This is a genomic window from Humidesulfovibrio sp., from assembly GCF_030689645.1.
In the GTDB taxonomy this organism is placed as follows: Bacteria; Desulfobacterota; Desulfovibrionia; order Desulfovibrionales; family Desulfovibrionaceae; genus Humidesulfovibrio.
In genome coordinates this window covers 1-41,349 of the sequence record NZ_JAUYFU010000002.1, presented here as the reverse complement: position 1 = coordinate 41,349, position 41,349 = coordinate 1, and the positions used below count along the sequence as shown (strand labels likewise).

Annotated in this window: 38 protein-coding genes and 1 tRNA gene; 18 read left to right on the top strand and 21 right to left on the bottom strand. The window is 60.5% G+C overall.

Translation table 11 applies throughout. The annotated features are described in order from the left end of the window. From Q8O35_RS00280 to Q8O35_RS00265, 4 genes are all read left to right on the top strand, one after another. Positions 1–2,670, top strand: a 2,670-nt coding sequence (locus Q8O35_RS00280; RefSeq protein WP_305569044.1) for a BPTD_3080 family restriction endonuclease, incomplete at its 5' end; no start/stop codon positions are given. Positions 2,671–2,672: 2 nt separating this feature from the next. Then, complete coding sequence (locus tag Q8O35_RS00275) at positions 2,673–5,444, top strand: site-specific DNA-methyltransferase (protein ID WP_305569042.1); 2,772 nt, start codon at positions 2,673–2,675, stop codon at positions 5,442–5,444. After that, on the top strand, positions 5,441–6,052 hold the full coding sequence (locus tag Q8O35_RS00270) for a hypothetical protein (protein ID WP_305569040.1): 612 nt from the start codon (positions 5,441–5,443) through the stop codon (positions 6,050–6,052). The genes Q8O35_RS00275 and Q8O35_RS00270 overlap by 4 nt, the downstream gene beginning before the upstream one ends. A 6-nt stretch (positions 6,053–6,058) precedes the next feature. Further along, the gene (locus tag Q8O35_RS00265; protein ID WP_305569038.1) at positions 6,059–8,137 is read left to right on the top strand and encodes a 3'-5' exonuclease; all 2,079 of its coding nucleotides are present in this window, start codon (positions 6,059–6,061) and stop codon (positions 8,135–8,137) included. 187 nt (positions 8,138–8,324) lie between these two features. Here Q8O35_RS00265 and Q8O35_RS00260 read toward each other — a convergent pair whose 3' ends face one another. Further along, positions 8,325–9,290, bottom strand: a complete 966-nt coding sequence (locus Q8O35_RS00260; protein ID WP_305569036.1) for a hypothetical protein — start codon at positions 9,288–9,290, stop codon at positions 8,325–8,327. A gap of 486 nt (positions 9,291–9,776) precedes the next feature. Next, positions 9,777–10,235, bottom strand: a complete 459-nt coding sequence (locus tag Q8O35_RS00255) for a hypothetical protein (RefSeq protein WP_305569034.1) — start codon at positions 10,233–10,235, stop codon at positions 9,777–9,779. 941 nt (positions 10,236–11,176) lie between these two features. Here Q8O35_RS00255 and Q8O35_RS00250 point away from each other — a divergent pair. Continuing rightward, a complete protein-coding gene (locus Q8O35_RS00250) occupies positions 11,177–11,869 on the top strand; it encodes a hypothetical protein (RefSeq protein ID WP_305569032.1) in 693 nt (230 codons plus the stop codon). Here Q8O35_RS00250 and Q8O35_RS00245 read toward each other — a convergent pair. The 3 genes from Q8O35_RS00245 to Q8O35_RS00235 all read right to left on the bottom strand — a co-directional run bounded on the left by Q8O35_RS00245 (position 11,853) and on the right by Q8O35_RS00235 (position 15,256). Then, the gene (locus Q8O35_RS00245) at positions 11,853–13,634 is read right to left on the bottom strand and encodes a DUF6538 domain-containing protein (RefSeq protein ID WP_305569030.1); all 1,782 of its coding nucleotides are present in this window, start codon (positions 13,632–13,634) and stop codon (positions 11,853–11,855) included. The genes Q8O35_RS00250 and Q8O35_RS00245 overlap by 17 nt on opposite strands. A 119-nt stretch (positions 13,635–13,753) precedes the next feature. Next, positions 13,754–13,840 (bottom strand) — tRNA-Leu (locus Q8O35_RS00240). A 135-nt stretch (positions 13,841–13,975) separates the two neighbouring features. Continuing rightward, positions 13,976–15,256, bottom strand: a complete 1,281-nt coding sequence (locus Q8O35_RS00235; RefSeq protein WP_305569027.1) for a citrate synthase — start codon at positions 15,254–15,256, stop codon at positions 13,976–13,978. 285 nt (positions 15,257–15,541) lie between these two features. On the opposite strand from Q8O35_RS00235, the gene Q8O35_RS00230 reads away from it, so the two are divergent. Continuing rightward, complete coding sequence (locus tag Q8O35_RS00230; RefSeq protein ID WP_305569025.1) at positions 15,542–16,645, top strand: 4Fe-4S dicluster domain-containing protein; 1,104 nt, start codon at positions 15,542–15,544, stop codon at positions 16,643–16,645. Beyond that, entirely contained in the window at positions 16,642–17,154 is a 513-nt protein-coding gene (locus Q8O35_RS00225) for a hypothetical protein (RefSeq protein ID WP_305569023.1), read from the top strand. The genes Q8O35_RS00230 and Q8O35_RS00225 overlap by 4 nt, the downstream gene beginning before the upstream one ends. 12 nt (positions 17,155–17,166) lie before the next feature. Here Q8O35_RS00225 and Q8O35_RS00220 read toward each other — a convergent pair whose 3' ends face one another. From Q8O35_RS00220 to Q8O35_RS00200, 5 genes are all read right to left on the bottom strand, one after another. Beyond that, entirely contained in the window at positions 17,167–17,802 is a 636-nt protein-coding gene (locus Q8O35_RS00220) for a lysozyme inhibitor LprI family protein (RefSeq protein WP_305569021.1), read from the bottom strand. A gap of 212 nt (positions 17,803–18,014) precedes the next feature. Next, on the bottom strand, positions 18,015–18,278 hold the full coding sequence (locus Q8O35_RS00215; protein ID WP_305569019.1) for a HypC/HybG/HupF family hydrogenase formation chaperone: 264 nt from the start codon (positions 18,276–18,278) through the stop codon (positions 18,015–18,017). Further along, complete coding sequence (locus tag Q8O35_RS00210) at positions 18,269–18,802, bottom strand: HyaD/HybD family hydrogenase maturation endopeptidase (RefSeq protein ID WP_305569017.1); 534 nt, start codon at positions 18,800–18,802, stop codon at positions 18,269–18,271. Before Q8O35_RS00210 ends, Q8O35_RS00215 begins: the two co-directional genes overlap by 10 nt. 78 nt (positions 18,803–18,880) lie before the next feature. After that, positions 18,881–20,581 (bottom strand): nickel-dependent hydrogenase large subunit, encoded by a 1,701-nt coding sequence (locus Q8O35_RS00205; RefSeq protein WP_305569014.1) that lies wholly within the window; start codon positions 20,579–20,581, stop codon positions 18,881–18,883. 78 nt (positions 20,582–20,659) lie between these two features. Continuing rightward, positions 20,660–21,637 (bottom strand): hydrogenase small subunit, encoded by a 978-nt coding sequence (locus Q8O35_RS00200; protein WP_305569012.1) that lies wholly within the window; start codon positions 21,635–21,637, stop codon positions 20,660–20,662. 370 nt (positions 21,638–22,007) lie between these two features. Here Q8O35_RS00200 and Q8O35_RS00195 point away from each other — a divergent pair, with 370 nt between their 5' ends. Next, positions 22,008–22,322, top strand: coding sequence for an MTH1187 family thiamine-binding protein (locus Q8O35_RS00195; protein WP_305569010.1), 315 nt, complete (start codon positions 22,008–22,010; stop codon positions 22,320–22,322). Beyond that, entirely contained in the window at positions 22,319–22,936 is a 618-nt protein-coding gene (locus tag Q8O35_RS00190; RefSeq protein WP_305569008.1) for a flavodoxin family protein, read from the top strand. The genes Q8O35_RS00195 and Q8O35_RS00190 overlap by 4 nt, the downstream gene beginning before the upstream one ends. Here the strand turns inward: Q8O35_RS00190 and Q8O35_RS00185 are convergent. Then, complete coding sequence (locus Q8O35_RS00185) at positions 22,890–23,411, bottom strand: hypothetical protein (protein ID WP_305569005.1); 522 nt, start codon at positions 23,409–23,411, stop codon at positions 22,890–22,892. The two genes, Q8O35_RS00190 and Q8O35_RS00185, sit on opposite strands and share 47 nt — an antisense overlap. A 368-nt stretch (positions 23,412–23,779) precedes the next feature. Between Q8O35_RS00185 and Q8O35_RS00180 the strand changes: the two genes are divergently transcribed. The 3 genes from Q8O35_RS00180 to Q8O35_RS00170 all read left to right on the top strand — a co-directional run bounded on the left by Q8O35_RS00180 (position 23,780) and on the right by Q8O35_RS00170 (position 26,575). Beyond that, on the top strand, positions 23,780–25,330 hold the full coding sequence (locus Q8O35_RS00180) for an L-lactate permease (protein WP_305569003.1): 1,551 nt from the start codon (positions 23,780–23,782) through the stop codon (positions 25,328–25,330). Between the two features lie 118 nt (positions 25,331–25,448). After that, on the top strand, positions 25,449–25,676 hold the full coding sequence (locus Q8O35_RS00175; protein ID WP_305569001.1) for a MoaD/ThiS family protein: 228 nt from the start codon (positions 25,449–25,451) through the stop codon (positions 25,674–25,676). A gap of 2 nt (positions 25,677–25,678) precedes the next feature. Beyond that, complete coding sequence (locus Q8O35_RS00170; RefSeq protein ID WP_305568999.1) at positions 25,679–26,575, top strand: ThiF family adenylyltransferase; 897 nt, start codon at positions 25,679–25,681, stop codon at positions 26,573–26,575. On the opposite strand, the gene Q8O35_RS00165 is transcribed toward Q8O35_RS00170, so the two are convergent. Further along, a complete protein-coding gene (locus Q8O35_RS00165; protein WP_305568997.1) occupies positions 26,576–27,796 on the bottom strand; it encodes an HD domain-containing phosphohydrolase in 1,221 nt (406 codons plus the stop codon). Positions 27,797–27,880: 84 nt separating this feature from the next. On the opposite strand from Q8O35_RS00165, the gene Q8O35_RS00160 reads away from it, so the two are divergent. The 3 genes from Q8O35_RS00160 (at position 27,881) to Q8O35_RS00150 (ending at position 29,375) form a co-directional block, all read left to right on the top strand. Continuing rightward, on the top strand, positions 27,881–28,588 hold the full coding sequence (locus tag Q8O35_RS00160; RefSeq protein ID WP_305569046.1) for a phosphoribosylanthranilate isomerase: 708 nt from the start codon (positions 27,881–27,883) through the stop codon (positions 28,586–28,588). An 81-nt stretch (positions 28,589–28,669) separates the two neighbouring features. Then, positions 28,670–28,888 (top strand): translation initiation factor IF-1, encoded by a 219-nt coding sequence (gene infA, locus Q8O35_RS00155; protein ID WP_089272379.1) that lies wholly within the window; start codon positions 28,670–28,672, stop codon positions 28,886–28,888. A gap of 253 nt (positions 28,889–29,141) precedes the next feature. Beyond that, complete coding sequence (locus Q8O35_RS00150; RefSeq protein ID WP_305568991.1) at positions 29,142–29,375, top strand: cold shock domain-containing protein; 234 nt, start codon at positions 29,142–29,144, stop codon at positions 29,373–29,375. An 85-nt stretch (positions 29,376–29,460) separates the two neighbouring features. Here the strand turns inward: Q8O35_RS00150 and Q8O35_RS00145 are convergent, their stop codons facing one another. The 3 genes from Q8O35_RS00145 to lpxB form a co-directional block, all read right to left on the bottom strand. Continuing rightward, the gene (locus Q8O35_RS00145; protein ID WP_305568989.1) at positions 29,461–29,859 is read right to left on the bottom strand and encodes a YccF domain-containing protein; all 399 of its coding nucleotides are present in this window, start codon (positions 29,857–29,859) and stop codon (positions 29,461–29,463) included. Between the two features lie 78 nt (positions 29,860–29,937). Next, positions 29,938–30,246, bottom strand: coding sequence for a hypothetical protein (locus Q8O35_RS00140; protein WP_305568987.1), 309 nt, complete (start codon positions 30,244–30,246; stop codon positions 29,938–29,940). Beyond that, on the bottom strand, positions 30,246–31,415 hold the full coding sequence (gene lpxB / locus Q8O35_RS00135; RefSeq protein ID WP_305568985.1) for a lipid-A-disaccharide synthase: 1,170 nt from the start codon (positions 31,413–31,415) through the stop codon (positions 30,246–30,248). Before lpxB ends, Q8O35_RS00140 begins: the two co-directional genes overlap by 1 nt. Positions 31,416–31,613: 198 nt before the next feature. Here lpxB and Q8O35_RS00130 point away from each other — a divergent pair, with 198 nt between their 5' ends. Next, entirely contained in the window at positions 31,614–32,540 is a 927-nt protein-coding gene (locus Q8O35_RS00130) for a Gfo/Idh/MocA family protein (protein ID WP_305568982.1), read from the top strand. Between the two features lie 65 nt (positions 32,541–32,605). On the opposite strand, the gene Q8O35_RS00125 is transcribed toward Q8O35_RS00130, so the two are convergent. From Q8O35_RS00125 to Q8O35_RS00110, 4 genes are all read right to left on the bottom strand, one after another. Continuing rightward, positions 32,606–33,208 (bottom strand): BON domain-containing protein, encoded by a 603-nt coding sequence (locus tag Q8O35_RS00125; RefSeq protein WP_305568980.1) that lies wholly within the window; start codon positions 33,206–33,208, stop codon positions 32,606–32,608. Positions 33,209–33,315: 107 nt separating this feature from the next. Beyond that, positions 33,316–35,007, bottom strand: a complete 1,692-nt coding sequence (locus Q8O35_RS00120) for a glycosyltransferase family 39 protein (protein ID WP_305568978.1) — start codon at positions 35,005–35,007, stop codon at positions 33,316–33,318. Further along, on the bottom strand, positions 35,007–35,666 hold the full coding sequence (locus tag Q8O35_RS00115) for a phosphatase PAP2 family protein (protein ID WP_305568976.1): 660 nt from the start codon (positions 35,664–35,666) through the stop codon (positions 35,007–35,009). Before Q8O35_RS00115 ends, Q8O35_RS00120 begins: the two co-directional genes overlap by 1 nt. Positions 35,667–35,783: 117 nt before the next feature. After that, complete coding sequence (locus Q8O35_RS00110) at positions 35,784–37,553, bottom strand: motility associated factor glycosyltransferase family protein (RefSeq protein WP_305568974.1); 1,770 nt, start codon at positions 37,551–37,553, stop codon at positions 35,784–35,786. Between the two features lie 92 nt (positions 37,554–37,645). Between Q8O35_RS00110 and Q8O35_RS00105 the strand changes: the two genes are divergently transcribed. Both Q8O35_RS00105 and Q8O35_RS00100 read left to right on the top strand, forming a co-directional pair. Beyond that, the gene (locus Q8O35_RS00105) at positions 37,646–40,021 is read left to right on the top strand and encodes a cysteine synthase (protein WP_305568972.1); all 2,376 of its coding nucleotides are present in this window, start codon (positions 37,646–37,648) and stop codon (positions 40,019–40,021) included. Further along, on the top strand, positions 40,022–40,429 hold the full coding sequence (locus Q8O35_RS00100) for a hypothetical protein (protein ID WP_305568970.1): 408 nt from the start codon (positions 40,022–40,024) through the stop codon (positions 40,427–40,429). 222 nt (positions 40,430–40,651) lie between these two features. Here the strand turns inward: Q8O35_RS00100 and Q8O35_RS00095 are convergent, their stop codons facing one another. Both Q8O35_RS00095 and Q8O35_RS00090 read right to left on the bottom strand, forming a co-directional pair. After that, positions 40,652–41,071 carry a surface-adhesin E family protein gene (locus Q8O35_RS00095; protein ID WP_305568968.1) on the bottom strand — a complete coding sequence of 140 codons (420 nt, stop codon included), beginning with the start codon at positions 41,069–41,071 and terminating at the stop codon, positions 40,652–40,654. Positions 41,072–41,138: 67 nt separating this feature from the next. After that, positions 41,139–41,349: helix-turn-helix domain-containing protein (locus tag Q8O35_RS00090; protein WP_305568966.1), on the bottom strand; the 211-nt coding region annotated here is incomplete at its 5' end.

Sequence of the window (41,349 nt, the reverse complement as noted above, 5' to 3'; positions counted from 1 at the left end):
CCCTTCTTCTGCCAGGTCGAAGCCATCGAAACCGCAATCTGGCTGACCGAAGTCGCTCCGCACGTGCCCCACGGCAAGAAGTTCGGCAAACACCTCACCGACTGCAATCCTGACCTTGTACGCCTCGCCCTGAAACTTGCGACAGGCGCGGGCAAGACAACGGTCATGGCCATGCTCATTGCGTGGCAGACGCTGAACGCAGTTCGCCATCCCGGTAGCAAGCGGTTCACGCGCGGCTTTCTGATTGTCGCCCCCGGCCTCACCATCCGGGACCGTCTCCGCGTCCTCCAGCCGAACGACCCCGACAGCTACTACCAGAGCCGTGAGCTGGTGCCCCCCGACATGCTCGCAGACTTGGAGCGGGCGAAAATCGTCATCACGAACTTCCACACTTTCAAGCTCCGCGAGCGTCTTGAGGTCTCCAAAGGCGGTCGGTCGCTCCTTCAGGGGCGTGGCCCCGAGCTGGCCACGCTTGAGACCGAAGGGCAGATGATTCAACGCGTGATGCCCGACCTCATGGGGCTCAAGAACATCCTTGTCATCAATGACGAAGCTCACCACTGCTACCGCGAGAAGCCGGGCGAGCCGGACGAGGAACTCACTGACGACGAGAAGCAAGAGGCCGAACAGAACAAGGAAGCCGCCCGGCTCTGGATTTCTGGTCTTGAAGCCGTCAACCGCAAGCTCGGAGTGACCAAGGTCTTCGACCTATCCGCCACACCCTTCTTCCTGAAAGGCTCCGGCTACGCCGAGGGCACCCTGTTCCCGTGGACTATGAGTGACTTCTCGCTCATGGACGCCATTGAATGCGGCATCGTCAAATTGCCGCGCGTGCCCATCTCGGACAACATCCCCGGCGTGGACATGCCCATGTTCCGCAATCTCTGGTCCCACATCCGGAAGAAGATGCCCAAGAAGGGGCGCGGCAAGGCCAAGGGCCTTGACCCCTTGAGCATCCCCCCAGAGTTGCAGACGGCCCTTGAGGCGCTCTACGGGCATTACAAGAAGACCTTCGAGCTTTGGCAAGAGGCCGGAATTGACGTGCCCCCGTGCTTTATTGTTGTTTGCAACAACACTTCTACGTCGAAGCTTGTTTTCGACTACATATCCGGCTTCTTCCGCGAGAACGAGGACGGCACAACCGAACTGGAAAACGGGCGTCTGCCGCTCTTCCGCAACTTCGACGACCACGGCAACCCGCTGGCCCGGCCCCACGCCCTGCTCATCGACAGCGAACAGCTTGAGTCTGGCGAAGCCCTTGATGACAACTTTCGGAAAATGGCCGCTGATGAAATCGAGCGCTTCCGGCGAGAAATCATCGAGCGCACGGGCGACCCGCGCCAGGCCGAGAACCTGTCCGACAACGACCTTTTGCGTGAGGTCATGAACACCGTGGGCAAGCCGGACCGCCTGGGCGGCTCCATCCGATGCGTAGTCTCCGTGTCCATGCTGACCGAGGGTTGGGACGCGAGCACCGTCACCCACGTGCTCGGCGTCCGCGCCTTCGGCACACAGCTTTTATGCGAGCAGGTCATTGGCCGCGCGCTTCGCCGCCAGTCCTACGACTTGAACGACGAGGGTCTCTTCAACGTCGAATACGCCGACGTGCTTGGCATCCCCTTCGACTTCACTGCGCAGTCCGTACCGGTGAAGCCGCTCAAGCCGCGCGTGACCATCCACGTGAAGGCCATGAGCCCAGAGCGCGACCACCTTGAAATCAGCTTCCCGAACGTCGCCGGGTACCGCGTGGAGCTCCCGGAAGAGCGGCTCACCGCGCAATTTAACGCGGACTCCGTGCTCAAGTTGACGCCGGAACAGGTCGGCGCGACCAGCACGCGGACGCAAGGCATCATCGGCGAGGGCGTGGACCTCAATCTCGTCCACACCGGCGACCTGCGCCGCTCGACACTCCTGTTCCACCTCACCCAGCGCCTGCTGTACACCAAATGGCGCGACCCGAACGAGGAGCCGAAGCTTCACCTCTTCGGCCAGCTCAAGCGCATCGCCAAGGAGTGGCTCGACACCTGCCTTGTATGCGAGGGCGGCACCTTCCCGGCACAGCTCATGTATCAGGCGCTGGCTGACATCGCCTGCGAGCGCATCACGCGGGCGATTACGAACGCCCATGAGGGAGCCTGCCCCATCAAGGCCGTGCTCGACCCGTACAACCCCACCGGGAGCACGCGGCACGTCGCCTTCAACACCACCAAGACGCTCCGGTGGGAGACGAGTCCGAATCTTTGCCACATAAATTGGGCCATTCTCGACAGCGACTGGGAGGGCGAGTTCTGCCGCGTGGTGGAGGAACACCCCCGAGTGAAGGCCTACGTAAAGAACCACAATCTCGGCTTCGAGGTGCCTTACCGCTACGGCTCGGAGATGCGCCGCTACCTGCCGGATTTCATCGTGAAGGTGGATGACGGACGCGAGGATTTGCTCAACCTGGTGGTTGAGGTGAAGGGCTACCGGCCAGAGGACGCCAAGGACAAGAAGGCGACCATGGACACGTACTGGGTGCCGGGCGTGAATAACCTCGGCACCTATGGCCGCTGGGCCTTCACGGAGTTGACGGAGGTGTTGCGCATGGAGTCCGACTTCGCGGCCAAGGTCCGTTCCTCGGTCAACCGCATGATTGCAGAAATCACCGCCCCCGGCGCGGGAGAGAAATAGCCATGGCCAAGACCCCGACCCTCAAGAGCGTTGAAACCATCACCCACGCCGACGCCACGCGGAAGAACATCCCCACGGCGGAATTCCAAGCGCTCATGACGGCCCACGACAAGGCCCCGGTTCAGGTGCGCTACGAGCGCAACCGTGACCTCGACCCCCAGCTCATGTGGCGCGGCAAGGACGAGCAGGACTGGTCGGACCTCGTGGTGAACGCCCCGCCGCTCTACATTCAGGAGAAGGTTCACCCCAAGGTGCTCATCGACGACCTCTTGCGCCGCACCAAGGAAGAGAAGACGCCCGGCAAGACCCAGTACGACCTGTTCGCGAATTTCAACGGCCTGCCGAACGAGGAGGCCAAGACCGAGTTCTACCAGCACGACGCCAACTGGACCAACCGGATGATTCTTGGTGACTCGCTTCAGGTCATGGGGAGCCTCGCCGAGCGCGAAGGGCTTCGCGGCAAGGTCCAGTGCATCTATTTTGACCCCCCTTACGGCATAAAATTCAACTCGAATTTCCAGTGGTCCACGGCTAGTCGCGACGTGAAAGACGGGAATATCGGTCACATCACTCGTGAGCCAGAACAGGTGAAAGCATTTAGAGACACATGGCGTGACGGTATTCATAGTTATCTTGCATATCTACGCGACAGAATCACCGTGGCGCGCGATTTGTTAACTGAAACAGGCTCTATGTTTGTCCAAATTGGCGACGAGAATGTTCATCGGGTGAGGGCCATTCTCGATGAGGTGTTTGGAGACGCGAATTATTGTACAATAATTCCATTTAGAAAGCGGCAGGGACGTACTAGCGCTTCTTTATTGCCAGAGCAAACGCATGATTTTCTGTTGTGGTATGCGAAAGACATCAAGCTGATGAAGTATAAACAGCTTTACATTGAAAAGGCAATGGATAACTTGGAACTGTTTTATGATGATAATGGTAATAGAGTTCCACTTACTGATGTACAAAAATCAGGGCGCGTGCCTTTGCCTGTGCCAGTTGAAAAAATATATACTCGTATTCCCCTTGAGTTGCAAAATGCCAATAGCGAAAGAAAGTTTTCGCTATCATGTTGGGGCAAAGAATGGGTGGCTCCTCCGAAGGGTTGGTCGGCAACGAAAGAAAAGCTTGAGAAGCTAATACGCATCGATAGGTTGACGCCAAAAGGAAAGTATCTGTTGCTTAAAAGATACTACACGGAGTCGAGCATATCGAAGCTGATATCGATTTGGAATGATACGGCAGGTGAACAGAACGCAGAGTATGTAGTTCAAACGAGTACACTCCCTATCCAGCGGTGCTTATTGATGACTACAGACCCTGGTGATTTGGTGTTAGACCCAACATGCGGTTCTGGTACAACTGCATATGTTGCAGAACAATTTGGGCGTAGGTGGGTCACTATCGACACATCTCGAGTCGCGTTAGCTTTAGCACGTTCACGAATAATTGGCGCTAAATATCCTTACTATTATTTACGTGATAGTATCGAAGGGCAAAATATTGAAGCGGAGCTTTCACATAAAGCTCCTTCTAGCCAGCCAGTATTCAGTCGTATTCGGTTCGGATTTGTATATGGACGTGCTCCACATATTACGTTGAACACAATCGCGAAAAATGTAGACATTGACAATATAGTTGACAAGTATGGTGACAAATTTGTTTTTCTGCTTAATCAATTGAGTAGGGAAATTGGGAAAACCTTAAGAGAATGGGAAATACCTCATGTCGCCGACCCTTCCTGGGGACAGTCGGCGAGAGATACACATCTAAAGCTTCGGGAACTTTGTCTCCGTCGGCAACGAGAGATAGATGCCTCTATTGTCGCCAAGGCAGATTTCGAACCGCTCTATGACAAGCCTTGCGAGGACAAGAAGAAGGTGCGCGTGGCCGGTCCTTTCACCGTGGAGAGCCTTTCCCCGCACCGCGTGTTGGCCGTGGACGAGAATGACGACCTCATCGACCCGGCGAAGCAGGGGCAGGCGGCAGGCGGCGAGCAGGACTTCGTGCAGATGATTCTGGAGAACCTGAAAACCGCCGGGGTCCAGCAGGCGCACAAGGACGACAAAATCGCCTTCACCTCGCTTGTGCCGTGGCCGGGCGTCATGGTCTGCGCCGAAGGCCGCTACATTGAGGGCGACGGGCAGGAAGCAGAGAAACGCGCCGCCATCTTCATCGGCCCGGAGTTCGGCACCGTTTCCCGCCCCGACCTGGTGGAAGCCGCGCGCGAGGCCGGAGAGGCTGGCTTTGACGTGCTCATCGCCTGCGCCTTCAACTACGACGCGCATTCCACCGAGTTTTCGAAGCTTGGCCGCATCCCCGTTCTCAAGGCGCGGATGAACGCGGACCTTCACATGTCCGACGAGCTCAAGAACACTGGCAAGGGCAACCTCTTCGTCATCTTCGGCGAGCCGGACATCGACATCATTCCGGCCAAGGACGGGCAGATTCAGGTGAAGGTGAAGGGCGTGGACGTGTTCCACCCGAACACGGGCGAAGTGCGGAGCGACGGCCCGGATGGCATCGCTTGCTGGTTCATCGATTCAGACTACAACGAAGAGAGCTTCTTCGTGCGGCAGGCCTACTTCCTCGGCGCAAACGACCCCTACAAGGCCCTGAAGACCACGCTCAAGGCGGAAATCAACGCCGAGGCATGGGAGACGCTCAACAGCGACACTTCCCGGCCCTTCGACAAGCCGAAAGACGGCCGCATTGCGGTGAAGGTCATCAACCACCTCGGCGACGAGGTTATGAAGGTGTTCCGGGTATGAGCACAGAAGACAAAGTATGGGTTGGTGTTGACCCCGGAGGCAAGAAGCACTTCGGTGTAGCTATCATCGGGGTAGGGCGTCGCCCACTCACCTTCTGTGCCAATTGCGCGGATGAAGCCGTTGATATTGTGCTCCGCGAGGCTTCTGTCGCTCCGGCGGGGCTTGGGGTTGATTCACCTCTTTGGCTTTCATCTGGCCCTTCCGGCGACCGGGCGGCTGATTGCTGGGTTCGCAAGGAGCGTCGTGGCAATGCTCAGGCCATCAATTCTCTACGCGGCGCAGTCCTCGTCCAGGGACTTATGTTTGTGCAACGTATGCGAGAGAGATTTCCAAGTGTCAATGTCACCGAAGTGCACCCTAAGGCTCTCCTCAAGGACAAGGGCGAGGGATATTGGACATCGTTCTTCACAGAGATTGGCACGAGAACGCCGGTTGCTGTCCACTCGGACAAAGACCACGAAAGGGACGCCCTAATTGCCGCCATTGCCGCGCGTCAAGGCTTTTGCGGGCACTGGCAACATGACTTGGCTTTACTCGACCCCCTGCCAGGTGAGCAAACTCCCCCTGAACGTTCGCTACGCCCTGTTCATTACTTCTGGCCGGAGTGAGCACAGATGGAATTTCGAATAGCCGACACCTTCACAGACAGCCTTCGCCGCTTGACTGGCGACGAGCAGAAAGCGGTGAAGACCACCGCCTTTGACCTCCAGCTCAATCCGGCGAACCCCGGCATGAGCTTCCACAAGCTGGCCCATGCGCGCGACAAGAGCTTTTGGTCCGTGCGGGTGAACGCGGATGTTCGGATAATCGTCCACAAGACGCAGACGAGCCTTCTTCTCTGCTACGTCGCGCACCACGAGCAGGCCTACCGCTGGGCCGAGGTGCGCAAGCTGGAAACGCACCCGAAGACCGGAGCGGCGCAGTTGGTCGAACTGCGGCAGGCCGTGGTTGCCGTTGCCTCGGAGCCCGTCCGCGCGCTGGCCGCATCCCCGCCCCCGAAGCCCTTCCTGTTCGCCAAGCAGGCTGACGACGAGTTGCTCGGCTACGGCGTTCCCGAAGAATGGCTTGGAGCGGTCCGCGAAGCGACGGAAGACACGCTTCTTGACCTGGCCGACCACCTGCCTGCGGAAGCCGCTGAAGCACTCCTTGAGCTTGCCACAGGCGTGACACCGAAACTGGTGCCGCCTCCGGCCAAGGACGTTGCGCCGTTCGACCACCCGGACGCCCAACGCCGCTTCCGCGTCGTGGCCAACCTTGAGGAGTTGGAGCGGGCGCTTGATTATCCTTGGGAGAAGTGGACGGTCTTTCTGCACCCGGCACAGCGGCAGACGGTGGAGCGAGATTTCTCCGGCCCTGCCCGCGTCTCTGGCTCCGCTGGCACCGGAAAGACCATCGTCGCCTTGCACCGGGCCGTGAACCTCGCCCGGAAGAATCAAGATGCGCGAGTGCTTCTCGCGACCTTCTCGGAAATTCTCGCGAACGCCCTACGGAACAAGCTCAAAGTGCTCGCGGGAAACGAACCTCGGCTTGGGGAACGCATTGACGTTCACGCCATGGATGCCCTTGGCGAGCGCCTCAACAGGCTGTGGCTCGGGCGGCTTCGCGTGGCCGACCGAAAGACCGTCATGACGTTGCTCAAAAGCGCGGCTTCGGCGCACGCAGGCATCCGCCAGAGCGAGCAGTTCATGTTGTCGGAGTGGGAGGAAGTCGTTGATGCTTGGCAACTGACAACATGGGAAGAATACCGCGACGTTGCCCGGCTCGGCAGGAAAACCAGACTACCGGAGAAGATGCGGAAGGCACTCTGGGAAGTGTTCAGCGCCGTTTCGGCTGGCCTCGCCGAGCAGAACCTTGTGACACGTGCCGGGCTTTTCACGCGCCTGGCCGGGCATGTGGTGAGTCTCAAGGCCCCGCTTTTTGACTACGTGGTGGTTGACGAGGCGCAGGATGTCAGCGTGCCCCAGCTCCGATTCCTAGCGGCGCTGGGCGCGGGCAGGCCTAACGGGTTGTTCTTTGCCGGAGACCTCGGACAGCGGATTTTCCAACTGCCGTTCTCGTGGAAATCCCTTGGCGTTGAAGTTCGCGGTCGGTGCCAGACGCTCCGCGTGAATTACCGGACCTCGCACCAGATTCGCGAGCAAGCGGACCGGCTCCTCGGGCCAACGGTTGCGGACGTGGACGGGAACACCGACGACAGAAGGGGCACCACGTCCGTTTTCAATGGCCCGGAGCCCAACATTTTGGTTGCAGACACCGCCGAACAGGAGATTATAAAAGTCGCCGAATGGCTGTCTGCGCGTGTCAAAGAAGGCGTGACGCCTTCAGAAATAGGGATATTTGTCCGGTCCGAGGCTCAAGTTGAGCGCGCGACAACTGCCGCCGACAAGGCGGGTATTCCGTTCCTTGTGCTCGATGAGCAACTCGACACGGCCCCCGGAGCGGCTTCCGTTTGCACCATGCACCTTGCCAAGGGATTGGAGTTCCGCGCCGTGGTGGTCATGGCCTGCGACGATGAAGTCATTCCCCTGCAAGAGCGCATTGAGTCCGTCACGGACAATTCCGACCTTGAAGAGGTCTACGAGACCGAACGACATTTGCTTTACGTCGCCTGCACGCGCGCTCGCGACTACCTGCTTGTGAGTTGCGCCGCCCCCGGCTCCGAGTTTTTAGATGACTTGACCGCACGCCCGTGACCCGGCGAATCCAAGGAGAAGCCGGAGCGAAATTCCCGCGCGATGCGCAGATAAAGCGTGTAGGCGACAAGCGGGACGCCAAGGCGCCAGTGCATTTCGGCTGGCATTCGCCGCCAGCTCACGCCTTCACGCCGGAGTCCGCTGACCACCGGCCAAAACTCGCGAATTCGGCTTGACGCGGTGTTTGTCATCGCGTGTATGTTCGCACTTCGCTAATTCGATGATGCCCCATGCGCTCCATCGTTTCCTTCATCGCCGCATCTGTTCGCAGACCGGCTCCGGCGGCTTCTACGAGAAAAGAGCGGGCGTAGTTATGCCGAAGAGCGTGGGTTCCTGCCCACACCTCGCCCGTAGCTTCGGCGGCGCGGTGTAGGTCAGCAAGATAAGCTTTGTATCTCACCCTCATCCCGCCCTTGTTCGCGTCAAAATGAGCGGACAGAGCACGGTAGACTTCAACGGGCACGAACTGCGTCCGACCGAATCCCCCTTTGCCTTTTACAAACACAAGCCCGGCTGAACGCCCAGTGACCGGGTCAGTGGTCTCACCGCGTAGACTTCCTCGGTTCAAGCCGAGGACTTCAGAGATACGGAAGCCCGCGCCGAGTTGTAGCTTTGCCACGAGCTGATGTCCGGGGCCTTCGACGGCTTGCACAACAGAGCCGGGAGAGACGTAAGCCCTGCGGGCCTGGTCGAGCCGAGGCGCGTCGCGGTTGTACTCGACGCGAACAGCATCGACACCGGGTGACAGCCTCGCCGCTTCAGGAATACGCATCGAGCGCGGAGCACGACCAAGGGCAACATCGAATTTCCCGAGAGCGGCGGCATACGTGCGCATGGTGTTGCAGGAACAGCCAGCGGCAAGCCTCTCTCGAAGGAAAGCTTCGGCGTGCTTTGGGCGCAGGTCCTGCACCCGCTGGACGCCCTGTTCGGCGGCAAAATGGGCGAAAGACAGAGACACAGACTTGTAGGCCGAATACGTGCGGTAGCTCGCAATTGGCGTGTGTTCCGCGATACGGGCGGCAGTTGCACCGACGCCAGCGGCTTGGAGTTGGTCCCGCACGTCCGCCTTATTTGCGAAGCGACTTTGGCCAACACGAAGGATGCGCGAAGCGGCCCAAATGCCCTTGATTTGTTGCGTGAGACTCTTTGCCATGCAGACGCCTCCAGTCGGTTGATGCGGTTGAATCTTGCTGTTCACAGCTCATCCCGGCGCATCGTTTCGTGACGCGCGCGGCCCGGATGTAGGGTCATCAAGGCCGGAGCAGTTGGGCGGATGCTCTACGCCAGCCTTAGGCGCTGGACATATATCTAAAGAGGAATTTGTGGGCAGGGGCGCAGGCCCGTCATGGCAGGCTTTATCCTCCGTATTGCCGGTCAATGAGGAATGACCAACTTTGGAGTGCGCCCCGTTTGCCCAGCGGAGTGGTCCTCTGCGCAAAGCGTACGACCTCGCAATATGGAATTTCAAGAGGAGGAGCGAAGAAAGATGAAAGTAAATGCTGGCGCGGTTTGTTTCCTGCGACGAAAAGTCGCGAAACAAACCGCAGGCAAAGGCTTTCAGGGATGGAGTGGGAGAAGAAGTTACCGCAGAAAAGGCGAAGAGCCCCTGACGGGGCTTGGGAAGGGGAAGACAGAAAGGCTACTGGCGACGGGTGAGGCCAACCCGCAGGAGAACGCGGTGAAGCCAGCCCGTGCGAGTTTCAGGAACCGGCGAAGCAGAGAGGCGGTCGAGTTGCGTCTGCAACATACCGACCTGCTCCGTGAGCTGATTCATCGCGAGGAGCATGGCAATAATTTCAGGCGAAGGAGCGGCAGGGACGCTAGGAGGTGAAGGGACGCATGGGGGGGTGGCGGAGGGCAAAGTCGGAGTCTCCGCAGGCATGTTCGCGTGTTCGTTCCGAACAGCGCACGACATCGCGTACACAGCAGAAGAAGACTCTTTCGCGTCCTGCGCGAGCAGTTCAAGAAGCTGTTCGTAGTTGATTTTCAGCGTGCCGGACTCTTCTCGGTGCTGAAGAACTCCATTTTTTACAAGACGATAGATTCTTGCGCGGAGCTTGTTGTCCCCGGCGGCGGCTTCGTTTGCAGTCTTGAACATGTTGTTTTCCTCCTTTGTGCGTTGCGAACAGTTTGTACGGCCAGTCTCTGTCCAAGCGGCAGAGACGAGTACGATAGCACGTCTGGGAGGATTTGCAAATATTTTCTTCAATTATATCAGTAATTAAGCATTGCGTCAAGCAAGGCGCGGCATCCACCTATCAAGCTATTCGCATGGCCTATGGCGAGGCCAAGCATAGACGGGGGCGGGAAGGTCAGACTTTATGGAGCGACGACCGGGACGAATTCACCTTGCCGGTCCATTGAGGGGGCCGACCACTCTGCGGCTCATTCGCGAGATGTCATGGCAAACCTTGCGGCGGCGTGGCATTCAAGGAAAACGAAAATGCCATGAATTCCGTTCCGTTACCGTCCCGCGATTTTTGTCTTGAGGCATAGGGCGGGCGAATGAGTGGCGCACGTTGCCATGAGAGGAGGCTTCGCTACTCCGTCGAAGAGGCCATGAGAGGGCGGAACGCTTGCCAGAGAGGCTGGCGCAGACCGTGGGTGATGGGCGGTGCGTAGGCCTTGTGGCAGGCACGGTGTTCAAGAAACACGAGAATGCCGAAGACCTCCGTTCCGTCGCCGTTCCGTGTCTTCGCGCGCTCGCGCGTAAGAGTGAAATGCGAAGAGTAAGAACGGAACGGAATCGGAACGGTATATTAATAATCACCATGGTGAAGAGTGAAATGCAAACGCGCGCGCGGGCGCGAAGGGCGAGGGCGCAATGAAGCCAGAAGGGAACCGTGCAAGAAGGGGTCAAACTCCGCGTGAGAGCCGGTGGCAAACATCGAGAGCGGGTGTTGCACATGAGACGGCAAGAAGCCGCTCTGGTGGCATGCTACGAGTTCCTTGCTGCCAGCCAGCGAATTGTCCAAAGACCCGGCACAAGAAGCTTGCATGTTGGTCTGGTGGGGTGTGATGATGACTCAGGGGTGAGAAATGAAACTTGCAGTTATCAAAGGCGCACAGCAAATCTTGCGTGACATTGGCAAGCCTGGATGCGGCGAAGTGCCGCTTGAAGCATTCGCGAAATTTCTCGGGGTAGACCTCGCGTCGATGGAAGGCGTTGTGGAAGGGATTCGCTTTGAACTCGCATCGCGTGAGCGTGAAGCGGACTTCGTGCTCACAATGGACGACACCAATCTGAAAGTTGAGCGTCAGGCCGCAATGCGCGGCGTATTCCGAACGGAACAGGGCGAGAAGACAGCTGGTCTTACGATTGAAGAACGGAGGAAAATTGCGGAGCAGATTTTCGCAGAGATGCCCGACGAACTGAAAAAAGATGAGCTCGGCAAGCAAAAAATCGTTGAAACACTTAATGTGCGTAGTGTAATCGAAGTTACTGCTGTTGTTGCAAGCGCATTTTATATATCATGCGACAGAAAAAATAATGTAAAATTCTGGGCCGCGATAATGCAAAGAATGAAAGATGCGAATTATGTTGAGAAATGGAGTCGTCGACTTGAAGAGGCGGCAATTAAAAATGCTCATGCGGAGCAAGAAATACTTAAAATTCCAACTGGTGTGATAAGAGAGAAAATAAAAAACGGAGAATTTCTTGCGAAGGGAATACTTCCAAGCATGGCGAAAAGAGTACTCGAAGAGAAGAGAAATGCTACTTCTTCCAAGTAAAACGCTTCACCTTTTCTTTGCGCGGCTTCTGCTGTATTGAAACAGATGAAGTAACCCAAAGTGAAGACTTGAGCGCACTGAAATCAAATTCGATTTTCATTTTTTGGGTTATTTTTTTGTATAGAGTGACAATGCTTTCTTCTTTGCGATATCTTGTGTTGCCTTCTCCTTTTCCCTCCCATCCGAAGTAATCGTTGAGCATATTGTCATCTTTAATATTGCTAGGTACCATATTTCTGGCATTATGGCGCAGTGAATGAAAATTGATTTTTGGATTTTCTATACCAAGCTTGCGCATTTTGAATTTGCTGAAATGATTTGAAGCAATCGATTCTGGGTCAGATTTAAATCCATATAATTCCGGAAATAGCTGTGACTTGTCGTCTGTGCGCATCATGTCAACAAAATTCAAAAAGTTTAAATCGTTAACAATGATATCGTTTAATGGTACCTTTCGATTGCTTTGTTGATTCTTTAGCCTTTTTCCATCTTCGTCGTTGATGTCGAGATACGTAATTCCATTTTCACTTCTTACATCGCAACAGCGTAGTTGCGCTATTTCACCAAGTCTTGCGCCAGTCGTAATTGCAATAATTGGTAGCCAGAACATGTGTGGCGCATCATTTAGCGGATAGTTGTCTGCTGAAAAGAGCAAGGCAAGTTGTTCCTCACTCCACATGTCGCGTTGTTTGCGTGCTCTAGTAGCCTTCTGCTTAATTTTAAGTCCTGTGAAATAATTCGTGTGTGCGTATCCGTGTTTGACGGCGTATTCAAAAAATGAACTGATTAATGAAATGTGCTTGTTTACAGTGTCTTGAGACACTTTCTTACTATTACTTTTTATGATTTGTTCAAGCGAAAGACCCTTGAATTCATTCTTTCTGCCCCATGCACGTGGCATTTTTTTGAGTGTCTCTTTGTAGCCTGTTGCTGTATGTGCTGTTACATTTCGTGTATCGACATCGCCAACAATAAGAACGAAATGTTCAAATATTGATTTAATTTCAGCTTTGTAATCATTCCCAATATCTTTTTTTTGCTCATCGAAGTATGCTTCAAAAACTTCAGACAGCTTTCCTTGCAATAAGCCTGTATTATGGCTTTGTATATTATATTGCCTTTGCGGTGTATAGCTGTTTGGATTCATTACTTCAATGTACTTTTGGAAATCTGTTAGATTTTTCAGAGTTGTATCAATCATGTCTTGCTTGTAAATTTTTGCGGCAGTGTAGCGCATGAAGTTACCTTCTGCGGCGATGAAAGCCATACAAAAATTTGCAAATTCGTCAGTTGCTTGGAAATCAGTGTATCCTGATGCCTTTAGAAATGACTCTGCATTTTTTACAAATAGAGTGGTGTCTTCCTTCGCAATTGATGCATGCAAAGAATTCAATTCTTCTTCAATGTCTTTCACCGTCCTGCCACCTGGTTGAGCACCAGAAGGTGACAGCGCCGCTTGAATGTGATTTTTCATCTCATTCGTGTAAGCGGTTGCGAGTTCGTCAATTCGTCCGCGAACGAACTGTTCGATGAGTGCGCCGAGATTTTCTGCCTTCAGTTCCGCCATGACCGCCCCTTGAAAGAATTCTTTAACCGACGCCGCGACGAGCGCGCCTCTTCGGCACGCTTCTGCGTGGTATCCGGTACGAAGCGAATACCGGAGCTCACGCTTGCCTACAAGCCCTCGCAGGGCGGCGGGAACGACAATTCGAAGATAATGGTGGCCGTTGCGTCGAAAGACGTGCGGAAGGCTTCTGGTGGGCATTTGAGAGCTCCTTGTGAGCCCCCCTGTGGACACGCGAGTGGACACGCGTATGGACACGCGAATCCCTTTGAAAGCGAGAAAATCCGTAACCCAAGAGGATTACGGATTTTTTCATTTGATGGTGCCGAAGGGGAGACTCGAACTCCCATGGCCTTGCGACCACTAGACCCTGAACCTAGCGTGTCTACCAATTCCACCACTTCGGCATTGTCCGGTCAGCTTGCGCCGTTCCGTCGTTGCGAAGGAAGCATTTAGCCGCATCGAGCGTTGTTGGCAAGCGTTTTTTGCCAGCGGCTGCGATTTTTTTTGCGCGGCTTGCTGTTTACTTCAAGTTGTTCAGTCTAACGTTCGTCGATGGACACGTAATCGCGCAGCACCTGGCCGGTGAAGATCTGGCGCGGGCGGTGGATTTTGCTGCCTTGCTGCTGGTGCTCCTCGAACCAATGGGCGATCCAGCCTGGCATGCGCCCGATAGCGAACATCACCGGATACATCTGCACCGGGATGTTCAGCGCGCGCAGGATGATGCCGGAGTAGAAGTCCACGTTCGGGTACAGCTTGCGCTCTACAAAGTAAGGATCGGCCAGGGCGAGGCTTTCAAGCTCCATGGAGATGTCCATGAGCGGGTCCAGCTTGCCCATCTTGAGCAGCAGCTCGTGGGCTGCCTGCTTCAAAATCACCGCGCGCGGGTCGTAGCTTTTGTAAATGCGGTGGCCAAAGCCCATGAGCCGGAACTTCTTCTGCTTGGCCAGCTCCAGCACCTCTTTCGGGGTGCGCTTGCCGTCGCGGATCTGCTCCAGCATCTCCACCACGCCTGCGTTGGCCCCGCCGTGCAGGCGGCCCCACAGGGCGCAGATTCCGGCGGACACGGAGGCGAACAGGTTGGCTTGGCTCGATCCCACCATGCGCACGGTGGAGGTGGAGCAGTTCTGCTCGTGATCCGCGTGCAGGGTGAGGAACAGCGAAAGCGCGCGCACGGCCTCCGGGCTGGGGTCGTAATGCTTGTGGGGAATGGAGAACATCATGTGCAGGAAATTGCGGCAGTAGCTAAGCGCCGGATTTGGGTACATGAACGGCAGGCCCATGCTCTTGCGATAGCTGAAGGCGGCGATGGTGCGCACCTTGCTGATGATCTTCGAGGCGGCGAGATAGAATTCGCCCTTGCTCTCAATCTCAAGCAGGTCGTGGTGATAGCAGCCAAGGGAGTTCACGATGGCCGAGAGCATGGCCATGGGGTGTCCGTTGGGTGGGAAGCCCTCGAAGTGGTGCTTCACGTCCTCGTGCAGCAACTCTTCCGCGCATAGGCCTGCGGAGAAGCGCGCAAGCTGATCGCGGGTGGGCAGTTCGCCGAAAATAAGCAGCCAAGCCGCCTCGGTGAAAGAGCCGCGAGCGGCGATCTGGTCGATGGGGTAGCCCCTGTAGCGCAGAATGCCGTTTTCCCCGTCCACAAAAGTGATGGCGCTTTTGCAGGGGCCGGTGTTCATATAGCCGGGGTCATAGGTGACGCAGCCGGTCTGCGTACGCAGCTGGGTGATGTCCAGGCCGCGGTCTCCCAGGGTGCCCTCGATGATGGGCAGTTCAAAGGTCTTTCCATCGATGATCAATTGTGCGGTCTTCGTCATGTGCTCTTCCGTAATGTGCTGTCGTTCAATGGCTGCCTGTGTCGCTCCTGCGCCGGGGCGTCGGAGGCTCCGAATAATATTCTGTGGCCGCTGGCCCTATGCCCTGCAATCCAATGGGGTGCCTAACCGGAATCGCGGCTGTTGTCCAGTAACGCACAAGCAGGCTTAACATTAATGTCATTCCTTCGGAGCCGGAATAGGGCTCTGTGCCTGGGTTGCTTCCCCAGGCAAAAGGATTATACTCCGCATCGCCGCAGAGCATCAACGTGAACCGGAGCTTCCCAGGTGAGCCACGACCCGTCCAGCAAAGTTGATATTTCCCGTCGAAATTTCCTCTCCTCCCTGGGCGCCGTTGGCCTGGGGCTTCTTCTGCCTGGCGCTGCAAACGCCGCCAAGGGCAGGCCCGACGAGGAGCTGGTGAGCCTGCACGACCTCTCCAAATGCGTGGGCTGCGGCGCCTGCGTCGAAGCCTGCCGAACAGCCAACGCCCATAAATTTCCTGAGCCGGTTAAGCCTTTCCCGGCCATGTACCCCGCATCGGTGAAGGTGGAGGATTGGTCCGGCAAGCGCCAGGTGACTGACCGGCTGACGCCCTACAACTGGCTGTACATTCAGACCGCCCGCGGCCAGTATCAGGGCCAGCGGTTCGAGGTCCATATTCCCCGCCGCTGCCTGCACTGCCAGAATCCGCCCTGCGCCAACCTCTGCCCCTGGGGCGCGGCCGCACGCGAGGACAACGGCATCGTTCGCATTGACGACAAGATTTGCCTGGGCGGGGCCAAGTGCAAGACCGTGTGCCCCTGGGAGATTCCCATGCGCCAGACTGGCGTGGGGCTGTATCTGAAGCTGTTGCCCAAATACGCTGGCAACGGCGTGATGTTCAAGTGCGACCGCTGCGCCGACCGCGTGGCTGCCGGTAAAGTACCGGCCTGCATCGAGGGCTGCCCCTACGGCGTGCAGGAGTTTGGACCGCGCTCGGAAATGGTGGCCAAGGCCCATGCCCTGGCGCGCAACAGCGGCGGCTTCATCTATGGCGAAACCGAAAACGGCGGCACCAATTCGCTTTATGTCTCGCCCGTGCCTTTCAGCACCCTGGACGCCGCCGCGACCACGGGAGCAGGCAAGCCGCATCTTTCCCCGGTGCGCGACATGATGGCCGACGAGGACAAGCTGGCCTACGCAGCACTGTTCGCGCCCGTGGCGGGAATTGTGGCCGGGGCCTTGCGCCTGGGTTCGCGTCTGTCCGGCGGCCCGAAGAACCCGACGGATGTCGCGCCGCCGCGCGCTGGCAACGGCGGCGAAGACCTTGCCAACGGCTTCGGAAACGGCCTTGCCGAGGGCCCCGACGCTGCCAAGAAGAACGGCAGGGACAAGGAGGGCGGCCGATGAGCGCCCCACAGACGATCATCCCGGTGTCGCGCCGTGTGGCTGTGGCCTACGTGGCCTTTGTGGCCCTTCTGGCCGTCACCGGCACCATGCAGATGCCCCTTGCCAGCCGCTACCAGATTGTGGCCGTGCCTGGCTTGGCATGGCTGGGCGATTTCTGGCTGACGCACAAGCTGCACTACGTGGGCGCCGTCGGCCTGCTGACCTTGACGGGATACCTGACGACCCGCTGGGTGCTTGAGTGGCGGCGCGAGTTTGCGCTGTCGGGGCTTGGCTGGATCCGTGTGGGGATTCTCGTCCTGCTGGTGTTCACTGGCGCGGTGCGCGTGCTGAAGAACCTGCCCAGCATCTCCTTCTCGCCCACGCCCACCATGCTGGTTGACTGGGCGCACCTGGGCCTTGCCTTCCTGCTCGGGCTTGTGGCCCTTGGGCGTCTGTCCTTCAAGGCATCCTATTGGGCCAGCCCGGAGGCTTCAGAGCGGCAGCCTCGAGACGGCGCTCCGATCTCCTGACATTTTCCGGCGCTATTGCGCCGGTTGGGGCCGTGTAGGCGTGCAGCGCATGGGGCGCGCCTCGTATCCCCACACCACGATGACATCCCCGTTGCACTTTTCCAGTGATTCGTTGCGCCCGCTGCAGACATTGCCCGTCGCCGCTGGCTGGCAGTACATCAGAGATGTCTGGTCTCCGCGTTCGGCAATGAGCGTTGACGGCTCAGTGCCGAAGTACGTCACCACCACCTCGCTCCCTGGAGCGTCGTCGCAGGAATACCAAACAGGCCCGGAAGAGGGCGCAAGCCTGTAGCGGGCCTCAAGCTCGGCGATGCGCAGGCGGTAGCTTTCGGCGATGCACGTCCTTCTGTCTTTGCTTTTCCAGCAATCGTTGCGGCCCTTGATCCAGCCGCGCTGCTCCGCCCTCAGGGTTGGAGGGTGTTCATTTGCGGCGATCTTTGTCGCGGCCTCGAAGACTTCTGCCAGCGCCCGGTCCAAAGCGGCCAGATCCTTGTTTTTGCAAACCTCCGACTCGATGCTGCCCTTGCGGGTGCGTGAGCAATCAAACGAAGGGCCCGAGGCGCAGGCTTGGCCTGCTGCGAACAGGACGGCGAGGCCGAAGCAGGCTGCCGCAAATGCGCGGCGGCAAGGTGATGAAGACGCGTGCATAGGTGTCTGGGCCTCCTTCTTGCGGGCAATGGAGATTATGGATCGTGGTGAGCCGCAGGTCAATTTAAGCGTGGCGTGGCGCTTCAGGAAGCAGCAATCCGGGGTCACGCTGCGCAGGGATGTTTCAAACCAACCTTTCGGGCAGGAAAAAAGGCCATGCGGAGAGCTTTCCGCATGGCCTTTTTCGCGCGTAGGTCTATTTTGATTTTGAGTTAGATGACGACGCGGTCCTGCTTGATGCCGGCCTCTTCTGCTGCGGCTATGACATCGCGCAAAATCTGCAAGGTCTGCTGGGCCTCAAGCGGGTCGAGCTTGCGGATGGCGAAGCCAGCATGCAGGATGAGGAAGTCGCCGATGTTGATCTCCTCGTCCAGGACCATGAGCGATGCGGTGATGGTGGTGTCGCCCTCGCCCACGCGGCAGGTGGCGACCTGGTCCTCGATGGAGATGACTTCAGCGGGAACGGCTAAGCACATGGTTCTCTCTCCTGGGTGAGGGGTCCTGGGACGGCTCTTTTGGCGAATGTTCCGCCAGCCTTGACGATTTCCTCAAGCACGAAGCCCATGAGGGCCTCCTGGCGCTCTTTGCTCACGGGCGAGAGCTCAAGGGCCATGGTGTGGTAGTCGTGGGGCTCCATGCCGATGATCACGGCCTCTGGGCGGGTGCCCACGATCTCGCACATGATGAGCGTGTCCACCAGATCTGTCTGGTGCATGGAGTCTTTGAACGCCAGGCTCTTGCGCAGGTCTTCGCCGGTGAGGCGGTAGATGCTTCCCGCAGGGCCGTCGCCCAGCACGGCGTCAACGACGACGAGCATGTCGCAGTTCAGGATGGGGTCCATGAGCCGCGTGCCCAGGGTGCCGCCGTCCATCACGGTCACGTTGTCCGAAAATTCGTAGAGGCGCTCAAGCTCTTCGGCGGCGCGAACGCCGATGCCCTCGTCGGTGAAGAGTATGTTGCCCACGCCAAGGACAAGGATGCGTTTCTGCTCGGTGGTCATGCGGCCTCGGTTTCGTTGAAAAAGGGGACGGGAACCCGGCTGCCCGGATCCCCGTCCCTTACAGGATGCTAATGCGGTTTACAACACCTTGAAGCTGGCGGTCTTGCCGGTCTTGGCGTCGAGCACGTGCACGCCGCAGGCGATGCAGGGGTCGAAGCTGTGGACCGTGCGCAGGATCTCGACCGGACGGGCCGGGTCGAAGATCGGGGTGCCCATGAGGGCCTCTTCCACGGGGCCGAGCTTGCCGGCGGCGCAGCGGGGGCCAAGGCTCCAGGTGGAGGGCACCACGAGCTGGAAGTTCTCGATCTTGCCCTTCTTGATCTTGATCCAGTGGCTCAGCATGCCGCGGGGGGCCTGCACAAAGCCGACGCCTTCAGCTTCCTGGGGCATCTTCCAGGGGGTGTACAGCTCGGAATCGCCGCTCTTGACGTTGCCGACCAGGGCATCGAGCCAGGTCTGCATCTGGTTGGCGATGACCAGGGTCTCGATGCCGCGGGCGGCGGTGCGGCCCAGAGTCGAGAACAGGGCGTCAGGGCCGACGTTCAGGGTCTTGAGCACGAAGTTCACCGCATCGACCGTGGGCTTGTGGCCGCGGGCGAAGGCGACGAGCACGGTGGCCAGGGGGCCGGTTTCCATGGCCTCGCCGTTGTAGCGGGGGGCCTTCATCCAGGAGTAGCGGTCTTTGTCGTTGAGGTTGGTGTACTTGGGCTCGGTGACTCCCTCGTAGGGGTGCAGAGCCTTGTCGCCAACGTACCAGCTGTGGGCCACGTGCTCTTTGATGAGCTTGGAGTCGAAGTTGGCGACCTTGGTGAGGTCGCGCTTCATGATGACGCCCTGGGGCAGGAAGCGGGAATCAAGGTTGTACTCGTCGGTGGGGAACTCGCCGCAGCTGAAGAAGTTGGTGGTGCCGCCAATCTTGCTCCAGTCCTTGTAGAAGCCCGCCACGGCCAGCAGGTCGGGAATGTAGTAGTCCTTGATGAAGGCGATGACTTCGTCGGTGAGGGCCTTGAACTCGGCCACGCGCTCGGGCTTCAGGGCGTCGTAGTTGGTGACGCCGCCGACAACCGTGAACTGGGTGTGGGGGTTCTTGGCGCCGAAGATGGCCATGGCGCGGGCGGCCTTGACCTGCATGTGCAGGGCGTCAAGGTAGTGCTTGGTGGCCATGAGGTCGGCCTCGGCGGGCAGGTAGTAGGCCTCGTTCTTCTTCTCGCCCAGGAAGTAGGCGTTGGTGAAGATGCCGAGCTTGCCGGAGGCGATGAGCGCGCCGACCTTGTCCTGAACGGCCTTGAACTGAGCCGCGGTCTCTTTGCGGTTCGGGGAAAGGCTGTTGGACAGGGCCGCGGTCTTGGCCGGGTCGGCCTTGAGCGCGTTGGCGACGTTGACCCAGTCAAGGGCGTGCAGGTGATAGAAATGCACGATGTGGTCATGCAGGAACTGGGAGCCCATGACCAGATTGCGCATGATGGTGGCGTTCTTCGGGATCTTCACCTTCACGGCGTTGTCGACGGCGCGGGTGCTGGCCAGGGCGTGCACGTAGGTGCAGACGCCGCAGGAGCGCTGGGTGAAGTGCTGGGCGTCGCGCGGGTCGCGGCCCTTCAGGATGATCTCCAGGCCGCGGAACAGCTGCGAGCTGCTGCGCACATCGACGATTTTGCCGTTCTCAACGGTGGCGTCGATGCGCAGGTGGCCTTCGATACGGGTGACCGGGTCGACAATGACCGGGCCGGAGAAGTTGCTCTTAGGCGTGACCGGGATGGCCTGAGGTTTGGAACCAGACATATTCTGTCCTCCTATGGGGAGTTAAAGTCGCGTAAACTGCCTTGAAACAACCGGATGAACGAGTCTTTCCGGTAACGCCTACTTCTGCTCTTCGTAGAAGGGGCTCATGGTATCCCAGAACTTGGGCTCGCTGCAGCCGATGCAGGGGTGACCGGCCTGAACGGGCCAGTTCACGCCAACGCCCTTGTCGAGGGGGTTGAACTTCTTGGTGGGGCAGTTGTTGTAGGTGTAGGGGCCCTTGCAGCCGACCTTGTACAGGCACCAGCCCTTTTTGGCCTCGGGGGAGTCAAAGGTCATGGCGAACTGGTCCTTCTCGAAGAAGGGCAGGCGCTCGCACTTGTCGTGAACGGTCTCGCCGAAGAAGACCAGCGGGCGCTTGAGGTCGTCAAGCTTGGGCAGGGGCTTCTTGTTCACCACGGTGTCGATGGCGGCGATGACGGTGCCGACCAGGTTGACCGGGTTGGGCGGGCAGCCGGGCACGTTGATGATGGTGGCCTTGGGGAACACTTCGTCAACACCCCTGGTGTCGGTCGGGTTCGGCTTGGCCGCCTGCACGCCGCCGTAGGTGGCGCATGTGCCGTAGGCGATGGTGGCCAGGGCCTTTGGAATGACCTTCTTGCAGATGTCGAGCATGGTGTGTCCGCCGACCATGCCGTAGATGCCGCCGTCCTTCATGGGGATGCCGCCCTCAACCACGCAGAGGTAGGGCTTCTTCATGGCGTCGTGCAGGGCCTTTTCGGCCATTTCGCCAGCGGCGGCCATGATGGTCTCCTGGTATTCCAGGGAGATGACGTCCAGGATCAGGGCGTCGATGTACGGGGCGGCAGTGCGCAGGATGGACTCGGAACAGCCGGTGCATTCCGCGTTGTGCAGCCAGATGACGGAAGGACGGTTGTCCGACGTGAGGGCAGCAGCGATTTGCGGAGCAAAGGCCGGGCCCATGCCCATGGCCGCAGCGATGGTGCCGCAGAATTTCATGAAGTCGCGACGGGAAATGCCGCGCTCTTCAAGGCGTTTTTCGGCGCCGCTCAAGCCATGTCCTACGGAAACCTTCATACAACACCTCCAGATTATGGTAAAACGTGACGGATACGCCTCTTGAACTTGGGGGCATGACTCGCGTGCTACGATCGCCACATACGTAGCACGTCTGCCATACTAAACTGAAAAAATTATACAACCATATCAGTGGGTTAGCTGCTGCTTCCTTAGCTGGATATAAGAACAATGGCAAGGGCCTGTGCGAAAAAAACTGGACGGCTGTGGTGGTGTTGAACCTAGAATTAATCGATAACTACCTAAAATTGCGCTTAAAGAACTTGTGACCACGTTGGCGTTGACGCAGGTGGCTAGCGTGCGGCATTGTTCCGTAAGGGTGCCTCTTGTGCCAAATGTTGAGCCGGACATCTCTGGGTGAGGAGGGTAAATGAGCGTCATTGTGGAACTTTCGATTTTTCCCATGGATAAAGGCCAGAGCGTTGGCCTCCATGTGGCCAGGGCCGTGGGGATCATTCGCGCCAGCGGCCTGGCGCATCAGCTTACGCCCATGGGCACCTGCATTGAGGGCGAGTGGGACGAGGTGCAGATTGTGGTGGATGCCTGCTTTAAAGCGCTTTCGGCTGATAGCGACCGCGTCTACCTGACCATGAAGGCCGATTGGCGGCGCGGGCGCAGCAGGGGCCTTGAAGGCAAGACAGCTTCTGTGGAGCGCGCGCTGGTCGACGTGGGGGGGGACGGATGAGGCGCATCGTTTGCTTGCAGGGCAGCCCGCGGCCAATGGGCAACAGCGCCTCAATGGCCTCCGCCCTGTGCGAGGCCGCCACAGGGGAGGGTGCGCAGGTGACCACCTTTGCCCTCAACTCGCTCGAGTATCGAGGTTGCCAGGGATGCCTGCTGTGCAAGACCAGGTTTGAGGCCTGTGTATTAAAGGATGGGCTGACCCCGGTTCTGGAGGCCGTTCGCCACTGCGACGTTCTGGTTTTGGCCACTCCGGTGTACTTCGGGGAGGTCACGGCCCAGCTCAAGGCCTTCATCGACCGCACATACAGTTTTTTAACGCCGGATTATGCCTTTAATAAGGACAAGCGCACGCGCCTCGCGCCGGGCAAGACGCTGTGCTTCGTCATTGCCCAGGGGCACCCGCGTGAGGATCTGTTTGCGGACATCTTTCCGCGCTACGCCTATTTCTTCAACTGGCTGGGCTTCAGCCACAGCAGACTGCTGCGGGCGTGCAAGGTCTACCACCTGGGCGATGTGCAGAAACGAGAAGAGGTGCTGGAGGAGGCGCGCGCTCTTGGGCGTTCGCTTGCTATTGGGGCGGATTCTGCGGGGGGGCGCCCTGGCTTGGGCAATTGAGCCCCTCCAGGCAGAAGAAGCGCACCGGCTCGCGGTTGTAGATGGCGCGCAGATATTTTGGGTCAGCTATGACGAGGCGCGAACCGTTGGAGCATTGGGTGACATGCTGGGCCTCCAGCGCGCGCGCTCTGGCGGGCAGCCCGTCAACCACGAAGCGCGCCACGAAAAAATCCCGGACCACATCGCGACGGGCCAGTTTGAGCCCGACCTGGCTCACATCGCGGCAGTTTGCCGCCACGTCTATGTCGCAGACGGCTTCGACAAAGCGCTTGCCGTCCTTGTCCTCGTATGTGGTCCATTCGATTTTCTTGAAGTAGGGATAGCGCGTGAGAGCCTGTTCAACAGTGACGCTTTCGTCCGGGCTTATGCGCGCTTGGCGAACCGTGTCCACGGGGCCGGAGCATCCGCACAGGCAGGCGCACAAGATGGCGAACACGGCCAGAAGCTGTGTAACTGAACGGCGGCGTGCAAGCATGCCGCATCCTGGCACAGGGGCTGCTTGATTGCAACGCATTGAAGATCATTTGGCGCAAGTGCTTGCATTGTGCGGTGCAAACGCATAATGCCTTTTTTCAAAGCCGCTGAGCGGGCGTGCGCAACGCCACCTGGTCATCGCTTCCAAAGCCGCATTCCGAGCCACTTTTTCACCCAGCCTCCGGGCGCGGGTTCAAGACGCAGGCGAATATCGTCCGCGTCCGTGCGCGAAGAAACAGCCGAGTGCGAGCACTCACTTACAGGTGGGTGGGGGGTGAGCCGAAAGGCTGGGCAGGTCCGTGCCGTTTGCGCGGGCCGCCCGTGCTGGCCGCTACAGGCGTCATGTTTTGAGGGAGGGTGAGGTACGTCATGGATATCATTTCAGTTCTGTTTGCTTTTTTTCCCGTCATCGCCATATTTTTCTTGCTGCTGGTCTACCGCGTGGCCGCAGATACCGCAGGCTACATCGGCTGGGCGGTGGCGGCCCTGGTGTCCTGGCTGTATTTCCAAACCCCGCCTGAGGTGGTGCTGACCGCTTCGTTGGCTGGCCTTGTGGCCTCTCTGCCCATCGCGCTGGTCATGGCCGCCAGCATCATGCAGATCTCCCTCATGCAGGAGACCGGGGCGGTGGCCCGCGTCGTGGCCCTCATGAAGACCATCGCGCCCGGGCAGCAGACCGTGCAGATCATGATCATCAACATTGGCTTTGGCATTCTGCTCACCAGCCTCGGCGCGGTGACGGTGTCCATCCTGCCTCCCATCATGATAGCGCTCGGCTACTCCACCTTTGCGGCCATCCTGCTTCCCGCCATCGGCTACGACGCCCTGTGCACCTATGCGCTGCTCGGCATTCCCGCAGTGGTCTTCGCCCAGTTCGTGGGCAAGCCCGTGCAGGAGGTCGGCCTGCACTTCGCCTATTACATGCCGGTGATCAGCACCTGCATCGCCCTTGGCATGCTGCAGCTCACGGGCGGCACGGCCATGGTCAAAAAGGGCCTTGTGCCTGCGCTGCTGGCTGGCCTCACCGCTGGCGTGGTGGCCATCCTCATGGCACACGCTGGTCTGGTCACCATCACCGGCATCGCCGCCGGCCTGGCCGTCATCGCTGTGCTGGTGGGCTACGTGAAGCTCACGGGCAAGACCCTGCAGGATCGGGCCCTCCTGAACGAAATGGATTTGGCGGCTGAGAAGCGCCTGTCCCTGCTGCGCGCCACCTCCCCCTGGATCATCCTCACCGTGTTCTCGCTGATTCTGAACGCGCCGTTTTTACCCTTCTTCAAGATGACGTTTGTTGATTACGCCATGCCGCTGGAGATCATCCCCGGCAGCCCGGAAAAGCTGCGCCTGTTCTGGCAGGCCTATTTCTGGGTGGTTGTGTGCACCTTCCTGGCCCTGCCAATCATGCGTGCCACGGGCGAGCAGGTGCGACGCGGCCTCAAAACTTCGGCCAAGCGGGCCATGCGGCCCATCATGTCGGCATCGGTGTTCTTCGCCATCGCCTACGTCATGAACCATTCCGGCAAGGGCGCGGACTGGAAGCTGGCAGTGCCGACGCAGAACATGATCTACGTCATGGCCGACGCCTCAGCCGGGCTCTTCGGCAAGTTCTACGCGGCCATGGCCCCATTTTTGGGCCTGCTTGGCGGATTCATCTCCGGTTCGGAATCCTCGTCCATCGCCATGCTGACCAAGCTGCACCTGTCCACGTCGGAGAAGATCGGCGCCTCGGGCATCGTGGTGGCGGCTGGCAGCGCCATCGGCGGCGGCTTGGCCAGCGTCATCTCCCCGGCCAAGCTGCAGAACGCGGCCTCCAGCATCGACAAGATCCGCGAGGCCAGCACGGCCATCCGTCCGGCCTTCGTGGTGTCCATGCTCATCACCGGCGTGTGCGCGATAATGACCATGTACTGGGCCTATTAGCCTGTAACGATGCCTTCCCTCTGCGGGGCCGCAGGCGCTTATGGCGTCTTCGGCCCCGCTTTTTGGGTCCGCCAAAGCCGATATTGACCCTGCCGGGTCTTCAATATACAGGGCTGAGATGAACATTACCTTAAAATGTTTCGCAACCTTGTCGCGCTTCACGCCTCCGGACGCCGACGCCTACCCCATCGCCGAGGGCGACACCGTCGCAAACGTGGTGGATAGGCTGGGCATACCCTTGGATGAGTTGAAGCTGGTGTTCGTCAACGGCAACCACTCAGAACTCACGGTTACCCTTGCCGACGCAGACCGGGTGGGTCTGTTTCCGGCAGTGGGAGGAGGCTAGCCATGCCCGCCAACGATTCGAACGCTTCCGTGCAGTTGGAGGGGCGCATCCGTGAATTGGCCCAGCCAACCAGGCTGGCCGATGGGCGTGAGCTGCCCGTGCTGTCGTTTTACTTCGTGCAGGATTTGGCGCGCAGCCTTGGCCGCAGCCGCAGCCCGCAGACCGTCCGTCCGCGTGGGCAGTCCCTGGCCCAGGTGGAGCGTGCGGCCCTTGCTCTGGGCGTCTGCCCGGAGCGCTACCTGCGCAACTTCGACACCTACAGCCTGGACGAGCAACTGCGGCTCTTGTCCTCCAGCGTGGCCATGGTTGGCCTGGGAGGGCTGGGCGGCTACGTGCTGGAATTGCTGGCCCGCGCGGGCGTTGGGAACATCCGCGCCGCCGATGGCGACGAGTTCGTGGCCTCCAATCTGAACCGCCAGCTGCACGCCACCCGGCGCAGCCTTGGCGGGTACAAGGCTGCGGCCGCTGCGGCGCGCCTTAAGCAGGTGAATCCGGCGATTTCTTTCGAGCCCGTGGCGAGTTTTCTGGACGAGGCGGGAATGGGGAGCTTTGTGGCTGGGTCCGATCTGTGTCTGGACGCCCTGGGCGGGCTTAAGGACCGTCCGGCGCTGCTGCGCCAGGCGGGCAACGCTGGAATTCCGCTGGTGACGGCGGCGGTGGCCGGCCAAAGCGGGTTTGTGGCCACGGTGCTGCCGGGAGAGCGCGGCCCTGCGGATTTTTTCGGCGCGGGCGAGGGGGCGGAGGACACTCTTGGCACCCCGGCCCCGGCGGTTGCCGCTGCTGCGTCGCTCATGGCTGGCGAAGCCCTGAATATCCTGTGCGGACGCGAGCCGAAATTGGCCGGTAAGATGCTCGTATTCGACCTGGGGCAGATGAGCTTCGAGACAGTGAGCTTTTAGCTATCCCTGGTACTTGTGGCGAATGGCGCGGATGACGTCCTGGATCTCCATGAAGGCGTCCACCACGTCCGGGTCGAACTGGGTGCCACGTCCCCGCAGGATCTCAGCAACCACCTGTTCTTCGGGCCAGGCGTCCTTGTAGACGCGGCTGGAGATGAGCGCATCGTACACATCTGCCAGGGCGGTGATGCGTGCGGCCAGGGGGATGGCCTCCCCGGCTATTTCCTCCACGCAAAGCCCCCGCGCTTCGGAAAGATCAGCGGGCAGGCGGCCCGGATAGCCTTTGCCGTCCCAGCGCTCGTGGTGGCCCAGGGCCACCTCCTTGCACAGCTGGTCCAGCTCTGATGTGGTGTTGGCGAAGAGCGCCGCGCCGTACACGGAATGCCATTTCATTATGGCCGCCTCGTGGGGCTCAAAGCGCCCTGGTTTCCTCAAAATCACGTCGGAAATGCCCACCTTGCCCACGTCGTGCAGCATGGCCGCCAGCCGCAGCGTGTCTTTCTTGCGCTTGATTGTGAATTCGTCGATTCCTTTCTTGCGCGCCCACTGCTGGTAAATCTCGGAGGAATACGCCCCCACGCGTTGAACGTGGGCTCCGGTCTCTTTGGGGTCGCGCATCTCGGCCATTTTCATCATGCGCAGCATGATCTCGCGCGTCATGATGCCGCGCTCGATGGTCACCGAGGCGGAATTGGCGAACAGCGGCGCATACTGGATGTGATAGGGGGTGAAGGGCCGCACCTTGCCGTTGCTGTCCTTTGCGTTGATGAGCTGCATCACTCCCACTATCTTGCTCTGGAAGGTCTTGAGGGGAATGGTGAGCATGGACCCGGTTCGGTAGCCGGTGTCTTCGTCGAATTTTTTGTTGAACGAGTAAAGGGTATTTTCGGGAAGCTCGTAGGCGTCTGGGATGTTCAGGGTCTCGCCGGTCATCGCCGCGTACCCCACGATGGACTGCTCGTTGATGGGCACGGTGAGGTCGGTGTAGATGTGCTTGCTGGCTTCGGTTCCCTTGAACAGCGTGTCATTGTGCACGTAGCTGAAACGCAGGTGGTCGCCTTCGATGAGAAATATGGACCCGGCGTCGGCGCTGGTCATGGTTCGCGCCTCGTCCAACACCTTGTCCAGAATGGCGTCCACGTCCTTGAGGGTGTTGAGTTCCTCAATGACCTTGAGTATGTCGCGTACGATGTCGAAAGGCTGGCGGTCCGTGCACTCCATGGGTGACTCCAATGGATATAAATCTTAACGTTGAATACTCATACCGCGTATAAGGCCTGAGATCCAGAGGAAATTATGTTGCGTATGACATATGTGGTTCAGGTCGCTGGTGTCTGCTCCGTGGACGAGGGGCTCATGCTTGCGGCTTGCGGCGCGACACATGTGGGACTCCCCTTGCGGCTGGCGGTGCATAGGCCCGACGTGTCGGAGGAGCAGGCGCGCGACATCGTGCGCGCGCTTTCAGGCCGGGCGGAAACCGTGCTCATCACCTATCTTGCCGATGCGCTGGAGACCCTGGCCCTGTGCCGCTACCTGGGCGTTTCCGGGGTGCAGCTGCATGGGGATATGCCTCTTGGGCAGGTGCGTCTGCTGCGGCAGGCCGCGCCGGATCTTTTCGTCATCAAGAGTCTGGTGGTGGGCGCTGCGCCTGAGGCGGACATTTTTGCCCGTGCACAGGATCACGCTCCCCTTGTGGACGCGTTTTTGACAGACACCTATGACCCGGCAAGCGGCGCCACCGGGGCCACGGGCAAGGCGCATGACTGGAAAGTGAGCGAGCGCCTGGCGCAACGCCTCCCGCGCCCGCTCATCCTGGCTGGCGGCCTGAATCCGGACAACGTGGCCCAAGCGATACAGGCCGTTCGTCCCGCCGGGGTGGACGCGCATACTGGCCTGGAAGACGCCCAGGGGCGCAAGGATGAGGCCCTTGTTCGGCGCTTTGTGGCCGAGGCCCGGCGCGCATTCGATTCCATGCCTGCTGCGGGGCTTGCCAAAGATATCGAATCGAAGTAAGAAGCGGCTGCTTTCAAGAACCTCCGAAGTCGGACTGCTGCTTACAGCAGCCAACGCGGGGGTCGCAATCGAGGAGACTGCATGTCCAAAGAAGAAGCCATTGAGGTTGAGGGCGTCATTCAGGAAGCCCTGCCTAACGCCATGTTCCGCGTCGAGCTGCAGAACGGGCACAGCATTCTGGGCCACATTTCCGGCAAGATGCGCAAGCACTACATCCGCATCCTGCCCGGCGACAAGGTCAAGGTGGAGCTCTCCCCCTACGACCTGACTCGCGGCCGCATTACCTTCCGCTTGCGCTAACCCCCCGACCATAGCTGCATGATGAGCCCGCCTCTGGCGGGCTTTTTGTGTTTCTTCGGACCGGGGTGCGCGCCCGCCCGCCAATTCGTCCCCCCCTTGTCAGGCATCGCTGCCGCCGGGGGGGGGAGGTCTGTCGGTGCGCTCGGCGCGGTCTGTCGGGGGCTGTCGCGTGGACGTTGCCAGGGGCGGGGCGTGTGGGCTATGGGTAGGGCGACCGTGCGGACGTTTCGCCTGCGCGGACAGGGAGGCCACCATGCAGCGGCGCAAGGGCGTTGTGAGCTATTTCGACGAGCGCAAAGGCTTCGGGTTCGTCACGGACGAAGAGGGCCGCGATGTGTTCGTGCACTATGCGGAAATCCAGCGCGACGGCTTCCAGACCCTCTCGTTGGGCGAGCAAGTGCTGTTCGACCTCGCCGAGGGCGGCAACGCCTTGCGGGCGGTGAACGTCGAGGTGCCGAAGGAAAAGGTCGGGGCGCGCAGGCCGTAGGCTTTCGCGCCGGGCGATGAAATGACGAAGGGGCCGCGAGGCCCCTTTTTGGTGATTGTGTGAAGCTGGCGGCTTGAGCTCCCAACTACCTCTTCTCCACCACCGTCTTCCCGATGGGCGCAAGCGTCGCCCCCACCAGCTTCAAATGCTGGAGGCCGAAGGGGATGCCGATGATGGTGATGAAGCAGAGCAGGGCGGAGGCCAGGTGGCCTATGGCCAGCCACACCCCGCCGCACACGAACCAGGCCACGTTGCCCAGAAAGCCCAGCGGCCCGGTGCCGATGTCGTCGCGCCCGGTCACAGCCCGGCGGCTGACGATCTCCCGCCCGAAGGGCCACAGGCAGAAGTTTCCCAGCATGAAGCAGGCCCGGCCCCAGGGAATGCCGATGATCGAAATGAACATGACAAGGCCCAGCAGAAACCAGCCCGCGCCCATGAAAAGCCCGCCAAAAACGAACCAGATGATGTTGCCGATCAAGGACATGCGCAGTTCCTTTCGCGGCCCGTTCCACCGCTTGTTCGTCTGGCCCTTTCGTTCGCTTGGCAGCCTGCGGTCTGGCCGCTACTTCGTCCCTTCCAGCACATTCTCCACATGCACGACCTTGGCCTTCCACTCGCCTTTCTTGATGACGTAGCGGGTGAGGCCCTGCTCGATCTGATCGATGTAGTCGAGCTTGCCCCAGCCGTTCTCGTCCAGCAAACGGGCGATGTCATCCAGAAAGGGCTCCACGTCGATGTAGTGGCCTTCGTGGTCCACGGCCAGAATGCGGTCCTTGTACACCACCTGGTCAAAGGGCATGGAGTGGCGGATCTCTTCAAAGGCCTCTGGCGAGAGGCCGTGGATGTCGGCATACACGCGGACGGCTTCCATCAATGCTCCGTGTTTGGTTGTGCCGCCATTTGCTGCGAAAGGCTGCGCAGGTCCTCCAAAATGATCGCCGCAGCGCGGTGCGCCGCGCCCGGCCCGCCCACCTTGGCCCGCAGTCCGGCCAGGTCGGCCCGCGCGGCCGCAAGGGCGATGTCCTCAGCCAGCCAGGGGCGCAGGCGCTCGGCCAGCAGCGCGGCCTTGGCCTTGCCCTGCAAAAGCTCCGGAAAAATTTCGCGGCCCATGATGAGGTTGGGCAGGCTGGCCCATTTCACCTGCACCACGGCCTTGCCGATGGCGTAGCTGAGGGCTGAAAGCCGGTAGGACACCACGGTGGGCGTGCCGATGAGCGCGGCCTCCAGGGTCACAGTTCCGCTGGCGGCCAAGAGGGCGCGGCTCTGGCGCATCATGCGGTAGCGGTCCTCGGGCGGGTGGATGGTCACCGGCAGCTCCGGCGGCAGAAATTGGCGCAGATAGTCTTCGTCCACGCCGGGCGCGCGGGCCAGGGCCAGCTTGAGATCCGGCAGGCGCTCCTTCAGCAGCAGGGCCGCGCCCACGAACTCCGGCAGCAGGGCGGAAATCTCCTTGCGGCGGCTGCCGGGCAAAAGGCCAAGCAGATTCGGGTCCGGGCGCATGGAGTCCAGCTCCATGAGCGGCATCTGGTCCATGAGCGGGTGGCCCACATAGTCCACATCCATGTTGCGTGCGGCGTAGAAATCTTTTTCAAATGGCAGGATGCACAGCACGCGCCGCGTGTGTTCGCGCAGGAACTCCACCCGGCCCGAGCGCCAGGCCCACACCTGCGGGCTGACATAATAATACACAGGGATGCCGAGCTTTTTGGCCATGCGCGCCACACGGAAGTGGAAGTCCGGGCAGTCGATGAGGATGAGCGCGCGCGGGCGCGACTCCATGAGGGCGCGCTTCACCTGGCCCAGCAGCCGGATGATGCGCGGCAGGCCGGAAAGCACCTCGGTCAGTCCCACCAGGGAGATGAGCCGCATGGGGAAGCGCACGTCGCACCCGGCCTTGCTGAGGGCCGGGCCGCCCATGCCCAGGGCGGTGAGGCCGGGCTCCACCTCGCGCAGGGCGGCAAGGAGCGTGGCGGCGTGGATGTCGCCGGAGGCCTCGCCAGCGCTGATCCAGACGGGTCCTTGATGTGTGGGTGTGATCATGGGGCGTAAATACCGTGAATCACGGCCCCGCGCAAGGCGCAGGCCAGGCGTTTCGGCCCTTTAGGGGGGAGCGTTTGCCCGCGTGCGGTGAAGTTGCAATGCCCCGCCGGAGCATGTAGGGGAAGGGCTGCCTGCCCGGCTCCAGTCGCTTCAGCGTCCGGGGAGCCAAGGGCGACAACCACCAATTCGGAGCAATCCATGCAGAAAGTCGGCGTCATCGGTCTTGGCTCCATGGGCAAGATTCACCTGCGCAATTATTGCGAAATGCCCGATGTTCAGGTGATGGGCGTCATGGATCTGGCCCAGTCCAATCTGGACGAGGCCAAGGCGCGTTTCGGCGTTGCCGGGTTCACCCGCCTGGAGGATTTGCTGGCCCTTGAACTGGATGCGGTGAGCATCAGCGTGCCCACTGTGCTGCATTTCGAGGTGGCCATGCAGGTCATCGAGCGCGGCGTGGCCCTGCTGGTCGAGAAGCCCCTGGCCGCCACAGCAGCCCAGGGCGAAGAGCTGGTGAAGACCGCCCGCGCCAAGGGCGTGCCGCTCATGGTGGGCCATATCGAGCGCTTCAACCCCGCCATCCAGCGGGTGAAGGAGCTGGCGGGCGACGATCTGATCTCTCTTGAGATCGAGCGCGTGGGACCGTTCCCGGCGCGCATTCAGGACGTGGGCGTCATCCGCGATCTGGGCTCCCACGACATCGACCTGCTGCGCTACCTGACCGATTCAAACTTCCGCAGCGTGTCCGCAGTGTTCTCCACCAGTCAGGGCAAGCACGAGGACAGCGCCTTCATCTGCGCGCAGATGGAAAACGGCGTGCTTGGGCACATCAAGACCAACTGGGTGACGCCGTTCCGCTCGCGCAAGATCCGCGCGGCCTGCAAGGGGCGCTTCATTGAAGCCGACCTCATCACCCAGCAGGTGCGGGAGCTGAGCCCCTTCAACGCGGTGGAGAAAACCTACTCCGTGAAGGAGTGGCCCACGGTCCAGCGCGAGCAGATGCGCGAGCAGTTGACGCAGTTCTTGAAGGCTGTGCGCGACAAGTCGCCCGCGCCCATCACCGGCGAGGACGGCCTCGAAGTGCTCAAGGTCATTGAGTGCATATTCGCTGGCGGCGGCAAGCCGTAAAAGCGGTCGTATGGAATGATTGAAGCGGCTCGCCGGGAAACTGGCGGGCCGTTTTTTTGCGGGCGCTAATTCGCCGCGAAGAGCCGCACGTGGTTCTGCACGCGGGTGGCCCCGGCGACATGCGCGCTTTCCACCAGATGAGACTCCTCGGCCTTGGTGCGCACGCGGCCAATGAGCACGGCGTTGCCCTCCACCACATGCACGCGCACCTCGCGGGTGCGGATGCCGGACAATCTCAGGATGTTGTCGCGCACCTCGCCGTCGGTGACGCGTCGCGCCGGGCCGGAGCCCGCCGGAAACAGGCACAGGGTGATCTCCCGCACGCCCTTGATGTTCTGCGTGGCCTTGCGGGCGCGGTCCAGCTCCTGCTGGCTGGCGTAGGTGCCCACCACATAGGCGCGGCCCTGGGATACATGGGGGATTGCGTACTTGAGGTTGCCGCCCTGGTGGTCCAGCGCGGCGCGCAGGCGCGCCTCGGCCTGGGCGTCGGGGCTTACATCCTGCTCCAGGGATTTGCGGGCGTTGAGGCCGACCGCCATATCATACCCTGTTTTGCTCGTTTCGGCCACGTTGAGCACATCCATGGCCGCCAGAAGCGGCATGGTGGCGCAGCCGCTGGCTGTAAGAGCCAGGAGGCAGAGGAGCGTTGCCAAAAGGAGGGGTCGCACAGGAAGCCTCCAAAGGTGATGCCGGTTTTGCGGCGCGCACGGGTTGTGCGGACGCATGCGGGGGTCGGCGCCCCCTCTGCTTTCATCGGCCAGCCCGGCCCGCAGGATTAGGGCTGGGGCAGGACCTCCTTCTTCAGGTCCGCAGGCTGGAGGGGCAGCCTGCCATCCTTGCGGCTGAGGGCCACATAATAGGGCTGTCCGGCCATCCACTGCTCGAAAATCTTCACCATGTGCTCGGGCCTGTTGGGCCAAGCATCCCACTTCTTCTTTTTTATGACCAGGACCACGTCTTTTTCCGCCACGTGCTTGTCCAGGGCTTCGAAGCTTGCTGATTCAAGAATCGGGCCGCCGAGATAGTAGGAATAAATTCCCTGGTAGATGTCGTGGGCAACGGGGGTGTAGCCCTTCTCTGCGTAGGCTTTCAGCTGCATTGCCTGTGGCTTGGGGCTCATGATGATGTCGAGGGACGGAGCCAGCACATGGCAGGCGGGATGCACCCACAGGGCGGTCAAAACTGCCAGGGCACCCAGAACATGCCGTGGATCGTGCTTGCGCAGCAGCAGCAGGCCGAGCCCGCAGACCGCGAAGCCAGCGGCCACGATGCCTGCGCCGGGCAGGCCGCCGTCAGCCGAAACGGGCGCAGGCAGGAATCGCGCGCCTTGACCGGTTACGGCGGCCAGGGCGAAGAACATCAGGGCGGCACCCGTCCACAGCCTGCTCCAGGGCAGGTCGGACCTGAGCAGCGCCAGGGCCAGCAGCAGAGCAAGGGGCGCCAGTTGCGGCAGCAGGTACACCACAACTTTGCCGCTCAAGAGCGATAAAAGCGTAAGCCCGCTCAGGGCGGAGATCCACAGCCAAGCGTAAGCGTCGCCCTCGGAGGTGGCATTTTTGCGCCTGGCCAGGAGCCCGCGCCAGAAGTCTCCGGCAAAGAGCCGCCTGAGGGGCAGGGCCACAGGGGCGAGCATCCAGGGCAGCCAGCAGGGCGGGAAGGCCATGAGGTAGAAGTACCACGGCTCCGCGTGGTGGAAGGTCTTGGTGGCGCGCTGGAAGATCTGCTCGTAGAATATTTTGTGCAGGAACTGCGGGCCTTCCACGAAATAGGCAGCAATGACCCAGGAGAATATGACGGCCAGCAGCACGCCAAGGCCGGGCAGCAGCTCCTTGCGGAAGAATTCACGCGCGCGGCCTCGCCACGCCAGGAAGAGCAGGGTGGTGAGCACCGGGAAGAGCAGACCCAGCGGCCCCTTGGTGAGCGTGGCCAGGGCAGCTAGAAAAAGAGCCAGGGCCGCGTTTCGGCCTCGTTTCGCTTCGTCGCCGGGGCGGAAGGCCAGGCAGAAGGCCGCCTGGGACGAGGTGATGAGCGCCGCGAACAAAAGGTCCATGCGCGAGTAGTGCAGCAGCCCGGCAAAGAACAGTGTGGTCAAAAGCACGATTCCGGCCATGAGCCCGGCATCGGCGGGCAGGCGCAGCACCTTGGCCCAGGCCAGCACGGCGTAAAGCACCAGAAGGCCGCTCACTGCGGCCCCCAGGAAGAACACCGCCGGGTCCGGAATGCCGGTGACCGCCTCAAGGGCGCGCAGCAGCCAGAAGTACAGGGGCGGCTTGTCCGGGTAGGCCACGCCGTTCAGGTTCAGAACCAGCCATTTGCCGCGCAGGAGTCCCGCGTAGGCGTCGGCGTAGCGCACCTCGTCCGAGAACCACAGGGCGCGCGCCGACAGGGTTCCGGCGGTCTGCAGGATCGTCAGCTTCAGCAGGGCCAGCCAGGGCCAGCGGCGGAGGAACTCCCAATAGCGTTGCATCAGCGGCCTCCGAAGCGGGCGAAGCGTTGTTTCAGGATTCTGGCCAGCACCGGGGCCAGGCGCTGGCAGAACAATCCGCCCAGGCAGCCCACGGCCAGTCCGCCCAGCAGGTCAGTCGGGTGGTGCGCCCCAACGGCCAGTCTGCTTGCGCCCATGAGGGCGAGCAGCAGGCCCATGAGCAGGGGCACGGAAAGCGAGCGGGCGAAAAGGGCCAGAGAGGCCGTCTGCACAGTCATCTCCGCAGTGTGGCCGGAAGGCATGGAATTGTGCGCGCCATCGAAGGAAAATGGGATGAATTCCCCGCCAACGCCGGGCCGGGGTCTGCCGATGCCGATTTTGAGCAGGCGTTCGATGGTCAGCGAGAAGAGCAGCTGCGCCGCCAGATAGGACAAGGCCCAGGCCGCGAGGTCTGCGCGCCTGTTCTTCACGCCCAGGAACAGCAGCGATGCGAACACCAGGTACAGGGCCGGGTTGCCCCAGTCGGTGTAGAACTTCACCACGCGCAGCGCTTCCGGGTGCGCAAGCCGCCATTGGGCGAAGTGCGCGGCCACGGCGGGCTCGTCGCCGATGAAGACGAAACAGGCGGCCACTATAAGAAGCAGCGGCAGGGTCAGGGCCAGCCAGACCATTGCGGGGGGGGGCGGGGCGTTGCGCGGCATGCGGCCTTATAGGTCGATTCGCCGGGGCGCGCAACACAGGCCTGTGGAGTCGCGCAACGGAAATAGCGCCCGCCGGGAATCCTCCAGACGGGCGCCAATGTCAGTGAACGTGCAGATTTACGCGGCGGTCTTGTTGTCCAGCCCGCCTACGCAGCGGTCCACCTCGCGCACCTTGGCCAGAATGCTCTTGCCGATGCGCTTGAACTCCGAGAAATCCGCCGGGTGGTACGAGTGCCGGGTCTTGGCAAGGCCTGCCAGGTCGATGGTCTCGTTGAACAGGTAAGGCAGGTACAACGGGTCCTGGCGCACGAAGAACAGCGCCTGCTCCAGCAGGGTGTGGATCTCCTTCTGGCTCTGGCCGCACTGCCGGAAAAGTTTCTGCATGCGGCGCTCAAGGCCGCGGATGGAGCTGGTCCAGATGTGGCTTCTGGGCTCGAAGCGGTAGCCCTTGGACTGGCCGCGGGCCTGGCTCAGGGTGTTCAGGAAACGCTCGCGGCTGCCAGGAGCGGAAGACAGAACGCCGAGAGTGCGTGCCTCGTCCAGGTCCACGGGGGGCGCGCCTTCGATGATCACGCCGCCGCCGTAAAGGTTGTTGATGCGGAAGGGGATCTTCTTGAGATCGTTCTCCAGGTCGCGCTTGCTGGTGAGGTACTGGATGCTCGAAACGATGTCCTCGCCCCAGAGGTTCTTGAGACGCTGGTGCATGGAGGGATCGAAATTCATGACGTGCGTGGCCGCGTGGTGTCCGTCGGCGTGGGTGGTGGTGCCCTTCCAGGCGAAGTCCTGGCCGGCGAGCAGAATGCTGCCTACGCCCATCCAGCGCAGCAGGCGCACAAGGGTCAGACTGACGTTGCCGCCCGCGTCCAGCACGAACTCGCGGTCCTGCAGCACGAAGGTGGCCATGCCGCCCATGGTCCACAGGGGCAGGGTGGGGCCGGGGTAGCGGCGCACGACCTCGGGGTTGACCTTGGTGGAGTAAATGAGCGGGATGTCTTTGGCCCAGTCCATGTCCAGGCGGTCATAGAGCGAGAGCATGGAATCGTCGTAGTCGAGGGCCAGGCAGAAATGCGGCTTCAGGTCATAACGGCGCAGGGCGGGCAGGGTCTGCAGGGCCGTGGTGTACAGCGCGTAGCCGGGGTTCTTGGCCAGCTCCGGCGCGAAGCGGGCGAGGGATGGCCCGGCGCCCAGCACAACCGCGCCCACGCCGCAGGCGGCGTCCTTCAAGGGCAGCAGGCTGCCGTCGTTCTGGGCGCGGCGGTAGTTCTTAAGCTCGTTGCCCACCATGACGTCCTGGCGGCAGCGCAGGGTGATCATCTCCACGCTGAAGTTCTCCAGGCGGTTCTTCACCGTTTCCATCCATCCGGCGTATTCCGGGCCGAGCTGGCGGCTGGGGATGTCGGCGCGCAGGTAAATTTTTCCGTACACGTACTGCAAGTCCAGGTTCTTGATGTATTCTTGCAGTTGCTCTTCATCCGGCGTGACGAAGTGCAGCTTCTTGTTCTCGAAGAATGGGCGGTAGTCGGTCTGGCCCAGGCAGGCGATAAGCAGTGACGGGTTGGGCTCAAGCACAAGGATCTTGTGCGAGTCCGGCGTGTTGACGAGGGTGTGGTTCAGCCCATAGCCCAGGTTGGTGCCAACGATGATGGTGGCCGAAAGATCGGGCTTTTCAAGCACCGGCCAGTCGCGGTAGAGCATGCCCGGCGGCATGGCCTCGAAAAGGCCCGTTCCCGTGGGCAGCCGCCAGTCAATGAGGCCCCATCTGTTGACAAAGATGCTGGTTTTCAGGGACTGTTCATCGAAAGGGCGGCTGGAAAGCCAGGCGTACAGCGCCGGGTTGGCCTTTTCGAGAGCGGTGATGTTGTCTTTCAGGAACGGGTACATGGTCATAGTGCCGACCTCGCTGGTTTGATGTCGGCTTTGCAAATCACGGGCCAGCGGTCCCCCATGCATGGGGATGCGCCGCAGGACAGGGGCATACGATGGAGCGCACGGACATTTTGAGGCTGGTTGGCAATACTCCCCTGGTGGAGATTCGCCGCCTGAACCCCCACCGGAACGTCAAAATCATGGCGAAGGTGGAGAGCATGAACCCCGGCGGGTCCATCAAGGACCGCGTGGCCGTGGCCATGATCGCCGCCGCCGAGAAGAGCGGCGAGCTGACGCCGGAAAAGACCATCATTGAGGCCACCAGCGGCAACACGGGCGTGGGCCTGGCCATGGTGGCGGCGGTGAAGGGCTACAAGATGTGCCTCATCATGCCCGACTCCGCCAGCGAGGAGCGCAAGCGCATCATGCGCGCCTACGGCGCGGAGATCCGCCTCACCCCCGGACGCCTGGGAACCGACGGCGCCATCGAATTGGCCTATCGCCTGGCCCGCACCGAGCCGGACAAATACGTGCTCATGGACCAGTTCAACAATCCCAACAGCATCGCCGCCCACTACGAGGGCACAGGCCCGGAAATCTGGGCCCAGACCGGCGGCGCGGTGACGCACGTTGTGGCCACCCTCGGCACCTCGGGCACGGCCATGGGTCTGGCCAAGAGCATGCACGAGCACGAGGGCGTCCAGGTTTGCGCCATCGAGCCCTTTGCCGGGCACAAGATTCAGGGCCTCAAGAACATGCACGAGTCCTATCCGCCGGGTATCTACAATAAGAAGGTTCTGGACCAGATCCTGCGTGTGGAGGACGAGGAGGCCTTCGAAGGCTGCCGCCAACTGGCGCGCCAGGAAGGGCTCTTCGTGGGCATGAGCTCTGGCGCGGCCCTTGCCGGGGCCCTCAAGCTTGCGGGCAGCATCGAGGCCGAGGGCAAAAGCGGCTACATCGTGGTGATCTTTCCGGACGGCGGCGAACGCTACCTGTCCACGCCGCTTTTCGCGCCCAAGACTCTGGACGGCCTGCGGCTCATGAATCTCGCCACCGGAGGCAAGGTCCACCTGGACGCCACGGGCCAGCTGAACATTTACAGCATCGGCCCCAGCCTGGATACGCCAGACGACCCGGACGCTTGGCGCAGGCTGGTGCTGGCCGATGTGCTGGCCCGGCACCTGAAGGCCCGCGGGGCTGACGTGCGCCTGGCAGTGGGCCTGGCCGACCTGGATGACCGCACGCTTTCTTCCGCCCGAGAGGCCGGACTTTCCCGCGCGGACTACGCCGCCGGGGTGCTTGCGCGCATCAAGAGCCGCGCCGAGGCCCTGGGCCTGCTGCCGGAAACCGTGTTCGAGCCTGCCTCGGCCTCGGTGCCTGCGGCCATCGAAATCTGCAAGAAGCTGCTGGGCAAGGGCTTGGCCTACGAGAAGCTCAGGAGCGTGTACTTCGACGTGCGCCGCGACAAGCGCTACGGAGCCATGAAGCTCATGGACATGGACGGTCTTTCCGTGGGCAAGACCGTGGACCTGGGCGACTACGTGAAGGACAATCCCCTGGACTTCACGCTGCTCAAGCGCGCCACCTTGCAGGACTTGAAGCTTGGCGACATCATTGAGACCGAATGGGGCAACGTGCGGCCCAGCTGGTTCGTGCAGGTGGCCGTGGCCGGGCTTTCCGCCCTGGGCCGGGTGGATGTGCTCGTGGCCGGAGAGGACCACCAGTTCCCGCACCTGGAGAATCTGCGCGCCATCTGGAGCGCCGCCGGGGTGGAGCCAAAGGCCTGGCTGGCCGACCGCAAGATCTCCCGGTCCGATGTGACCGGCGGCGAGGGCGCGGCCCAGGCCGAAGCAGGCGGCGAGTCCCTGGACCTGCCGTCCCTGCTGGAGCGGGCAGGCGGTCCGGCAGCCCTGCGCCTGTGGCTCTTGTCCGTGTCCTACCGCAAGTCTCTGGCGGCCACGGGGCAAAGCCTGTCCATGTGGTCGCGCAACTGGCACAAGGTGCAGGAGGCCGCCTGCGGCCTGCGTCTGGCCCTGGGCGAGTCTGCGGAGAAGCCGGGCGATCTGCCCGAGGACGTGGAGCAGGCCGTGTTCGACCTCAAGGCCGGGCTGCTCTCGGCCCTGGAGGACGACCTGTCCCTGCACCGCTACTGGCCCAAGCTCTTTACTTTTGTGAAGCGCGTCAACGCCTGGCTCACCAGCGGCAAGATGACCGGAGCCGCCGCCTCGGCCTGCCTGAAGCAGCTTGAGGCCGCCGATGGCGTGCTGGGAATCCTCGACCTGAGCCAGATGCCCATCGCCTGCGCCTGCCTGCCCGAGGCCGTGCAGGGGCTGGTGGCCAGGCGCGAGGCCGCGCGCAAGGCTAAGGACTTCGCCGCCTCCGACGCCCTGCGCGGGGAGCTGGCCTTGCTGGGGTATCGCGTGGAAGATACTGCTCAAGGTCCGCGAGTGTATGCAAAACCGGTCAATATGGCCGGGCAGGGAGCCTAGATGGATCGGACCACTCTTGTTTGGGTTCTGGCGAGTTGCGCCTGGCTTGGCTTTGCGGGCATCGCCATCATCTGCGGAGCCTTGCGGGTGAAGCTGCTGGAGCCCCGCCTGGGCGAGGCCAAGGCGCATGTGATAGGCACGGTGCTTGTGTGCGTGCTGATCATGGCGTCTATTCAGCTGTTCGTGGGCGCTTCGGGTCTGACGGAAACCTGGCCGCTCATGCGCATCGGGGCCTTCTGGACCATCCTCACCATCTGCTTCGAGTTCGCCTTTGGCATGCTGGTGATGAAACAGAGTATTGAGACCTTGCTGGCGGATTACAACATCTTCAAGGGCCGCGTGTGGCTCCTGGTGCTCATCACCACTTTCTGGGGGCCGGTGCTGGCGGGGATGATCCGGGCAGGGTAATTCATCCTCTGGTCTCCCCACTCTTGGCCATAAAAGAACACCTCTGGCCGGAAGCGATGACTTCCCGCCAGAGGTGTTCTTTTGCGCTAGGGCTTTTTGCCAGCCTGCACGGCTATCTCTACGTCAGACCGCACTCACAAAATACGGAGGGTAGAGGCCAGAGACGGTTTTCGTCAAGCAATCGGGGATACGTTGTGGTCGTTGCCGGGCTATGAACGAGTGTTACTTCTGCTGCACGATTGAGCAAACAAAGTTTAGCTTTGCCTCGCCAACACTTTCTGGAAGAACTCTCACAAAATCGTTTTGATTGTCCCTAAATGAAGTTATCGTGTCACCATTTTTGCTGTAGTAGTAAACATTTTTAGTGTACATTGTTTTGTCACCGCAGTTTGCAACGTCTTCCTCAATTAAATATTTGGGAGTAACCTTCAATTTAAGCTTATTCGAAATGTTTTTCGCGTCATGGTCTGAGAATAATGTTTTTGCAAAAAATGAAACATATATATTCTTTGAAATTATTGATGTTGTATCAACAAGAATAAATGTATCTTTGTTCGTGTCCGCTATGACTGCCCAGTCAGCCGCCACTGCATGGCATGGGCCTACAAATAGGATGCAGAGAAAGAAAATATAGATACGCATTGTTTTTGCTTATCATGTATCTTGTTGATGTCAAGCGGATTAGGTGTTCTTAATGTGAGGCGGCGTTCTATCTCCTCGTCAGCCCGTACTTCTTGAGCTTGTACTGCAGCGTGCGGCGGCTGATGCCCAGCGCGTCAGCGGTTTTTTCGCGGTGCCCGCCCGAGGCGTCCAGCGCCTGGCGCAGGGCTTCGCGCTCCGCGTCCTCCATTGCGCCCGGCAGCCCGGAGGTCAGGTCCACTCCCTGCGCGCCTTCGCCCGGCGCGCAGCCGGAGGCCGAG

Excerpts from the sequence above, each read along its gene's own strand:
- Q8O35_RS00200 (WP_305569012.1), bottom strand. The coding sequence starts at position 21,637 with ATGAAGGTTTCCGTAGGACATGGCTTGAGCGGCGCCGAAAAACGCCTT.
- Q8O35_RS00245 (WP_305569030.1), bottom strand. The coding sequence starts at position 13,634 with ATGCCCACCAGAAGCCTTCCGCACGTCTTTCGACGCAACGGCCACCAT.
- Q8O35_RS00165 (WP_305568997.1), bottom strand. The coding sequence starts at position 27,796 with ATGGAGTGCACGGACCGCCAGCCTTTCGACATCGTACGCGACATACTC.
- Q8O35_RS00235 (WP_305569027.1), bottom strand. The coding sequence starts at position 15,256 with ATGACGAAGACCGCACAATTGATCATCGATGGAAAGACCTTTGAACTG.
- Q8O35_RS00205 (WP_305569014.1), bottom strand. The coding sequence starts at position 20,581 with ATGTCTGGTTCCAAACCTCAGGCCATCCCGGTCACGCCTAAGAGCAAC.
- Q8O35_RS00185 (WP_305569005.1), bottom strand. The coding sequence starts at position 23,411 with ATGCTTGCACGCCGCCGTTCAGTTACACAGCTTCTGGCCGTGTTCGCC.
- Q8O35_RS00265 (WP_305569038.1), top strand. The coding sequence starts at position 6,059 with ATGGAATTTCGAATAGCCGACACCTTCACAGACAGCCTTCGCCGCTTG.
- infA (WP_089272379.1), top strand. The coding sequence starts at position 28,670 with ATGTCCAAAGAAGAAGCCATTGAGGTTGAGGGCGTCATTCAGGAAGCC.
- Q8O35_RS00225 (WP_305569023.1), top strand. The coding sequence starts at position 16,642 with ATGAGCGCCCCACAGACGATCATCCCGGTGTCGCGCCGTGTGGCTGTG.
- Q8O35_RS00150 (WP_305568991.1), top strand. The coding sequence starts at position 29,142 with ATGCAGCGGCGCAAGGGCGTTGTGAGCTATTTCGACGAGCGCAAAGGC.
- Q8O35_RS00145 (WP_305568989.1), bottom strand. The coding sequence starts at position 29,859 with ATGTCCTTGATCGGCAACATCATCTGGTTCGTTTTTGGCGGGCTTTTC.
- Q8O35_RS00095 (WP_305568968.1), bottom strand. The coding sequence starts at position 41,071 with ATGCGTATCTATATTTTCTTTCTCTGCATCCTATTTGTAGGCCCATGC.
- Q8O35_RS00190 (WP_305569008.1), top strand. The coding sequence starts at position 22,319 with ATGAGGCGCATCGTTTGCTTGCAGGGCAGCCCGCGGCCAATGGGCAAC.
- Q8O35_RS00160 (WP_305569046.1), top strand. The coding sequence starts at position 27,881 with ATGACATATGTGGTTCAGGTCGCTGGTGTCTGCTCCGTGGACGAGGGG.
- Q8O35_RS00215 (WP_305569019.1), bottom strand. The coding sequence starts at position 18,278 with ATGTGCTTAGCCGTTCCCGCTGAAGTCATCTCCATCGAGGACCAGGTC.
- Q8O35_RS00170 (WP_305568999.1), top strand. The coding sequence starts at position 25,679 with ATGCCCGCCAACGATTCGAACGCTTCCGTGCAGTTGGAGGGGCGCATC.
- Q8O35_RS00175 (WP_305569001.1), top strand. The coding sequence starts at position 25,449 with ATGAACATTACCTTAAAATGTTTCGCAACCTTGTCGCGCTTCACGCCT.
- Q8O35_RS00250 (WP_305569032.1), top strand. The coding sequence starts at position 11,177 with ATGAAACTTGCAGTTATCAAAGGCGCACAGCAAATCTTGCGTGACATT.
- Q8O35_RS00100 (WP_305568970.1), top strand. The coding sequence starts at position 40,022 with ATGGATCGGACCACTCTTGTTTGGGTTCTGGCGAGTTGCGCCTGGCTT.
- lpxB (WP_305568985.1), bottom strand. The coding sequence starts at position 31,415 with ATGATCACACCCACACATCAAGGACCCGTCTGGATCAGCGCTGGCGAG.
- Q8O35_RS00195 (WP_305569010.1), top strand. The coding sequence starts at position 22,008 with ATGAGCGTCATTGTGGAACTTTCGATTTTTCCCATGGATAAAGGCCAG.
- Q8O35_RS00210 (WP_305569017.1), bottom strand. The coding sequence starts at position 18,802 with ATGACCACCGAGCAGAAACGCATCCTTGTCCTTGGCGTGGGCAACATA.
- Q8O35_RS00130 (WP_305568982.1), top strand. The coding sequence starts at position 31,614 with ATGCAGAAAGTCGGCGTCATCGGTCTTGGCTCCATGGGCAAGATTCAC.
- Q8O35_RS00220 (WP_305569021.1), bottom strand. The coding sequence starts at position 17,802 with ATGCACGCGTCTTCATCACCTTGCCGCCGCGCATTTGCGGCAGCCTGC.
- Q8O35_RS00110 (WP_305568974.1), bottom strand. The coding sequence starts at position 37,553 with ATGACCATGTACCCGTTCCTGAAAGACAACATCACCGCTCTCGAAAAG.
- Q8O35_RS00115 (WP_305568976.1), bottom strand. The coding sequence starts at position 35,666 with ATGCCGCGCAACGCCCCGCCCCCCCCCGCAATGGTCTGGCTGGCCCTG.
- Q8O35_RS00255 (WP_305569034.1), bottom strand. The coding sequence starts at position 10,235 with ATGTTCAAGACTGCAAACGAAGCCGCCGCCGGGGACAACAAGCTCCGC.
- Q8O35_RS00260 (WP_305569036.1), bottom strand. The coding sequence starts at position 9,290 with ATGGCAAAGAGTCTCACGCAACAAATCAAGGGCATTTGGGCCGCTTCG.
- Q8O35_RS00275 (WP_305569042.1), top strand. The coding sequence starts at position 2,673 with ATGGCCAAGACCCCGACCCTCAAGAGCGTTGAAACCATCACCCACGCC.
- Q8O35_RS00180 (WP_305569003.1), top strand. The coding sequence starts at position 23,780 with ATGGATATCATTTCAGTTCTGTTTGCTTTTTTTCCCGTCATCGCCATA.
- Q8O35_RS00270 (WP_305569040.1), top strand. The coding sequence starts at position 5,441 with ATGAGCACAGAAGACAAAGTATGGGTTGGTGTTGACCCCGGAGGCAAG.
- Q8O35_RS00105 (WP_305568972.1), top strand. The coding sequence starts at position 37,646 with ATGGAGCGCACGGACATTTTGAGGCTGGTTGGCAATACTCCCCTGGTG.
- Q8O35_RS00140 (WP_305568987.1), bottom strand. The coding sequence starts at position 30,246 with ATGGAAGCCGTCCGCGTGTATGCCGACATCCACGGCCTCTCGCCAGAG.
- Q8O35_RS00120 (WP_305568978.1), bottom strand. The coding sequence starts at position 35,007 with ATGCAACGCTATTGGGAGTTCCTCCGCCGCTGGCCCTGGCTGGCCCTG.